Raw genomic sequence first — 55,764 nt, 5'->3', positions numbered from 1 at the left:
GTTTGGCCGATTCAAACAGGCTTTCGGCGGTGACGTGGCGATGGCGGCCATCACCGACCAGCAGCTCTGCCAATGCTACGCGCTGACGCGTCGGACGCAATCCGGCGTGAACCAACCAACCTGTGGCTATGCTCTGGCAATCTGCTGTCATCAGTCCAATACCAATTTGTTGCTGTGGTATATATAAGTGCTGTAGTCAGGTAATTTCAAATGAATTTCATTCGCAGAGAATAATGTAAACACAACATGATGTAGGCCACTGCTCTTGCAGGACCTTGCATACGGGTGCTAGACGAGACCAAATTAGATGGAAAGACCCCTGGCAGGAGAGGCGCAGAATGGCCCAATTCCCAAGCAGCTTTGACAAGGACGATCTGCTGAAATGCGCCCGCGGCGAACTATTCGGCCCCGGGAACGCACAGTTGCCCGCCCCGCCGATGTTGATGATGGATCGGATCACCGAGATTTCGGCCAATGGTGGCGCCCATGGCAAAGGTCATATTCTTGCTGAATTCGACATTACGCCCGACCTTTGGTTCTTTGATTGCCATTTCCCCGGCAACCCGATCATGCCCGGCTGCTTGGGCCTGGACGGTTTGTGGCAGCTGACCGGATTCAACCTGGGCTGGCGTGGCTGGCAAGGGCGCGGCATGGCCGTTGGAGTGGGCGAAGTCAAGCTGACAGGTATGGTACGCCCGGACCGCAAGATGCTGACCTATAAAATCGACTTCAAGAAAGCGATCCAGACCCGCCGCCTGACTATGGGTGTCGCAGATGGTATCGTCGAAGCCGACGGTGAGATGATTTACGATGTCAAGGACATGAAAGTAGTTCTGTCCGAAGCCTGAGCCTGACCGGCCCCAAACAAGGAGCACGCACATGCGTCGAGTAGTTGTCACCGGCTTGGGAGTTGTCTCTTCCATCGGGAACAATGCCGAAGAGGTTCTGACCTCACTCAAGGCCGGCAAGTCCGGCATCGTGGCCAATGACCAGATGGTCGAACATGGCTTTCGCAGCCAGATCGCCGGGTCGCTCAAAATCGACGTTAGCGAACATGTGGACAAGCGCACCCTGCGCTTTATGGGTCCCGGAGCGGCCTATGCGCATATCGCAATGAGCCAGGCGATTGCCGATTCCGGTCTGTCCGAAGACCAGGTTGCCAACCCACGTACCGGCCTTGTCGCCGGATCGGGCGGACCGTCGACCAGCGCCATGCTGACCGCACATCAGACCGTTCTGAAAAACGGGGCAACCAAGCGAATCGGTCCGTTTGCAGTTCCTAAATGCATGTGCTCAACCATTTCGGCCAACCTTGCGACCGCCTTCAAGATCAAGGGCATCAATTACTCGATCACTTCGGCCTGTTCGACCTCGTTGCATTGCATCGGCAATGCCGCAGAACAGATCATGATGGGCAAACAAGATGTAATGTTCGCGGGCGGCGGGGAAGAGCTGGACTGGACCTTGTCCTGTCTGTTCGATGCAATGGGTGCGATGTCGTCGAAATACAACGATGTGCCCGAAAAAGCTTCTCGTGCATTCGACCAAGACCGCGACGGGTTCGTGATATCCGGCGGAGGCGGTATTGTCGTGCTGGAAGATCTGGAACACGCATTGGCACGCGGCGCCAAAATCTATGCTGAAGTGACGGGTTTTGCAGCAACCTCCGACGGTCACGACATGGTAGCCCCCTCTGGCGAAGGTGGCGAACGCGCCATGCGTCTGGCGCTGGATACCCTGCCCGAAGGCCGCAAGGTCGACTACATCAATGCCCATGGCACCTCGACCCCGGTCGGAGATGTCGGCGAAGTCGAAGCTGTGCGCCGTATTTTTGGCGAGGGTAGCGTGCCGCCGATTTCCTCGACCAAGTCGATGACAGGCCACGCACAAGGTGCGGCTGGCGCGCTGGAGGCTATTTTCTGCCTTTTGATGCTGGAACATGATTTTATAACGCCGTCGATCAACGTCGACACGCTTGCCGAGGGCATCCAGCCCGGAGAAATTGCAACTCAGCTAGTTGAAAATGCAGGTTTGGACAGCGTCATGACCAACAGCTTCGGCTTTGGTGGGACGAACGGGTCCATGGTTCTTTCAAAGTATAACGGGTGAATGGAATGTCAGATCTAATGAAAGGCAAACGCGGCCTCGTTATGGGCGTGGCGAATGACCGTTCGATCGCATGGGGCATCGCAAAGGCCATGCACGAAGCGGGCGCCGAATTGGCATTCACCTATCAGGGCGAGGCATTCGGAAAGCGGCTGGAACCGTTGGCGCAGAGCCTTGGCAGCGATTTCATGGTCGATGCGGACGTCACCGATGACGAGTCGTTAGATCGCGCTTTTGACGAGCTTGCCCAGCGCTGGCCCACCATAGATTTTGTTGTCCACGCCGTCGCCTATTCTGACAAATCCGAGCTCACAGGCCGGTTCCTGGACACCAGCCGGGCGAATTTCAAGAATTCGATGGATATTTCGGCCTATTCGCTGATCGAAGTGGCCCGCCGCGCCTATCCGATGATGAAAGAAAACGGCGGTACGATCCTGACGCTGACCTATCAGGGGTCTAACCGGGTTGTGCCCAACTACAACGTAATGGGTGTGGCCAAAGCTGCGCTGGAATCAGCGACCCGTTATCTGGCCAACGATCTTGGACCTGACGGAATCCGGGTGAACGCAATCTCTCCGGGTCCGATGAAAACACTGGCCGGTGCGGCCATCGGTGGGGCCCGCAAGACCTTCAAGTTCTGCGACCAGAACGCTCCAATGCGCAGCAATGCCACGCTTGAGGCTGTCGGCGGCACCGCGGTTTATCTGGCTTCGGATGCGGGAGCATGCACCTCGGGCGAAGTTATTCGTGTTGATGGTGGCTTCCACGTTCTGGGAATGCCTCAACCGGACCATATGTGACCATTTCTTTCCCTGTCAGTGCCAAGATTTGACCATCTTTCGCAGGCAGGGATAGTTGCATGAACAAAGCAGAGCAAATCATCGCCAGCAGCAAGCGGGTTTCCCGCCAAAAACCGGGTTTTCTGGGGTTTAAGGGCCGCGTCGTCTTGATGACCCTAACAATGCTGCTGATGCTGTTTGTATTCTTCACTCAGCCGCATGTACGCGAGATCTTTGCATCATGGACCAGCCTGTTTTCAGGCTGATCCAGATCACGAAACTCAATTCACCGAAACCACTTCGATTTCGAAAATCAGGTCCCTTCCGGCCAGAGGATGGTTCGCGTCTAGCGTGACGGTCACCTCATCAGCCTCGACAACAGTTACCGGCAATGCGTGCCCTTCGGGCGTTTGCATCTGCAACTGGGTGCCGGGTTCAAGCGGGATGTCGTCCGGAATACCTTCGCGTGGAATGCTCTGACGCATTTCGGGATTGATCGGCCCATAAGCATCAACGCAGGCGATCTCGACACGTTTTTTGTCCCCGGCCACCAGACCAGGCATTGCACTGTCCAATCCGGGAATAATCTGCCCGGACCCCACCTCGAATTCCAGTGGATCGCGCCCTTGTGAACTGTCAAAGACATTCCCGTCCTGCAACGTACCGGTATAGTGGATGCGAACTGTGTCGCCCTGTTTTATCGCTGTCATTTTGGCCTCCGGCCGATAGAAAATTGAGCGGTCAAACCTAGGCAATGAAGCAACATTGTAAACCCTTAGCACTTTTGCAAACCTGCACCGAATGAACGGAGGGGAATTGATGCCGATCACAACCTGCATTTTTGATGCGTACGGCACGTTGTTCGATGTGGCCGCAGCCGCAAGGCAAGCTGCATCAGAACCCGGCTTTGAGGCGTTACAGCAGAAATGGCCGGATCTGGCCAATCACTGGCGCCTGAAACAGTTGCAATACACCTGGCTGCGTGCGGTGGCCGATGCACATGCAGATTTCTGGGACGTCACGCAAGACGGTCTGGATTGGGCACTAGAGGCAACGGGGCTGGACCAGCACCCGGCCCTACGCCAGCGCCTGCTTGATCTCTACTGGGAATTGCAGGCCTATCCCGAGGTTCCCGAAATGCTGGCCACCCTGAAGGCCGGCGGGATGCAGACTGCGATCTTGTCGAACGGATCACCGCCGATGCTGGATGGTGCGGTTCAATCCGCAGGGTTAAGCGGCGTTCTGGATGATATTCTGTCGGTCGAAAGCGTCGGCGTCTTCAAACCGCATGCCAAGGTTTATGATCTGGTCGCGCAGAGCTTCGGCTGCGAGCGCGACGAAGTCTTGTTCGTCAGCTCAAATGGCTGGGACGCAGCGGGGGCCAGTGGCTATGGTTTCGTCACCGCCTGGGTCAACCGAGCGAACGAACCAATGGATCGGTTGCCATGGCAGCCAACGCATGTACTGTCCGACCTGACATCCATTCCGGAACTTGCAGGACTCTGATGCCATTTTTTTCGACCAACGACGGCAAACGCCTCTATTTCGAAGACACCGGCAGCGGCAGGCCGGTCCTGTGTCTGGCAGGCCTTACCCGAAACAGCCGGGATTTCTCATTTCTTGCCCCGCACATGACCGAATGGCGGATGATCGCGATGGATTATCGCGGGCGCGGGCAATCCGAGCATGACTCGGATCACGGGAACTATAGCCTGTTACGCGAATCTCAGGACGTGATCGATCTGCTGGATCATCTTGGCCTGGATCAGGTGACCGTGATTGGGACCTCACGTGGAGGCCTGATCGCGATGACCTTGGCTACCACCAACCCAAAGCGGCTGGCGGCTGTTGTGCTCAATGATGTTGGTCCGGTCTTTAATCCATCGGGCATCGCCAAAATAATGGAATATGTCGGCAAGCAACCGGTCTCGAAAACCTATGACGAGGCCGCGCAGGCGCTTCAGCACATGATGGGCCCGCAGTTTCCAGGGATTTCACTGAAAAGATGGCGGCAGATGGCTGAATTTCAAAATCAGGAAACGACAGAGGGTTTGACCCTGCGCTATGATCCGGCCCTGCGCACAGCGCTGCTGGAACAGGCCGCAGCCGGGGCAATCCCGGATATGTGGATTTTCTTCGAGGCCCTGCAAGACATCCCAACGGGTGTCATTCGCGGTGAAAATTCCGATCTTCTGAGCGCGCAGACATTGGCCGAGATGCAGAACCGGCATCCGGGGTTGATCTCGGCTACCGTGCCCGATCGCGGACACGTGCCGTTTCTGGACGAACCTCAATCATTGGGCGTTATTCGCAAAGTACTGGACGCGGCATGAGCACACTTGAAATGATCGAAGCCGCAGCCCTGCGTCTGCAAGGGCACGTCAGAGAAACACCAATCCTGACCTCTCCGTTTTTGGATGAAATCGCGGGACGCCGCGTGTTGGTAAAACCGGAATGCCTGCAGCACACCGGCAGTTTCAAGTTTCGCGGGGCGTGGTCGGCCATTTCGGGCCTCAGTGAAGCAGACCGAAAGAAAGGTGTGATCGCCTATTCATCGGGCAATCATTCTCAGGGCGTGGCTTATGCCGCCGCACAGCATGGTATTTCGGCTGTTATCATCATGCCCTCGGATGCCCCAAAGCTCAAAATCGACAACACGCGCGCTCTGGGGGCCGAGGTGGTTCTGTATGACCGCTCCAATGAAAGCCGCGAAGAAATCGGGGAGGCCGTGGCGGCCAAGCGTGGCTTGACCCTGATCCGCCCCTATGATGAACCGCTGGTGATAGCCGGGCAAGGCACAACCGGGCTGGAAATCGCGCGCCAGGCGGCTGTGCTGGGCGTCGAACAGGCTGATGTGCTGGTCTGTTGCGGCGGCGGGGGGCTGACCTCGGGTATTGCGCTTGCGCTCGAGGGGCACGCACCCGGTCTGCGCGCTCGCCCGTGCGAGCCCGAAGGGTTTGACGACGTCAAACGCTCGTTGGCGCTGGGACGAATACAGAACAACGCGGCCACATCTGGCAATATCTGCGACGCCATTCTGACCCCGCAACCCGGCGACATCACCTTTCCGATCCTGCAACGGCTGTGCGGTCCCGGCCTGTCTGTGACCGAAGAAGAGGCGATGCGCGCCATGGCTTTGGCCTTTCTGCGCCTGAAGATCGTGCTGGAACCGGGCGGTGCGGTTTCCCTGGCCGCAGCGTTGTTTCGCAGGTCCGAAATTCAAGGAGACGCCGTTATCATTGTCGCATCGGGTGGCAATGCGGACCCGGACGTCTTTGCCAAAGCTATGGAGTTCCTGACCTGACAACCGCCGTCGGTTCCGGCAGCGTGTCAGTTCAGCATGCAAAGACAAAGGATTTTTATGCAGATAGCTGACCTTGGGGATGTACAGCTTCATTACCGGATCGACGGCGCCCCACAAGGCGCGCCGATCGTATTCGCGAACTCGCTGGGCACCGATCTGCGCCTGTGGGATGCGATGCTGCCATACCTGCCTGATGGGCTGCGAGTCATTCGATACGACAAACGCGGGCATGGCCTGTCCTCGGCGCCTCAGGCGCCCTATTCGATGGGGGCGCTGATCCGCGATGCCGAAGGCCTTCTGGATCACCTAAAGGTCCGAGATTGCGTTTTTGTCGGTCTGTCCATCGGCGGGATGATCGCGCAGGGTCTGGCCGTCAAACGCCTGGATTTGATTCGCGGGCTGGTTCTGTCAAATACAGCGGCCAAAATAGCTACCCCTGCGATTTGGGCGGACCGTATGGAAGCCGTCCGGATCGGCGGCATCGAAATGCTAGCCGACGCAACTATGGAGCGCTGGTTCTCGCGGGCTTTCCACGCGTCGCCCCAGCACCTGCTATGGCGCAACATGATGGTGCGGCAACCTGTTGAAGGTTATCTGGGATGTTGCGCCGCCATTTCCGGAACCGATTTTTACACGCCGACAAGTGGCCTGCGTTTGCCGACTTTGGGCATTGCGGGCAGCGAGGATGGCTCAACCCCGCCGGATCTAGTAAAAGAAACCATTGATCTTATTCCCGGTGCCCGTTTCGAATTGATACGCAAAGCGGGCCATCTGCCCTGCGTCGAACAACCCATTGAATACGCGGCGCTACTAAAAGACTTTTTGACTGGCATCGGTCATATCTGAAGGAGCATTGCTTTGGCGGATTTTCTGTTGGTCCATGGCTCATGCCATGGTGCCTGGTGTTGGAGAGATTTGATCCCAGCACTTGAAACACGTGGCCATTCGGTCCGCGCAATTGATATGCCCAGCCACGGATCTGACCCGACGTCGATTGACCAGGTGACCCTGGACAGTTGCCGGAACGCCGTTCTGGCTGCGAGCAGATCGGATACGATCATCGTCGGCCATTCTTGGGGGGGATACCCCATTAGTGCCGCCGCCGAATTGAGACCGGATGCGATGCGCGGACTTGTTTTCCTGTCCGCCTACGTCCCCGAGAACGGATTGTCGATGGTTGAGATGCGCCGGAAATCACCGCGGCAAACAATAGTTGATGCCGTCGAAAAATCGACTGACGGGCTGTCCTATACGGTCAAACCCGATAGCGTGAAGGCCTTGTTTTACCACGACTGCCCGGAAGAGGTCCTGCTCTATGCGCTGGCTCGGCTTTGCCCGCAGGCCATTGCACCTCAGGAGACACGGCTTACCCTGACAGCACATTTTCAGGATATGCCCAAAGCATATATCCGAACACTCGACGACCATACCATCCCGCCTGAATACCAGCACATCATGAGCCTCAGCATGCCCGAGGGAATGCGCCATTCCATCCAAAGCTCTCATTCGCCATTCTTTTCGCACCCTGAAAAACTGGCCGATCTATTGGACGACATCGCGCAGGGCTTTGATACTCTTGACTGATCTGCGAAATCTTGCGGCTTTCCTCTGAACCTGACCCCCGATAGGGTGCCCGAAACTTTCTTTGTCGGTTCCCATGCGCTTACCTTTCCTGTTTGTTCTTGCCACTGTCATGATTGATGCAATGGGGATTGGCCTTGTGCTGCCCATTATGCCCGAGCTCATTATTGATGTTCAGGGTGGTACGCTGGCCAGCGCGGCGATCTGGGGCGGCGTCCTAAGCACCGCTTTTGCAGCGATGCAATTTATCTTTGGACCGATCCTGGGCAACCTGTCTGACGCTTTCGGGCGCAGGGGTGTATTGTTGGTATCGCTGTTTGTTATGTCGCTGGACTATGTGGTCATGGCGCTTGCTGGCAGTATTTGGCTATTACTTGCCGGTCGGATCGTCGGCGGGATCACAGCCGCAACTCATTCCACCGCCGCGGCGTTCATGGCGGATGTGTCGAAACCCCACGAAAAAGCTGCGAACTTCGGTCTGTTAGGGGCGGCATTCGGGGTTGGCTTTGTCCTGGGTCCGGTCATCGGCGGATTGCTGAGCGAATATGGAACCCGTGCGCCCTTCTGGGCTGCCGCAGCGCTTTCGGCCATAACATTCGGCGTCGGTTTGATGGTGATGCCTGAAACGGTGACCGATAAGAACCGGCGCCCGTTCAGCCTGCGCCGCGCTAACCCCGTGAATTCATTGCGTGCCATCGCGGCGCTGCCGGGGATCCGTCCGATGTTGTGGGTCTATTTCCTCTATTCAGTCTCAATCTATGTCTATCCAGCCATTTGGGCCTATTTCACCGCCGAGCGTTTTGGATGGTCACCCCAGATGATTGGTGTGTCGCTGGGTCTTTACGGAATTGGAATGGCCGCGGTTCAAGGCGGATTGATACGCCCCGCCACACGTTATCTCGGCGAACGCGTAACAATCCTTCTCGGGATGGTGTTCGAGATTGTCAGCTTTCTGCTTCTGGCTTTTCTGACTAATGGAATAATCGCGCTGATGCTGATCCCGATCACGGCTATCGGCGCAGTCGCAACCCCGGCAATCCAGGCTCTGGCCTCGCGCGCAACACCAGATTCGCAACAAGGAGAGCTTCAGGGCGTGCTAACTTCACTGCACGCGCTTTCCATGGTGATTTCCCCTCTGGTCATGAGCAGCGTATTTGCCTGGTTCGCAAAGCCCGGCACCGCCATCTATTTTCCCGGCGCGCCGTTTCTTCTGGCCATGTGCCTTATGATTGTCGGCCTTATCCTCTTTTACAGATCTCGCCCCATTTCTGCATAACAACGACATGACGATGACGGTTTCGGCCTTGCAGGGCATTCCGAACCGCGCCACCGTGATTAAAACCGAATACGAGGACATCATGCAATCCATCAAGGCAGCCGTATGTCGGGCATTCGACAAACCCCTGGTCATAGAAGACGTACTGATCGCCCCGCCCGCCGCCGGCGAAGTCGAGGTCACCCTGGATGCGGTTGCGATCTGCCATTCCGACATTTCTTTCGCCAGCGGCGCCTGGGGTGGATTCCTGCCCGCTGTTTATGGCCATGAGGCCGCGGGTGTGATCACCGCAACGGGCGGCATGACCGAAGGGTTCGAGGTTGGCGATTCCGTCGTGGTGACGCTGATCCGTGCATGCGGTTCCTGCCCCTCCTGCGCGGGTGGCAAGCCAACCTTATGTGAAACACCCCACGACACTGTAAAAGGTCCGTTGCGCACCGCTGACGGGGGCCCGCTGGAGCAAGCAATGGCGTGCGGGGCTTTTGCCGAAAAAGTCGTGGTCAGCCACCGGCAGATCGTGAAAATTCCCGAGGCCCTGCCAAAGGATGTGGCCAGCCTGCTGTCTTGCGGGGTGATCACCGGTGTGGGCGCTGCCGTGAATGCCGCCGGTCTGCGCCCGGGTCAGGATGTCGTCGTGATCGGGGCCGGAGGCGTTGGCCTGAACGCCATACAAGGCGCACGGATTGCGGGTGCCCGGCGTATCGTTGCGGTCGACATGACCGAGGACAAACTGGCCATTGCAAAGGAATTTGGTGCAACCCACAGCGTTCTGGCCACTTTGGACGCACCATGGAAGGCAGCTTACCGCGCACTTGGCGGTCGAGGGGCCGATGCCGTCCTGATCACAGTCGGTGCGATCCCGGCCTATGACCAGGCCGTTCGCTATCTTGGCCGAGGCGGTAAGGCCATCATGATCGGGATGCCCCATTCCGGCGACATGGCAAGCTATGAACCTGTTGTCCTGGCCGCACTTGGTCAGGGGCTGATCGGGTCAAAGATGGGGGATGTGGTGATCCAACGTGATATTCCCTGGATGATCGACCTGTATGAACAGGGGCGGCTGAGGCTGGATGAACTGATCTCGGGCCGCTGGTCCTTGTCGCAAATCAACGAGGCGATTGCGGATACCAAAACCGGATCGGCCAAACGAAACGTCATCATGTTTGACAGGGCCTAAGCAGCCCCGGCTGGAGTATATCCTATGAAACTGCAGGATCTCGATATCATTGTCACGGCCCCCCCTGCTCCGGGTTGGGGTGGCCGGTACTGGATACTGGTAAAGGTTACCACCGACACAGGCGTCACCGGTTGGGGCGAATGCTATGCCTCATCCATTGGACCTGAAGCTATGTGTCACGTAATCCGGGATGTCTTTGAACGGCATATGCTCGGCGAGAACCCCGAGAATATCGAGCTTATGTTCCGCCGCGTCTATTCCAGCGGCTTTACCCAGCGCCCCGACCTGACCGTAATGGGTGCGTTTTCAGGGCTGGAAATCGCGTGTTGGGACATTCTGGGTAAAGATCGCGACCGTCCGGTTTATGCGCTTTTGGGTGGGCTGGTTAATCAACGCATCCGGGCCTACACCTACCTTTACCCCCTGCCCCGGCATGACCTGGCCGACTTTTGGACTTCGCCCGACCAGGCCGCGGAATGTGCAGCTGAAATGGTGAGCCGCGGCTTCACGGCAGTAAAATTTGATCCCGCTGGTCCCTACACGATCCGTGGCGGGCATATGCCTGCTATGTCCGACATCTCGATGTCAGTTGCCTTTTGCAAAGCGATCCGTGAAGCGGTCGGCGACAGGGCCGACCTGTTGTTTGGCACCCACGGTCAGTTCAACACCGCAGGCGCAATCCGGCTGGGTCAGGCGCTGGAACCCTATTCACCGCTTTGGTTCGAAGAACCTACCCCACCTGACATGATCGAAGACATGGCCCGCGTCGCTCGCAACGTGCGAATACCCGTGGCAACCGGGGAACGCATGACCACCAAAGCCGAATTCGGTGCAGTTTTGCGCGCAGGTGCTGCAGAAATCCTGCAACCCGCCCTTGGGCGTGCAGGTGGGATATGGGAGATGAAGAAAGTCGCCGCCATGGCCGAGATATTCAACGCCCAGATGGCTCCGCATCTCTATGCTGGTCCAGTTGAATGGGCCGCCAATATCCATCTGGCAGCCTCAATCCCAAATCTGCTGTTGCTGGAAACCATTGATACGCCGTATCACGACGCTTTGATCAAAGGTTCACTGCGCGTTGAAAATGGCTTTGTCGTGGCACCGAATGCGCCAGGGTTGGGGATCGAAGTGAACGAAGATCTGGCCCGCTCACACCCCTATACCGGCGATGGGTTGCACCTTCAGATGCAGGAAGAACCTTGCGACTATGCCAACGGCAACGCCTTTCAGGGCGGTGCCCCTGCTTCAAAGGGGTGACAAGTACTGAAATTCTGAGTCATATTGCGCCAAAGCCAAGTTTGGAACCAATACGCACGTGACAGTTCAAGACCACGAAACACTGAATACGGACGAAACTCCGCCCGGCATGCAGGAAAGTGCCGCACGTGCCGCCGCGTACCTGAAGACGCTGGCGCATGAAGGCCGCCTGATGATTTTGTGCCATCTGGGTGATGGCGAGAAATCGGTTGGTGAGCTGGAAAAACTGCTGCAAATCCGGCAGGCCGCAGTCAGTCAGATGTTGGCACGCCTACGAGAAGAACAGCTGGTGTCGACACGGCGCGATGGCAAAACCATCTACTATTCCCTGCAGGACGGAAATACAGCGAAAGTCATCCAGCTGCTATACGACCTGTTCTGCAAACCTGAAGCCAACCCCTAGTTCGAAACATAGCCGGCGATCACCTGCATCAGCTTGAAAGCGGTTGCGGCATCGTTTTCGACCACGGCCAGGAATTCTTCCTCACCGATACGCAGACAAGACAGGTCGGTTTCCGCAATCATGCTCAGGGCGCGGGGTTCCTTTCGGATCAACCCCAACTCTCCGACCAATGCGCCGGAGCCAACCGTTGCGATCAGTTGATCGGGACCTTCTGGTTGCGGCAAATACAGGCCTGCCTCGCCTTCCAAAACGACATAGGCCCCATCGGTGGGCTGGTCGTCTTTCAGGAACACCACCTCTCCCGGTTGGGCCTGGAACCAGCGCGCACCAAATGCCAGAAGGCGCAGCTGTCTGCGGTCAAGACCGGAAAACAGCGGCGTCTGTTCCAGCGCACGAAGCTTGCGCGCCAAATCGGCTGATGCTGCGCTATCTTCTTCCACGTCGGCGGGTCCTTCGTCTGAAACCACACGACCTTGCCTTATTTCTATGAACATGTCGAATACGTCAGGGTTTTCGTACTGATCGTTCAGATAAATCACCGTCGCATTTGGCAACAGGGCGCGCAGGTTTTTATAGACCGCAATCTGAGTTTCCATGTCATAGCTTGCCAAAGCATTATCCAGGATCAGAATGTCGGGTTTCTTGATCGTAGCCCGCGTAAAGGCCAAAGGTTCGGCGAAAACCGCAGGCAGGTTCTGCCCGCCCAGCGAGACCGGTACATCGTAAATCAGCTCGACCACCAAAGGTCGGGCTCCGTTTTCAGAAAGGACATCAACGATCAGCTTACGGACCTCATCTGATCGCGCGCCGCCGATCTGGCTGACCTTACCGAACAAAGCGTTCTCCATCACGGTCAGACCGGGGGCAAACTCGGTTTCCTTCAGCGGTACGAAGACATCATTCAGATGTTGCAGCAGTTTTTCGGAGTGGCTTTGCCGCAATTCAAGTATGCGGTTTTTCAATTCATCCGTAAACGCGGGACCAATCTGTTCAGCCGAGATGACAAACGGAACCGCCAAAAGGTTGGCCAGTTGCCCATCATCCAGACCGCTGACACCTTCGTTTCGGGTGCGCTCTACCAGTTCGACTGCAGCTTCGTAGACTTCGGCCTGCAGGCCAAGCTTGCGGAACAACGGGTGGTCCGTGCCGTCCAACCCAAAGATCTGGCGCAACATATCAATGACATCGCGCGTCAGGCTGACCAGGGTTTCGTCCAAGCCCAGCTCGCGCAGCTGGCCCAGAAACACGCCCTGACGGGTCAGTATTTCCTGAGTGACCGGAACGCAGGGTGTCGCGAAAAGTAGGTTTTCCGCGACCGGCAAGGCCGCATTATATGCATTGCGGTCAAAGATCAGAGCCTGCTGTTGCAGCCCAGCCTTGACCACCGCCTCCTGAACTTTGGGCCGTAGTTCAACCAGTTTTCTGACCAACTCGGGGTGCTCGTTGGCTTCGAATGTCTGTTCAGCACCGCGCTGAAACAGGGCAGCGCCCGAACCTAGACCGTCGATCAGTTGTAACCACCAGTCGCGCAGGTCTTCCACGGTGTTCAAACCAGCCAGCGACGGGTCCAGCCAATCAACTCTAAACGGGTCGGTACTGTTGCCCGCTCGTCTTGTTTCAGCAAAGCCGGGGTCGTCTGATTCTGTCGACAGAGGGCGAAGACGCATCGGCATCATCACATTGTCGCCCAAAGTTCCCTGAAACATAACCGGTCGCGATGAGGCAAAACCGATCCGCGCAGCAATGACTCCCTGATGTAGCTTTGACAAATCTTCCTGCCCGACCGTTACCCTGCCGGAACTGGGCAGGATCTCTCGGGTCAGCAATTCCGAAACCGCGCGCCGGTCTTCTTCGCTGGGCGCAGCGATTCCGATGGTTTTACCGCCTGGGAATGTCAGATCGAGGTCGTCCAGAACCAGATTCCCGTCCATGTCACGAACAGACGCATGTTTCAGAACAATATCCCCGTCCAGCCTGGGATGTTTGTCGGGCTCGCCCTCGAACAGGCTTTCGTCCTGCATTCCAGAGGGCGCAAAGCGTTCGATCACAACATCCCAGCGCAAGGACATATCTTGTGTCTGATTGTAATAGGTCAGCAACTCTTTCCAAGGCGAACTGAGATCCTTGTAAGCCGCCAAAGCCGCAACCAACGCACCCAACGAGACCGAGCCCTGCAAGACCAGAATGCCGCCAACCAGATAGAAAAGGAATGGGGTAAGCTGCGAAATGAAGTTGTTGATGAACTTCATAAAGAACTTTTTCTGGTAGATATCGAAGCGGATTTCAAACAACCGGCCCAGCTGATCCGAGATCATTGCCCGGCGATAACGCCAGCCACCATTTGCCCGCAGCGTTGACGCACCTGCTGCGTTTTCACCGATCTGTGCAGCCAGCACGCGCACTTCCTGGATGCGGCTTTTGTTCAACAGATTGATCTGGCGCTGCAGCTTTGGGATCAACCATGCCTGTAACGGGATCAGGGAAACGGCAGCAAGCCCGAACCAAAAGCTCTGTAGGAACAGGAAGGACAAGATCGTGATCATCTGTCCCGCCTGCAATACCGGCTGGCTGATCGCATCGCCCATCAGCCCACCCATCGGCTCGCTTTCAGCGGTGATCATCGACACCATTTCGCCTTGGCTGACCCGTTCGAAATAGGGTTGCGGAAATCTCAAGGCGCGGCTGATCATCTGATAACGGAATCGGCGCAGCATCCGTTCGCTCAGGACGCCTTTCATGGTGTTGATGCGCATTTTCATCAAACCATGCGCCAGAACGGCGAGCAGAAACCCAATGCATAATATGATCAGAAAATTCGTTTGCGACAGGCTGTAGCCCAGCACATCAACAACAGGGGTCGCAGCCCCGATCGCGTCATTGATGATGCGCTTGGGCAGTTCCAGCGTCAGGTAAAGCAGCGGAAACAAAGACGTGGTTACGGCCAGCAAAATCAGCTGGTCGCGCTTTGAATATTTCCAGATAAAACGGAAAATCGTGCGTTCTATGGAACCTGCCCCTGCTGCGGATCACTGACCCGGTCTTTACGAAATTCGCGTAAATTCAACAGTCTGAATTTACCGCAATCAAGCCTGCAGACGCAAATAGTTTCCGAATTGAACAGATATTTGCCGAATGTGAACAAGTTCATTTGCGCAACCTCACATTAGCCCCTACTGTTCGCTTTAGGACGATATCGGGAGGAGTCTTTTGCCTGCCACATTAGGCACTGTGTTATTGATGCTCTGCTTATTGCAGATCAAACATATGTTTGCAGATTTTTACCTCCAGACGCCCAAGATGCTGTCAGGCCGGGGTGAGTATTTTCACTGGGGACGCGCGCAACATGCTGCTGTGCATGTTGTTGGTTCGGTATTGGTCTTTTTGGTTTTCGGCGCTCCGCTGCCGTTTATCCTGATCATTGCCGCGCTCGAGTGGATAGTTCATTTCAACATCGATTTTGCCAAAGCCAGCTATTCCGACAAAAAACAGCTTATGCCGACTCAGGCAGCCTTTTGGCGGGCAGCCGGGCTGGATCAGTGCATGCATAATCTGACCTATGTGGCAATGGTCTGGGCCTGGGCGACATTCGCGGCCTGAACCAGAAATACCACAGCAATTCAGAGCTGAGAGGCCGATGGATAGAGCGATAGCCACCGCTGGTCCAAGGCATCAATCTTCTGCGGGTCGAACTCGGTCTCAACCTCCCAGTACCGGCCAGACTCCACGAAATATCCAAGATCCGACTCCGACCGTATGATCTCAGCCATCCCCGATGTAGAAGGCATCTCGACCGAAGACAAATCTTCGCTGTCGACCGAGGGGTAAACCAGTCGGCTTGGCCCTTCGGACAATCGCACTGTGCGACAGCCCTGCGCTGCAGCAAACAACCCTAGTCGCGCCGACTTCGCCTCGAGCAGTCGCAAGGTCACATCGGGTCGCAACGGATCTGCGGCTCCGTTGCCGTAGAAATGTGTCCGACCCTGTCCGGAATAGATCATATCGCAACCGCAATAAGCCAGAACCGAGGGCTGTAATGCAGACAAAGCCCAGTATCCGGCGGTAAAGGCCATCGTACCCCCGGCATAGACAAACCCACCGAAATCGTTCTGTATCGGAACGTATTCATTTGCAGTGACTATACGCTGAATGTCACTGACAGATGTGGGCATGTTCTTGGTCGGAAAATCCTCGGGGTGGATCAGAAAATCCCAGTCCGCGCGGACCCGCCAAGCATTGTTGATAGCGACTATATGCGTGAACGGTGTACGCGCCCAGTCCCGCGCACACAGCGCCGTGGGGGCGCTGCCGAGGATCAGAACCTTGTTCTTCGATTTGGTCATTATGCGTCCGGGCTCAACTCGATCCCGTGAATGCTAGTGCATCAGGACGTGTCGGCTAGCCCAAAACGGAAAAACTGCTTTCTTTGTTGATCGGGCGCTTGCGGGAATAGAAACCGACGTCGATTGTGCGTCCAATATAGGGCAGTTCAAATTGTAGCGGCGCACTGTCATGATCCGCCCCGTCTTCGCAATACCCGATCAGCGCCGTCATCATCTTGCCTGCAATCGGCGCGTTCTTGTACTGATTTCCACTGGATCCGCAGGCCATATAAAAACCGGGAAGGCTGGATTTGTCATAGATCGGAATCCAATCCGTAGACGCATCATATAGGTCCACCACACCGCGGGTCTTGGAAGGGATGCCAAGGCTGGGCACTCTCTGGGCATAGCGCATCGCTTGCGTCGTCCACTGGTCGGTAAAGTCACGATTATAGGTTACGTCATCTTCGCACCATTGATGTGGGTCGCATTCGGGGTCTTCCGAGCCCACCAGGATGTGGTTGCCATGCTCAGGCCGGCAATAGCAGGCGATATCGCTGTCCGACACGATTGTGCCGTCATTTTCAAAGTCAAACCCCTCGGGCGCAGGGACGTGAACGACCTCTTGGCGCAAGGGGCGGGTCTGAATGGTCATGTCATCCAGAACATCAGCCATCCCATTGATGATGGCCGAACCCGGCCCGGCTACGTTAACCACAACTTTCGCATGAATGTCTTCTCCCGATGCCAGCCTGACACCAGAAACTCGCCCGCCATCAGTCAAAATCTCGACCACTTCGGCCCCGGTTCGCACCTCGGCCCCGTGCTGTTTGGCGGCATCCATCAGGTTCTGTGCGGACAGGGCCGGATCGGTGACATACCCGGCCTGAGGCCAGTAAACGCCGCCTTGCATCTTGCGTCCGTTGGGCTGCCCAAACTCGGGGTCATCCATGCGACGAGCGGGGGCAAAACTGTCCTGCGAATAGACCGGCAGCCGGTCGGTGACCTGTTCGGGGGACCATTCCTCGAACGGGCAATTCAGCGCGGAACTGTTCTTCATGTGTTTTTCCAGCAGCCCGTTCGCCTCGGTTTTCATGACCAGACAGCCGGTTTCGCGGAATTGGGCCAGATCGGCGCCTTGCGGTAGGCCAAGATACTCGGCCCAGTCGCGCCAATAATGATAGCCTTCCCAGGCGAATGCCGTGCCGTCAAAGGTGGAATAATGCATCCGGATGATCGCGCAGGACCCGGCGGTTGAGCCATGGCCAACCTGAGCGTTCCGGTCCAGAGATACGGTTTTCCACCCGGCCTTGGCCATTTCGAACGCGATGGCCGCCCCGATCACGCCTGTTCCGATGATGATTGCATCTGGTTGACTCATGATGGCTCTCCTTTCCAGTGATGGCGCGAATAGGCGCTGAATTCTTCTACTTCCTCTGGCCTCGGCTCGACCCCGGTGAAGACATATAGATAATGAGGCACCATTGATATCCGCGTGGACATCGGTTCATTCAGCTGCGCCAGATCGTATCCTATCTGCATGTAATACAGCACGCGCGCACGGGTTTCCGCCTCGACCTCGGAATAGCCAAAGCGGGCAAACATGGCGTGCAGCGCTAGCAACCGTCGGGCGTCAGACTGGTCCAGCGCGCGCCGCACCTTGCCCGATTTGCGCGCCCAGTCGCGCACCGCGAAATCCAGCGCGGTGTCAAACAGGTCGGTATTGACGACACAGCGATGCACATTGCACACCGCACCGGTTATCGTCTTTGCCGGAGCTTCGGCCTGCGCGACCAATGCCGCGGTATTGGTGGCCTGCCACCGTGCCAGAAGAGCATCCAGCAGTTCCTGGCGCGATTTGAAGTACCAATAGAAGGACGACCGAGACACGGCCATCCGTTCCGCCAGATTCATCACCTTGATCTGATCGACCCCGTCCGAGATTAGCACATCCAACGCCACGTTCAGCCAGTCGTCGCGCGTGACCTTGATATTGCCGATCAGCGGTTCAGCTTCCGGATCGTCCCGGTGCAGGATGGGTTTCGTATTCATTTAACTCTCCGGCGGCGCGCCGCCCTCTTTGGTACGTTTGGCAATAAAGTCCTTCAGCGCGCCAATCTGGTCGCTGTTTTGCTCAGGTGGCTGAAAATTGGCCAAAATTTCCTTCCACACACCGGTCGCACGACTGTTTGCGTCCAACGATCCACGCTCGGCCCAGGTGCCGAAATTGGCATAATCATGGACATGCGGTTCATAGAATTCTGTATTGTAGCGTTCCATCGTCTGGCTGGATGCAAAGAAATGTCCGCTGGGCTCAACCTCGCTTAGCGCAGTGCCGAACCCAATTTCAGCCTCGCCAGCCTGCGCCCCGGCGCACAGCTCGGCCACCATGTTCAACACTTCGGCGTCGCAGACCAGTTTTTCAAAGGACACGGTCAATCCGCCCTCTAGCCATCCCGCCGAGTGAATGATCACCGTCGCCCCTGCCATCAGGCACCCCCACAGGCCAAACTGGTTTTCATTTGCCGCCTGCACATCATTGATGTTTGAAGCCGACCCCGCAGCCGAGCGCCACGGCAGGCCCAGATGCCGCGCCAACTGCCCGGCCGCCAGTGAGGCCTGAAAATGCGAGGGCGTTCCAAAGGCCGGAGCACCGGATTTCATATCCACATTGCTGGTGAAAGTGCCATAGCACACAGGCGCACCGGGACGCGCCAATTGCGTCAGGGTCAGTGCGGCCAACGCCTCGGCATGGGACAGGGTGATGGCCCCCGCCACCGTGATCGGTGCCATCGCCCCCATCAGCGTGAAGGGCGTGATGATTGACATCTGCCCGTGCCGAGCAAAGTCGATCAGCCCCTGCGCCATCGGTATGTCCAGCGTACGCGGGCTGTTGGTGTTGATGATCGTATAGCTGTGCGGAGAGGCCTGAAACTCGTCATCCGACAGGCCGCGCGCGGTCGACAGCATCTCAAAGCAATCCATCACCTGCGGTGTCCCGCGCGAGAAGAAGAATGGGAACTTGTCTGTCAGCTCCATCTGCGCCTGCGTGGTGAAATAGTGCCGCAGAGGGGTTGGGACATCCTGCGGTTCGACCTGCGGCGAGATCATTTGAAAGACGTCGAAATGATGGGTGAGTTTCAGGAACTCCAGATAATCCTGCCCCGTCGCCGGGCGACGCCCGCGCTCCAGATCGGTGGCATTGGGGGCCCCTGCCCCCGGTTGAAACACAAGGCTACCCAGTTCCAGCGTGAAATCCCGGTGCGACGCACCGGCTCGGCAGGTGATGGATTTCGGGGCCGAGGCAACGGCGGCCTCGACCATGTCGCGACCAATAAAAACCATTTCGCTATCGACATCAACGCGCGCGCCAGCTTTGGCAAAAATGCTCCGCGCCTCAGGCAGCAGCACCTTGATGCCCAACTCTTGCAACAAACGCAGCGCGGTTTCGTGCATGTCAGCGATCTGATCCGCCGGAAACACCTCCATCACCGGGAATGGATTCCTCAGCTGGCGGTAGTCGACCTTGCGGTTGGTCGCAGGCGCGGCATCAGCGCCACGCCCTCGCCTTCGTCGCCCACGTTCGGGGTTGGTCATTGTCAGCCCCGCATCGCTTTGCCCTGCGGATCATAGGGCGACGGCGCGATGACCCGCGCAGGTCGTTCAACCCCAACCACATGGACAGACAGTTCAGTGCCTGTTGCGGCCTTGTCACGATTGACCAGCGCCATCGCCAGGGACTTGCCGGTGTAGTGGCCATAGCCGCCCGAGGTGACAAAACCCACGTGCTCTGCCCCTGACCAGACAGGTTCGTATCCGCTGGCATCTGCGTCCAGAGCATCAACCTCAAGCGTCACCTGAACCTGCGCAGGACCATTGCCATCGCGTTCGGCCAAGGCGGCCTCTTTACCGACGAAATCCTTGTCCCAATCGATCCAGCGATCCATACCCGTCATGCCCGGCGTGTAAAGCTGAGTGAATTCCGCTGACCAGATGCCAAAGCTTTTCTCAAGCCGCGTGGACAGCATCGCGTTGAACCCACATTCACGAATGCCCTCATCAGCCCCGGCCTCAAGCAACATCCGGCGCAGCTTGATGTGATCACCATAGCGGCAGTTGATCTCATAGCCTTTTTCACCTGTGACTGACATGCGCGCAACGCGAGCCCTGACAAGACCGATATCAAAATCACCACAGCCCATGAATCTCAGGCCGGAGATGTCTTGCTCGGCCAGTTTTTCGATTACCTCCTGCGATTTCGGCCCGACCAGACCGAACCCGCAATACTCCTCGCCCAGATCGCGAACCTCGACTCCGTCGATCATATGATCGTCGAACCAGCGCATATGCCAGGCGCGCAGGTAATAGCTGCCCATGATCCACCAGGTGCCATCGCCCCAGTTCAGAACGGTCAGATCCCCTTTGAGCCGCCCGTTTTCACCTAGCATCGGCGCCAGCTTGGCTCGACCCGGCACGGGCAGTTTCGAGGCCATCACGTGATCCAGCCACAGCTTGGCATTTGGCCCGCTGACGTCGAACCGGGAAAAGCCTGAGATGTCCATAAGGCCGACGCCCTCGCGGATCACCTTGCATTCCTCGGCAACTATGTCATGCGCATTGGATCGTTTCAGCGTCGGGGTTTCTTCAAACCCTTTCGGCGCAAAGTACAGCGGAACTTCGAGGTCCCAGCTGACACCCCATTTGCATCCCGCTTCAGTCATCGCGTCATGAGCTGGCGCCATCTTCAGCGGACGACCGGCAGGCAGCTGTTCGTTCGGATATGTCATCACGAAACGGCGGGAATAGAATTGCCCGGTGGTTTCACGAATATAGCGTTTGTTCTGGGCAAAATCGCCATAGCGGGCAATGTCCAACGGCCATGCATCGGCCTCGGGCTCGCCATGGATCATCCACTCAGCCAGTGTTTTGCCAACGCCGCCGCCCTGCAGGAACCCGGCCATGACAGCGCAGGCGGTCCAATACCCGCGCTTGCCTGGAACCGGCCCGACCAGCGGGTTACCATCAGGCGAGAATGTAAACGCCCCGTTGACCCAGGTTTTGATGCCGACATTCTGGATCGACGGATAGCGTTCAAAGCCCAGCGTCAGTTCATTCTCGATCCGGTCAAGCTGCTCCTGAAACAGTTCCTCGCCATAATTCCACGGCGCGCCGTCCATGGCCCAATGTTCATGGTCGACCTCATAGATACCGACCAGAACGCCCTTTTGGTCTTGCCGCATATAGGTGAACCCCTCGAGGTCCACGGTCATTGGCATCTCAAAATCCGCCGCCGCCACTTCGGGCACTGTATCCGTGATCAGATAGTGATGTTTCAGCGGCGACACTGGCAGCTCAACCCCCGCCATGCGCCCGACCTGCTTGGCCCAAAGCCCCGCGGCATTGACCACGTGCTCGCAAGTTATAGTGCCCCTGTCCGTCACGACCTGCCAGCCATCATCGGTCTGGATCAATTCCTCGACCTTGGTCTCCTCGTAATACTCGGCACCGCGTTTCTTGGCAGCAGTTGCATAGGCCTGAACCGTACCGGTCGTGTCGATATAGCCTTCTCGATCGGCCCACATCGCGCCCAGAACGCCGTCAGTCGACATGATGGGGCAGCGCTTTTGCGCCTCTTGTGGAGTCAGCAATTCGCAGTCTTCGATACCGATAGACTGGAAGATACGATAGTTGGCCTGCAGCCACTCCCACCGCTCGGGCGTTCCAGCCAAAGTCAGACCACCGGTCATGTGCAGGCCGATATTCTGCCCGGATTCCTTTTCGATCTCGCTGAGAAGGTCGATTGTATAGGCCTGCAGCGATGCCATGTTCGGATCCGCGTTCAGCGCGTGAATACCGCCCGCCGCGTGCCAGGACGATCCCGACGCCAACCGCCGCCGTTCCAGCATGACCACATCTGACCAGCCGAATTTGGCCAAGTGATACAGAACCGAGGCGCCCACAACGCCGCCACCGATGACCACAACGCGATACTGAGATTTCATTATGCTCTCCCCTGCATGACTCGAGGGAGACGCTAGTGATACTGTTCACACCTGTCTAGACATTTCTGTACAGTGCAAGTGAGCAAGTTCAGACAGCTCAATTTCAACGCCTTAAAGCTGTGCGCTTGGACGCGATGCGATCTTGTCGAACCAAGACAGCGTCGCGGTATTTTCCTGTGGAATCCGCATCTTGATCACGCGGGCAAAGTCAACGAACACAAAGGTTGAGATATCGGCCAGCGTGAACTCAGCCCCCGCAACAAACGCACTATCCTTCAGCCGCGTTTCAAGCAAATCGAAAAACCGGCCCACCCGAGCCGTGCCGCGCTGAGCCAGCTCGGGTATCTGCGCATAGTTCGCCGGGCCCGGAATCGCCCGATCCTTGAACGCGGGATGGGTGTTGCGCAGAGCCTCGGCAATAGGCACTCCACCCTGCTGCTCGACAATGCTGTTCCACATCAGGACCAGCCCTTTTTCATCTGGAGTACGTCCCATCAAAGGTGGTTCGGGAAAGCGCGCCTCAAGATAGGCGGCAATGCCCAGGTTTTCGGTCAGCGTTGCGCCCTCATCCGTCACCAGAACAGGGATCGTCGCATTGGGGTTTACCGTAAGGAAAGCGCCATCCAACTGTTCCGCCTTTGCTATCGAGATATTGCGCGTTTCAATCTCCAGCCCTTTTTCCGCGATGTACATGCGCGCGCGGCGCGGGTTTGGAGCGGTCGTGCAATCATAGAAAAGCATTTGGTATCCTTCTCGCGCTTAGCGGCGGTAGATAAAGCAACGTCCGTCCACCGCATGTTCAGGCAGCGGGATTTCGGTCAGGTTTTCGAAATACATCCGGTCGCTGGACACCATCAGCCCACCTTCTGCCAACAACGGTTCTATCAGGGGGGAAACCAACCGCGCGAAAGCATCGTTCTTGTCCCTGTTATGGCCGCCAAGATCCGCATGGATCAAACTGGCCGTCGCCCCAAACCGTTCAAGTGCCGCAGGCAGAGTCTCACGCACATCCCCCAGAATCACCAGATCCTCGGGCGGGGTAGAGTCCGGATGAGAGGCCACGGCGCGTTCGAACACATAGACCGGACGGTTTTGAATGTACTGAACCATGTGATGATAAGTACGACCATTCCCTAATCCCAACTCGAACACCGGACCGGACATAGTACTTGTCTGTGCAATGGCATGGTCCAGGCAGGCACGCTGCGACACCATACGGTCGATGAACAGGTCAAGACGGCTTTGGGGATCGGGCACTGGGAAATCTCTCCTTGATATTTGACGACACATAACCTGTGACCGACATCGCATGTGATGACAAATCCTCAAGGCATTGTGTAGGCAAATCGGCCTCAGTTTCACGTTTTCGCGACATTTCACCCCAAGAACGGGTTTGACTATACAGGCACAACCGCGCGAAACTGAGACAAAAAACACAGGGAGTTGATCAAGCCTATGCCGAGCTACGGCCTAACGGGTGGAATACCCGCATGACTGCGTTGTTGTCTGTCCGGGACCTCAGCATCGGATTTGGTGCCGGAGAGTCTGTGGTTCAAGGCGTCAACTTCGACGTCGAAGCGGGACAGACACTTGCGCTTGTGGGTGAATCAGGGTCGGGGAAAACGATCTCATGTCGGGCTGCTTTACGCATTCTTCCCCGAGCAGCCCAAATTCGAAGCGGTACGATTACTCTGAATGATTCTAAAGGCATGGAGGAACTGACCCAGATCAGCGAACGTCAGATGCGCGGCATTCGTGGCAATCGGATCTCGATGATCTTTCAAGAGCCGATGCGCTCGCTCTCTCCCCTGCACAAAATTGGCAATCAGGTCAGCGAAGTTCTTTGGCTGCATCGCAATGCCTCCGAGGCACAGGCCCGCAAAACGGTTCTGGAACAGTTCGAACGCGTGGGTTTTCCAGACCCTCAGCGCGCCTATGATTCTTACCCGTTCGAGCTGTCCGGCGGGATGCGCCAACGCGCCATGATCGCTATGGCCATGGTTTCCAAACCGGAATTACTGATCGCGGACGAGCCGACGACAGCATTGGACGTTACGACACAGGCCCAGGTGCTGGGGCTGATCAAAGAGCTTCAGCGTGAAACGGGAATGGCGCTGATCCTTGTGACCCATGATTTGGGCGTCGTCGCCAATATGGCCGAACAGGTCGTGGTCATGCACAAAGGCCGCGTGATGGAGGCTGGAGCTGCGGCACCGATCCTGACCAGCCCTGCTCACCCCTATACCCAACAGTTGTTCAACGCCGCGCCCGAGATTCCGGATCAGGACGCGGTTGGCATCCCGATGCCCGACGAAGATCTGATCCTTCAGATGAAGGCCGTGTCGAAAACCTATACGATGCGATCCAGCAAGGGCTGGCAGGGCGAACGCCTGATCCATGCCTGCCGCGGAGTCGATCTGAACCTCGCGCGGGGCAAGACGCTGGCGATCGTCGGCGAAAGCGGCTCGGGCAAAACTACGGCCGCCCGCATCGCACTAGGGGCTGAGCCGCCTGATCCGGGCGGAGAGGTTCTGTTTCGAACCTCCCCCCATGAAGAAGCGATCACCGTTCACAAGATGACCCGGACCCAGCGCACCGCGTTTCAGCGCAAGGCGCAGATGGTGTTTCAGGATCCCTACAGCTCTCTCAGCCCTCGCATGCGCATTCAGGATGCGATGACCGAACCGTTGGAGATTCACCGTATCGGATCGACCGCCGAGCAGCGCGAAAAAGCGGCCGAGATGCTGACACGTGTTGGCCTGAACGCCGATATGCTGAAACGCTATCCCCATGCTTTTTCCGGCGGCCAAAGACAGCGCCTGTCGATTGCCCGCGCAATGATGCTCGACCCTCAGCTTATTGTCTGTGACGAACCCACTTCGGCTCTGGACGTATCGGTTCAGGAACAAATCCTGACGTTGCTGGAACATTTGCAGGACAGCCTGAATTTGTCGTATTTCTTCATCTCGCACGACCTTGCGGTTGTTGCACGCATTGCCGACGAAGTTGCTGTGATGCGTCGTGGGCTTGTCGTGGAACAGGCCCCGCCCGAGACACTGTTTTACAACCCTCGTCACCCTTACACCAAGGCACTGATTGCTGCGCAACCAGAGCCCGACATCAACCGCCCCATCGACCTGAATTTGGTTGCTTTGGGTGCTGGTTCACCTGACAGTTGGGATGACGCCTTCCGATTTACCGACTCCGTGGTACCTTCATTGGTAGAGATGGAGCCCGGCCATAAGGTACGATGCCATGTTTAAGACCACTCGCCCGCTGTTACTGGCCGTTGCGCTGGCCGCAACATGGGCCCTGCCCGCCACGGCAGACATGCCCGAGCTGCAAGAAAGTACTTTCTGGGAAACCGAAGTGAATGCGGGGAACCTTCCCCCCATACAGGACCGAATTCCCGCCGAACCCCTGATTGTGGATCTTGCTGCAAAAGGCAGGGAATTCGGCAAACAGGGCGGCACTTTGCGCACAATGATTACTCGGTCCAAAGACATCCGGCAGATGGTGGTTTACGGATATGCCCGCCTTGTTGGCTTCGACCAGACCTATCAGGTCGTTCCAGACCTACTTGAATCCTTCCAGAACGACGACAACCGCAAATACACCCTCAACCTCCGTGAAGGTCACAAATGGTCGAATGGCTCTCCGTTCACTTCCGAGGACTTCCGATACTGGTGGGAGGATGTGGCAAATAACGAACTGCTCAGCCCGTCGGGACCACCGGATTTTCTGATCGTCGAAGGCAAGACTCCGACCGTGACATTCCCCGATGAAACGACCGTTGTGTTTGAATGGGAAGATCCCAACCCCGGCTTCCTGCAGGCTCTGGCACAAGCGCGCCCGCCTTTCATCTACCGCCCTTCCGAGTTCCTGAAACAGTACCACGAGAAATACGCTGACGCAGAAAAGCTTGCCTTTCAGGTTGAAGATGCCCGCGTCAAAAGCTGGGCGGCTTTACACAACAAACTCGACAACCTTTACAAGTTTGACAACCACGAGTTGCCAACTTTGCAGCCCTGGTTGAATGCAAGTTCGGGCAAAAAGATCCGTCACAACTTTGTTCGCAATCCCTATTTTCATCGCATCGATAGCCATGGGGTGCAGCTTCCCTATATCGACGTGGTCGAGATGGAGATCGTGGCCGGGGGTCTGGTTGCCGCAAAAACCAATGCTGGCGAATCCGATCTACAGGGGCGCGGACTGGCGTTCCGCGACGCTTCGATCTTGAAAAAAGGCGAGGCTGGTGGAGACTACAAAACCTTGCTGTGGAAAACCGGGGTTGCCTCACAGATCGCGATTTACCCCAATCTGAACTACGAAGACGAAGCATGGCGTACCGTTTTGCGTGACGCGCGTGTTCGCCGCGCGCTGTCTCTGGCAATCGACCGCAAAACGATAAATCAGGCGCTGTATTTCAAACTGGCCCATCCCGCCGCGATGTCGGTCTTGCCCGCTTCGCCCTTCTTCAACGAAGAAAACGCAAAGGCATGGGCACAGTACGACATCGAATTGGCGAATGCGCTGCTGGACGAGGCCGGCCTGACCGAACGTGACAAGAACGGCACGCGGCTGTTGCCGGATGGCCGCCCGATGGAACTGGTCATCGAAACTGCAGGTGAGCGGCAAGAGGTCGAAAACGCCTTGCAAATCGTCACGGACACATGGCGCGACATTGGCGTCGATCTTATTATGCGCCCATTGGACAGGGACATTCTGCGCAACCGGGTGTTTGCCGGCAGCACAATGGCGTCGGTCTGGTTCGGCTGGGATGACGGCATCCCGCAACACCACACCTCACCAGCTTATCTTGCCCCTACCGATCAGGTGTTTTTGGCCTGGCCAAAATGGGGGCAGTACTATCAGACCGGAGGCGATGTTGGCGAGAAACCCGATATGCCTGAGGCCGAGCGCCTGATGGAACTGGCCCATAACTGGGAGGTCGCCTCGACTGATGAGGAACGCAAGGCCGCATGGGATGAGATGCTGAAAATCCACGCTGACCAACTTTATGCCATTGGCATTCTGAACGGTGCGCCTCAGCCTATCGTCGTATCGAACCGCCTGCGCAACGTCCCCGAGCAGGCCATGTGGGCCTGGGAACCCGGCGCACATTTCGGCATTCACCGGCCGGACGAATTCTTTTTCGCCGACTGATCAGGAGCAGCCACATGGTCATGCTGCGCTATGCAGTCTATCGCTTTTTCACGATGCTGCTGACCCTTCTTGTGGTGTCGGTTCTGGTATTCGTGATTATCAACCTGCCCCCGGGCGACTATCTCAGCAATCAGATCGCGGAACTGCAGGCGTCCGGACAATCGGCGGGTGTGGCCAAGGCAGAATTCCTGCGCGCGGAATATGCGCTGGATCGCCCCATGTGGGAGCAATATCTGATCTGGATCGGTTTCTGGCCCGGCCCGCATGGGTTCGATGGGCTGGTGCAAGGCAACTACGGCTGGTCCTTTGAATTTGACCGCCCGGTCGCAGAAATCGTGGGCGACACGCTGTGGCTGACCGTCGTGGTCAATCTGGCCGCCATCCTGTTCGTATATGCGGTGGCCTTGCCACTGGGTGTCCTTGCAGCCGCGAAGTCGCGGACCTGGATCGACTATACCTCGGCCTTTGTGGGCTATTTGGGTCTGGCAACGCCGAACTTTCTACTGGCACTGATCCTGTTCTACTATGGGCACCGCTATTTCAACCTACCAATCGGAGGCCTGATGGACCCGTCCTTTGAAGGGCTGCCGATGAGTTGGGAAAAGCTGAAGTCCATCCTCGTCCATTTGATCGTACCGACCTTTGTGATCGGCACATCTGGCGCTTCGGCGATGATGCAGCGGCTGCGGGCGAATATGCTGGATGAATTGGGTAAGCCCTATGTGGAAACCGCCATTGCCAAAGGCATGGCCCCGTCGCGGATGCTGACCAAATACCCGCTGCGCGTGGCCTTCAACCCCTTTGTCGCGGATATCGGAAACCTGCTGCCTTCGATGGTCTCCGGCTCAGTTCTGGTATCGGTTGTTCTGGGCCTTCAGACGATCGGCCCGACATTGCTGACGGCGCTGAAGACGCAGGATCAGTTCCTATCCGCCTTCATCCTTATGTTCGTGGCCTTGCTGACGCTGATCGGTACGATGATCTCTGACATTCTGCTGGTCATGCTGGATCCGCGCATCCGATATGAGGGGCGTGAAGCATGACCCAACACCCTGATGGTCGCTATGTCGACGACGCCCCATTCGATCCCGATGCCGCCCTGCAACAGCTTGAGCGCGCTGATCTGGATGCTCCGAACTGGATTCTGGTCTGGCGCAAATTCCGAACCCACAAGCTGGGCCTGATCTCCGGCGTCTTCCTGTTGCTGTGCTATCTCATGCTGCCCTTTGCGGGTTTCATCGCGCCTTATGGCCCGAATGAACGTAATGACGAGCACCTCTATGCCCCGCCGCAAAGCATCAACTGGTTCCATGAGGGCGAATTCATCGGCCCCTATGTCTATTCGATGGTGGCCGAGGCGGATCTAGAGACCTTCCAGTGGAAGTTTGTCGCCGACACCGACACCCCGCGGCCAATCAAGTTTTTCTGCGAAGGGGCCGAGTACAAGCTGGCGGGTCTGATCAAGTCGGACACGCATCTGTTCTGCGCGCCTGAAGACGCGACTTTGTTCCTATGGGGGTCGGATCGTCTGGGCCGTGATGTATTCAGCCGTATCCTCTTTGGCGCCCAGCTGTCATTGACAGTGGGTCTGATCGGGATTTCAGTGTCCTTCTTTCTTGGTATCCTGTTCGGCTCGATTGCGGGATATTTTGGCGGCAGAATCGACTGGGTGATTAACCGTATAATCGAAATTCTGCGCTCACTACCTGAATTGCCCCTTTGGCTCGCGCTATCAGCGGCGGTCCCCTCGAATTGGAGCCCGGTCGCGGTATTCTTCATCATCTCAATTATCCTGGGGATTCTCGACTGGCCTGGCCTTGCGCGATCTGTTCGTGCCAAATTCCTTTCGCTGCGCGAAGAAGAATACGTACGTGCAGCCGAAATGATGGGAGCAAGCTCGGGCCGGGTGATCCGCAAACACCTGCTACCCAACTTCATGTCGCACCTGATCGCATCGGCAACCCTGTCGATCCCGGCAATGATCCTGGGCGAAACGGCGCTCAGCTTCCTTGGGCTTGGGCTGCGCGCCCCGGCCGTCAGCTGGGGTGTGATGCTGAACGATGCGCAGAACCTTGCCTCGATCGAGATCTACCCCTGGACGGCCATCCCGATGCTGCCGATCATTGTCATCGTGCTGGCATTCAACTTTCTGGGTGACGGGCTTCGTGACAGCCTGGATCCGTATCAGCAATGACGCTGTTATCCGTACTGCCATCACCCGAAGGGTATCGGACAACCGGCACCGGAGCGCGACCCAGCGTGTATGCAGTCTCCGAACTGGCGACCGCCAGCTTTGCGGCTGTTGGTCAGGAACTGGCACGCCTGATGGGCGCGCTGAACCTGACCCAAAGCCCGCCCGAGATTTTGGTCGATCACCGGTTGGCGTCTCTCTGGTACGGATATTCTTTCAAACCCGATGGCTGGGAAATGCCCAACCTCTGGGACAGTATCGCCGGTGATTACCTTGCCAATGACGGTTGGATCAGATTGCACACGAACCTGCCTCAGCACCGTGCGGCCGCCCTGAAAGTCCTGAAGGTCAAAGGAGATCGGGACGCGGTTACAAAGGCTGTTGCAACTATGTCGGCGGCCAGTCTTGAAAACGCTGTCGTGGCTGAGGGCGGTGTCGCAGCCGCCATGCGCAGCCGCGGGGAATGGCAGGATCATCCACAGGGGCGCGCGGTTTCACGGGACCCGCTGATCGGGTGGCACAAACCCCGACAGATTAAGCTTCGCGACCGGCCAGAGGCAACGGCCAAGCGCCCGCTGGCAGGTCTGCGCGTGCTTGATCTGACCCGCGTTCTGGCCGGTCCGGTTTCAACCAGAACTCTGGCGGGGTTCGGGGCAGAGGTTCTGCGCATTGATCCTCCGGACTGGGACGAGCCGGGTGTGATCCCGGATATTTCTCTGGGTAAGCGCTGCGCCTATCTTGACCTGAAATCGCCGGAAGGTGCCAAGACACTTCACGCGTTGCTGGCTCAGGCGGATGTTTTCATTCATGGCTACCGCCCTGGCGCATTGGACGCGCTGGGCCTCACCCAAGCCAAACGGGACGAGCTTGCCCCGAACAGAGTAGAAGTCACACTGAATGCCTATGGCTGGCAAGGCCCTTGGTCTTCGCGGCGCGGATTTGACAGCCTCGTACAGATGAGCAGCGGGATTGCCGATGCAGGTCGGGTATGGGCCGGTGCAGACAAGCCGACACCCCTGCCGGTGCAGGCGCTGGACCACGCGACTGGATATCTGATGGCTGCCGCCGTCCTGTCAGCATTGTCCGAAGCCGCGAAGGGTGCGCCGATCATGCAGGCCCGATTGTCGCTGGCACGCACGGCTGACCTGCTGACCATTCTAGGCAAGTTCGACACCAAGACAGAAATTGGCGCTTCGGTTCCTGCTGATTTCACGACCAAGACCGAAACCTCTGGATGGGGACCTGGTCACAGGTTGAAGCCCGCGCTCTCGGTTGGTCCGGCCCAGATGTCGTGGGACCTGCCCGCAAGCAAGCTGGGCACGTCGAGCGCCACCTGGTCATAGCCCTACGCCCTCGCCGGCAGCCGCGCGGTCCGGCCCAACGCTTTGGAAGGGGTCTCGTCAGAGACGCAGCCCAAAGAGGCGGGAGCGGTCCCTAGCGGTCGTCGCCTCCAGGACCGATATCGTCCAGATAATCCTCGTCGATGGCCGCATGCACTGCACCAGTCACCGCTTCGCGTTCCTGCGGTGTCAGGTTTTCGGCCTCTTTTCCGTCGGCAAGCCTGACGGTCACCTCACGATGAGCAAACTTGATCCCTTCGCGAGCAAACAATTCGCGGATATCCTGATAGACCTTCTTACGCACCAGCCACTGATCGCCCGGCTTGGTCATGAACTTGACCCGAATTATCATCGCCGAATCCTGCATTTCGATCACGCCCTGCGATTTCAACGGCTGGATAAAATTATCCCCAATCACCGGATCGCTCAAAAGCTCTTGGCCCAAATTCTTGATGAGTTTCCGCACTTTTTCGACATCGGTGTCATAGGTCACCCGCAGGGGCAGCTTCATGATCACCCAATCACGCGAATAGTTGGTAAGAACTTTGATCTCGCCAAAGGGGATCGTATTCAGTGCGCCCAGATGGTGCCGCAACTGGAACGACCGGACCGAGATTTTCTCGACCGTCCCCTTCACATCGCCAATGTCAATATATTCGCCTTTGCGGAAGGCATCATCCATCAGGAAAAACGCGCCCGAGAAGATATCCCGGACAAGCGTTTGCGACCCGAACCCAACGGCCAGACCCACGACACCGGCACCGGCGAACAGCGGGCTGACATTGATACCCAATTCCATCAGGACAATCAGAACGATGGTCACAACAACAACCGCCAGAATTGCGCCGCGGAACAACGGCAGCAGTGTCGCAAGACGGCTTTGCCCGCCTTCCCCGCCCTCGTCGCCCAGTTCAACCTCTCCACCGGCTACGTCTTCTTCCTCAGCAATCTTGGTATCAATCCAGACACGGAAGAAATGGAACAAGATGTAGCCCATGAACAGGATAACCATCACGTCCAGAGCCCGTTCAATAGGCAGGTCTTCGCTCCAGCTTGCGTCCGGATTCCAGATTACGACCAGAGCATATAACCCGACGACAAATGCCAGGATACCGGCCACACGTCGCGCCAGATCCTCATAGGTGACGATCGAGTGCTTTCTCTTTTCCGCTTGCGGGGTTTGAGGAACCTCATCCTCTTCAACACCGGCACCAGTCTCTGCGTTCAGCTCTTCAATCTGGCGATTGCGGACGAAGTAGCGTTCAAGCAGATAGTTCATCGCGCCATAGGCAATGACCACAGACATGAAGATGGCATAGCTGCTGGCAACAATCGGAATGGAATTCTCGTTCTCAAGCACCAGATCAACAGCCAGTTTGAACCAGCTGAACACGATATAAATTGCCAGGACCGGAGCCCAGGCAATCGATATCAGGCGCAAAATCCAGGATACCTGTTCCTTTGACCGCCCGCCTCGGATCGCGTTCGAGATGGCGCGGGCGTTGAACAGAATCATCAGAACATTGCCCAAGGCGCCAAACATGGTCAGGCCGCCATAGACCATCGCATAGACATTGTAGTTCAGACCAAAATCCGCAACCCAGGTAGAAAACAATACTACCGAGATATCATATGTCGCGATTGCCGAGGCCCAGACGTAAAGGCGTTTTGCCTCCCGGTCGGAAAAGGGCGGCAGCCGGTACTGACTTAGGTAAGGAGACAACACCATACGCCAAAGATCGGAAACTGTGCGTGCAAGAAAGAAAGCCGTGAATATGGCGGTGATCGTGAACTGAATCGAAAGATCTTCAGCCTCGCCAAAGATCAAATGGCCCACGATCAGGGCCATAAGCATCGCAAAAATCGTGCCCCCGACCCCCATGAAAAAGCGAAAAACCAGAAACGGCATTTTCTCGCGATAGCCTTGCGGATCTTCTTTTGACCGCGCCACCACCAGTCTTTTTGCAAGACGCTTTCCGTAGATCTCGGTTGACAGCCAGCGCCCCAGAAGAAGGAAGAGTATATTCCAGCCCAACACTTCGACATAGGTCTGTATTCGGCCGTCCGGGCTGGTCTCTCGCAAAACATACTGCACTTCGAAGATCGAATACGGCAAAGCCTGCAGGCGCGACTCCATCGACTCGCGGAACTTCGAGAACCGCTCTTGCGCCTTCATCAACTGTGACCCTTCGGACATCGGGTCATGGGCGATATCGTCGTGCGTCGAGGCGGTATTGCCACCAGATGAGACAAGCTGACCGGCGCTGTCGATGACAATGACGCTTGCACCCGCTTCGGTGGCCGATCGGATCGCGTCAGCCAGATCGCTTTCCTTATCTGCTTCGGATGTCGTGCCAGACCCCGAGCCATACCCGGGTATAAGCGAAGTCTGCGCCGTCGCTTCCGACCCCAGAGATAGCATAGCCACCCAGACGAACAGGGCCATTGCAGCCAATAGGTTAAATCTCATGAATTCTCGCTTCCGGGTCGCATGTTGTCGCAGGTTACAGAAGCTTTCCGAACACTTCAATTTATGCGCCGCTGCGGTCCCGATAAAGTGCACAGGCGTGTTCCGGGTGCAATGAGTTGGAATCGGATGTTTTCATCCGCTTCAAAACTGAATATGACGGGCTGGGCATACACTTTCGGGCAAGCAGCTAAGGTCTTTGCGCAAAAACGAAAAGGCACCTTGCGGCTTACCAGAGGAATGGCTGACGTTTTACGCAGTCCCTTCCAGTCGGCGGGTCACAAGGCCCTTTGGCAAGACGGGTGAAAGACGATAGGCTAACAGGTGCCGATGCGCGGACCGACACCAAGACACTTAAGACAGGCGAAGGCATGAGCCTAGGAAGACAAAACGATACTACTGGCCGCGCGCCACGGATCCTGTTCTACAGCCATGACACGTTCGGGCTGGGCCATCTGCGCAGGTCTCGTGCACTGGCCGCCGCAATTACGCAGGCGGATCCAACGGCATCATCCCTGATCCTGACCGGATCGCCCGTCGCTGGCCGGTTCACATTTCCGCGCAGGGTCGACCACGTGCGTCTGCCTGGCGTGACCAAACGGGCGGACGGGTCATACGCGTCTCAGACAATCGGGATGGGGATCGACGAGGTGACCGAGTTGCGATCGGGGTTGATTCAGACCGCCGTTCAGCAGTTCGACCCGGACATTCTGATCGTAGACAAAGAACCCACCGGGTTCCGCGGCGAGCTATTGCCAACACTCGAAAACCTGTTGCTCTCGCAGCGCACCAAACTAGTGCTGGGTTTGCGTGATGTTCTGGATGAACCCGAAGTTCTGGCCGCAGAGTGGGAACGGAAAGAGGCAACTGCAGCGACCGAAAGATTCTATCATGAAATCTGGGTTTACGGGCTGCGTTCGATCTATGATCCGACCAAGGGGCTGCCTCTGAATCACGCGGCCCAGTCGCGCATTCACTGGACTGGCTATTTGCGTCGTGATCTGGGGCCAATCGGTACCCCACCGGAGCAGCCCTATATCCTGATTACCCCAGGTGGTGGGGGGGACGGCAAGGCGATGGTGAACCTGGTTCTTTCGGCTTACGAAAAGGACCCCGACCTGTCACCACGCGCGGTATTGGTCTATGGCCCGTTCCTGTCTGGTGATCTGCGGGACGAATTCGAAACACGTGTGGCTGCCTTGAACGGGCGTGTGACCGCCGTCGGCTTTGAATCCCAGATCGAAACGCTGTTCCACGGCGCGGCTGGCGTTGTCTGTATGGGCGGGTATAATACGTTCTGCGAGGTCCTGTCCTTTGACAAACGCGCCGTCATTGTTCCACGGACCAGCCCACGTATGGAACAGTGGATACGTGCCTCACGCGCCGAGGATCTGGGACTGATCCGGATGTTGGACGAGTTCCGTGACGGGCTAACAACCGATTCCATGGTCCGTGCCATTCGCGACCTACCACATCAGCCATTGCCGTCTCAGGCCATTGAACAGGGCCTGCTGGACGGGTTGGACTATGTCACCGGGCGCATTGAGGTATTGCTGAATCAGGAACAGGAACGGGCAACCGGATGACCGCAGGCGCGCCCAATCTGGCGGTGCTGGTCAAAGGATGGCCGCGCCTGTCCGAAACGTTCATCGCGCAGGAACTTGTTGCTCTGCAAGAGGCCGGCCATCAGTTCGACATCTGGTCCCTGCGTCATCCAACCGATGTGAAACGGCATCCGCTGCACGACAGGTTTCGTGGCCAGGTTCGATATCTGCCGGAATATCTGTATCAAGAACCTCAGCGCATATGGGCTGCCCGCGAACAAGCGCAGCGTCTGCCGGGATACGGCGCGGCCTATAAGATCTGGCGCGCTGATTTGCGCCGCGATCCCACGCATAACCGCATCCGTCGGTTCGGCCAGGCCTGTGTTCTGGCTGCGGAATTGCCCGCCAGCACACAGGTTCTCTATGCGCATTTCATGCATACGCCCTCGTCGGTCGCGCGCTATGCCGCGATCATGCGCGGCCTTCCGTGGAGCTTTTCAGCCCATGCAAAAGATATCTGGACGTCACCGGATTGGGAAAAATCGGAAAAGTTGCACTCCGACACTTACGGAGCAGCTTTTGGTGCAACCTGCACCGCGATCGGCGCCCAGCATCTGCGCAGCCTCGCCGACGATCCGGCACGGGTTGAACTGATCTATCACGGGCTGGACCTGGGCCGCTTTCCCGCCCCGCCGGAACGCGGCTTACGCCCCGCTGACAGCCCTTTTCATATGCTGTCCGTTGGGCGGTTGGTCGAAAAGAAAGGCTTCGATCGCCTGATTGATGCATTCGCCATGCTGCCGGATGATCTTGACTGGCACTGGACGCATATCGGCGGAGGAAGCCTGAGCGATACCTTGCAGAACCGGGCCGCATCGGCCGGGTTGTCCGGGCGCATCACCTGGAAAGGGGCCTGTGACCAACCCGAGGTCATCGCCGCGATGCGCACAGCAGACCTGTTTGTTCTGCCCAGCCGGATCGCCGCAGATGGGGACCGGGATGGCCTGCCCAATGTGTTGATGGAAGCCGCCTCGCAATATCTGCCAATCCTGTCGACCCCTGTTTCTGCGATTCCTGAGTTTATCGAGACAGGCACGCATGGCGTCCTGACGGACGACGATCCGGTCGCGCTGGCAAATGCGATCTCAAAGCTGGCGGCCAACCCCGCACAAGCTGTTGGTATGGCGGGCGCTGCCTATGATCGCCTGATCGCCGAATTCCGCATGGACCCGGGCATAGCGCTTTTGTCTGCCAGGTTAAGCGCGCTGGGCGCGCATAAGAGCTGATGCCGCGCATCGCCTTCTATGCCCCGATGAAATCCCCCAACAGCCCGGTGCCGTCGGGGGACCGGGAAATGGCACGAAATCTTCTTCTTGCAATCCAAGCCCGAGGGGATGCGGTGGATCTGGCCTCGGACCTGCGCGTATTCGACAAGCACGGCGACAAAGAGGTCCAGGCCAAGCTGCGCCATGAGGCTGATGCCGAGGTGCTGCGCCTGACCTGCGACCTGCCTGCTGACACTGCACTATGGGTGACCTATCACAATTATTACAAGGCCCCTGATCTGATTGGACCCCGTGTAAGTACGGCGCGAAACATACCCTATGTTCAGCTTGAAAGCACCCGTGCCTACAGCCGCCTTCAGGGGCCATGGTCAGGGTTTGCCCAAGCGGCCCATCAGGCCTGCGACGCGGCCCGGGTGATCTTTTATCACACCGCCAATGACCTCATCACGCTGGAACGCGAGCAGTTCGGAAATCAGGCGCTTGTCGAGCTTCCGCCGTTTCTTCCCGCCTCCTCGCTGCCGCAGGCCTCTAGCTGCGATGGCCCGATGCTGGCCGTGGGCATGATGCGACACGGCGACAAGCTGGCCTCTTACCGGGTGCTTGAACAGGCACTGCGCCACCTGCAGGGCGATTGGTCCCTGTCTATTGCGGGCGATGGTCCCGCCCGCGCCGAAATCGAAGCGCTGATGGCCAAGTTTGGCACGAAAGTCCGGTTTCTGGGGCAGCTTGATCGCGACGCGCTGCGCAAGGCTTATGCTACCGCATCCCTGATGGTCTGGCCCGGCGTGAATGAGGCCTATGGCATGATCTATCTAGAGGCTCAGGCACATGGTATCCCCGTTGTCGCGCAAGACAGGCCGGGCGTCCGGGATGTGCTTATGCCGTCCGACTATCCTTCGGTTGCTGAAGGGGCCAAGGGGCTGGCTGCAAGGCTGCGCACTCTTCTGGACAATCCGGCACTGCGGTCTTCTCAAGGCAGCCAATCGGCCGCATATATAGCCGCGCGCCACCTGATGCCAGATGCAACTGATCGGTTCTGGACGGCTGTTGATCCTTTGCTGGAGGCATCCACATGAGCAAGCTCGCCCTATTGCGCCACGGGCATACGGCGTGGAACCGCGCCGGGCGCATTCAGGGGCGCAGCGATATTCCATTAGATGAACAGGCACAGACAGAACTGGCATGCTATTCCCTGCCCTCCCCTTGGGATCAGGCTGCGGTCTGGTCCAGTCCCTTGGCGCGTGCGGCCCAGACGGCACAACTGGTTTCAGGGCGCGAACCGTTGAAGTCCGAGGCCCTCACGGAAATGAACTGGGGCGCTTGGGAGGGGCAGCACGGCACCGATCTCATTGCCGATCCCGCAAGCAGTTATCGCCATATCGAGGATTGGGGTTGGGATTTCCTACCCCCCGGAGGTGAAAGCCCCGCCGAAATCTGGCAGCGGCTGGAACCTTGGCTTGCCAGTCTTGGCGAAAATACCGTAGCCGTTTGCCATATCGGTATCATGCGGGTCATTCTGGCCCGCGCCTGGGGATGGGATTTTGACGGCCCTGCCCCCTTTAAGATCAAGCGCAACCGCCTCTATATCGTGGACATGGAGTCCATGCGCCCCGAAACTGACCCTATCCGTTTGATCCGGCAGGAGACCCGCATATGAGGGTGATGATTGTTGTGACCCATCTGCTGGGCACCGGACATCTGAGCCGCGCACTTACATTGGGCCGGGCCTTTGCCGCTGAGGGTCACAAGGTCTTGCTGGTCTCGGGCGGAATGCCCGCGCCGCAGCTGGACCATACCGGGATCGACTTGCTAGGGCTGCCGCCATTGCGCTCAGACGGCACCAATTTCACGCGATTGCTGACGCAAACGGATGAGGTCGCAGATGCTGCCTATTTCGACGCTCGCAAGGTTGCCCTGACAGAGGCGCTGCGGAGCTTTGCCCCGGATGCGCTGATCACCGAGCTGTACCCCTTTGGCCGCAGATCTCTGGCGGATGAGTTCGACGCCCTGTTGGAGGCGGCCCACGCACAGGGTCCCCGTCCGGTTATTTTGGGATCAGTCAGGGATATACTGGCGCCCCCGTCCAAACCTGCCAAAGCCCAGCGCACCGAGGAAATCATTCTTGACCTCTTTGACGGTGTCCTTGTCCATTCAGACCAGAACATGATCCCGCTGGATGTAAGCTGGCCGGTCTCGGAACCTCTGGCGCAGCGTCTGTTCTATACAGGGTTCGTGGCGCCCGCTGCGCCGATCCCGCATCCGGACGGGGTTGGTGAGGGCGAGATTCTGGTAAGCGCTGGCGGTGGATCGGTGGGCGAGCCGATCTTTCGGGCGGCCATCGAGGCCGCACGAAAGATGCCCAACAGGCGCTGGCGCCTGTTGGTGGGCGGGCAGGACTCCGCTGTGCGCATAGAACGCCTGACAGCAGGTGTTGGCGACGCCCCTGTCACGCTGGAACCGGTGCGCCCGGACTTTCGCCAAATGCTGCCCTTGGCCGCCGCATCGGTCAGCATGTGCGGCTACAACACGGCGTTGGACATTCTGCAGTCTGGCGTACCCTCGGTTTTCATCCCCTTCGACGACGGAAGCGAAGTCGAACAGACCTTGCGCGGCCAAAGCCTGTCGAAGCTAAGCGCAATAGACGTATTGCCAAGCGACAAGTTGACCGGAGATACCCTGGCGCAGGCTGTCGAGGCCGTTCTGGCCGCCCCCGCGCGGCCAAGTGCCGGTCAGGGTTTTGACGGGGCTGCAAAATCTGTCGAGATTGTAAGATCACTGTTGGATCACGCTCATGACCGCTGACTGGCAACCCCTGATGACCGAGCTTGATCTGTGGCAACAGGAAGGGCTGACTCTGCCGCTGTGGTGGAGGGATGATGACGCGGTCTGTGTCACGCCACAGTTGGAACGTCTAGAGGCGCTGTCCGCATCGCTGGGACTGCCGGTTCATCTGGCGATTATTCCGCGTGATGTGGACGACGACCTGGTTACCCATGTCGAAGGCTCGTCCGCATTGATACCGGTTGTCCATGGCTGGGCCCATCAAAACCACGCTCCGACAAACGAGAAGAAATCGGAGTTTCGACTGCATCGCCCCTTCCAGGACATACGCAACGATGCACGGGCCGGGCTGACCCGGCTACAGACCCTGTTCCCCGACAAGCTGTGCCCCATGTTCGTGCCGCCGTGGAACCGTATCGCCTCAAAAATGGTGCAGGAACTGCCGGGCCTGGGATATCAAATCCTGTCCACTGCGACGCCCCGAAAGGCAAAGATAGCGGCACCTGGCCTTATGCAGGTCAACACGCATCTGGACCCGATCGACTGGCGCGGGTCACGGGGGTTGGCCCCTCGGGACAAGCTGGTCGCTCAGGCCACAGATCTGCTGCGGGACAGGCGCGAAGGGCCTGCGGACAATACCGAGCCGTTTGGGATCCTGACGCATCACCTGGTGCATGACGAGGAAATCTGGTCCTTTACGCAGGACCTTCTGACGCGGTTTCTGGATGGTCCGGCGACCGTCTGGACCGCCCCAAAAAACGATAAATCACGGAGACCCGAATGAGCCGATTGGATTCAATGCTGCGCCGCCTGACGGCCCAACGCGACGGGCTGAACTGGGCGGTCGATCAGATTACAGATACGAGCGGCGATATACTGGACATGGGTTTGGGGAATGGCCGCACCTACGATCACCTACGTGAAATTCTACCAGACCGGCGCATCTGGGTCATGGACAGGGTTTTACAGTGCCACCCGTCCAGCACCCCTCCGGCAGAGGATTTTCTGCAGGGCGAAGCGGGTCCTATGTTAAAGAAATTAGCAGCCGGTGGCCCAAAAATAGCATTGGCACATTACGATTTCGGGCGCGGTATCAAGCAGGATGATGTGGCTGAGGCGGCGATGCTCAGCCCGCTGATCGCTCAGGTCATGCTGCCCGGTGGGCTGCTGATATCCGGCCAACCACTGGTTGGGTTTGAACAGATCACCGGACCGGAGACCATCGCACTCGACCGATACCTTTTCTACAGGGCCTGATCAGGCCACACGTCGCCCTCGCGACCACACTCCGTTCAGGGCAGGCGCGCCTTCACGCATCCGGAACCGTATGACGTCGGCGCGTGCGCCTGCGCGCAGCTCGCCACGGTCTTCCAGCCCGACCACCTGCGCCGGCGACATCGTAACGGTCCGCAGTCCACGGGCCATGTTGCCCCACATCTCGCCCAGCCGTGCCGCCGACAGCAACAACGCGGCCGGCACATAGTCCGATGACAGAATATCCAGGTGACCCAGATCGGCCAGTTCTTTGGCGGCGACATTCCCCGAATGTGACCCGCCCCGGATTACATTCGGCGCCCCCATCATCACCTTGATCCCGTGATCATGGCAAGCCCGCGCCGCTTCGACGGTAGTGGGGAATTCGGCCAACCGGATACCGTGGCCCGCTGACACATGTACCTGTTCCCGGGTGGTGTCGTCATGGCTGGCCAGCATGGCCCCAAAACGTTTGGCCGCCTTTACGGTTTCCACCTCGTGCTTTTCGCCGTTCCTGTCCCTCATCGCCTTGAGGTCCGCGACATGCTGCTGGAATTCCTTGCCCTCCAACCCCAGCTTTCCTTTCAGATAGCTTTCGAGCTTTGAGATATCGCGGAATTGACGCTGACCGGGGGTATGGTCCATCAGTGACACCAGCCCGACACGGTCCTCGAGGCCGAATTCATCCAGTTCTTCGACCAGCGTTTCTGAACACAACTCGGCCCGCAAATGCAAGAAATGGCTGATTTTTAAGGCGTCTTGCTCTCGTAACTGCCACAGCTCGCGGGACAGGCCACGTGCGTATTTGTTGTAGCGCGGACCAGTCGGGATCGACCCGACGCGCATCGCATCGAACACGGTTGTGATGCCCGTGCTGGCCAGTTCGGCGTCATGGGCAAGAATTGCCGCCGCATGGGGCCAGTCGACCTTGGGGCGGGGCTGGATATGACGTTCCAGATTGTCTGTGTGCAGCTCGACCAGACCGGGGCTGACATAGTCACCCTCACAATCGATTGCACCGCTTGGAACCGCTGCGCCTGTATCGATCTCGGTGATGCTGTCGCCCTCAACCCGGACGCTGCCGTTAATGGTTTCGTCGGGCAGGATCAGCGTGGCATTGGCAAGGATCAATTCTTCTGTCATCTGAACTTCACACAGTTTGAGGTATTGGAAGGCCACGCAATAGGAGGCCAATGTGACATTCACGCGATACGCGATCTATTTTGCGCCACCCGCCACGGCGGAGTGGACGCAATTCGCAACCCGTTGGCTGGGCTGGGACATGGAGGCTGGCACCGAGGTCGCCCATCCTGGGCTGGATGGTGTGGATGTTGCAGCGGTTACGGAGGTACCGCGAAAATACGGGCTGCACGCGACCATGAAACCCCCGTTCCGCCTGCGCGAGGGGCAATCCGTCACAGCGTTGCAAGAGGCCTGCGCCACCCTTGCTGCCAGCCAATGCGCAATCATGATGGAGGGTCTTGAGATTGCCCGCCTTGGCCGGTTTCTGGCCCTGCGACCACTGGGCGACATAGCCGCGCTGAACGCGTTGGCCGCCGCCTGTGTTCAAGAGCTTGATATGTTCCGGTCCCCACCGTCGGCGGCTGAACTTGACCATCGCCGCGCCTCCAGACTGACGCCGGATCAGGACGCCAACCTGGTCAAATGGGGTTACCCCTATGTGCTGAACGCGTTTCGGTTTCACATCACCCTGAGCGGCAGGTTGGACAAGCCCGTGCTGGATTCGGTCCAGCGCACCCTGGAAAACCATCTGGGGCCGCTTTTGCCGAAGCCCTTTCGAATTGCGGATCTGGCCCTGATGGGCGAGGCCGAGGATGGACGGTTTCACCTGATCCATCGCTATGCGCTTTCCAACTGAAGGCGGGACAATATTTTGGCCACCGTATCCTGCAGAGCACCAGAATTGTCGACCTCGATCACCCGGACCAGCCCCTTAGGCAACGGGGTCTTGGCCTGGCCCAACCGACGCGCCTGTTCGCTGTCACTTTCGCGCCCGCGCAATGACAAGCGTTGCTCTAGAACGCTCGCGTCTGCAGTCAACGAGATAACAATCAGATCGCCAAAGATCTCTTGCGCCTGCAACAACACAGCGCGCGACAGGTTGACCAGAACTGCCTCCGCCACCTGACGTTGCGGCGCGATCTCTTTCGGCACACCATAGAGCAACCCATGTGCATGCCAGCTGAGCGCGAATGCGCCCTCACCTTCCATCTGTCGAAACGCGTCATCTGTGACCCGTTTGAAATCTTCCCCCGCTTCGCCTTCGGGGCGGGTGACGACACGGCGCAGCCGCTGGATACCTTTTGCGCGGGCTTCCAACGCCTCAATCACACTGTCTTTGCCGACACCTGACGGACCGACAACCGCTATGACCGGGGCAAGCGTCATGCCGCAATTCCCGGCGTGAATTGCGAAACGTTGATCTCGCGATCGCAAACCTGCTTCCGCCCGTCAACATCATGGAAGATGCCGACAATCGCCGCTCCGCGCTCTTTCGCCTCAAGGATCAGGGACAGGACGGTTTCGCGATTCTGCGCATCCAGACTGGCCGTGGGTTCATCCAGCAGCATGGCCGGGTACTCATGGGCAAAACCGCGTGCGATGTTCACGCGCTGCTGTTCGCCGCCCGAAAAGGTCGTCGGACTAAGGGACCAGAGCCGTTCAGGAATATTCAGACGCTCGAGCAGACCCGCGGCCTTGTCCAGTGCCTTCTGTTTATCGCAACCAACGGCAAGAAGCGGCTCGGCCACGACCTCAAGCGTTGGCACTCTGGGCACAACACGCAGGAACTGGCTGACATAGCCCAGCGTTTCGCACCGCAGGGTCAAGATCTCGCGCGGTTCAGCCTTGGCGACGTCTAAACCACCGACTAGAACCTGGCCCGAGGCAGCCAGATAGTTGCCATAGATCACCCGCATCAAGGTGGATTTACCTGCGCCCGACGCGCCGGTCAGCGCCACACATTCGCCCGGCGCGACCTTAAGCGTAGCACCCTGCATGACCGGGATCACCACGCTGCCTTGATTGTGCAGGGTGAAGCTTTTGCTGACATTGTTCAGTTCAATCATTGTCCCTGCCCTCATGCCTGCAACACGCTGGACACCAGCAGTTGCGTATAGGCATGCTGCGGATCGTCCAGAACTTGATCAGTCAATCCGGCCTCGACCACATGACCGCTTTTCATCACCATCAGCCGATCCGCCAGCAGACGGACAACGGCAAGATCATGGGTGACAATGATGGCGCTCAGCCCCATTTCCCGAACCAACCCGCGCAACAGGTCCAACAGGCGAGCCTGTACCGAGACGTCCAGACCACCAGTCGGTTCATCCATGAAGACCAGCCTGGGGCCGGTCACCAGATTCCGCGCGATCTGCAGGCGCTGCTGCATGCCACCGGAAAACGCGGTCGGACGATCATCAATCCGCTCCGCTTCGATCTCAACCCGACCCAGCCAGTCGATCGCCTTGTCGCGGATATCGCCATAGTGGCGGCCACCAACGGCCATCAGTCGTTCGCCGATATTTCCGCCCGCACTGACAGACATACGCAAGCCATCGCGCGCATGTTGGTGCACGAATGCCCAATCGGTGCGGCTCAGCATCCGGCGTTCAGGTTCCGACATGGTCAAAGTATCCACCGGACCGTCTGCACGAGTGTCAAAGATCACCTGCCCCGCATCCGGCTCCAGATGACCCGCCAGACAGTTCAGCAGGGTTGACTTGCCCGAACCACTCTCACCCACGATCCCCATCACCTCGCCGGGATAGAGATCAAAACTCACATCGGTACAGCCGATACGGGCCCCGTAGGATTTTCTGATATCCTGTACACTCAGCAGCGGTGTCATTTCATTCACCTTGGGTCATATGAAAACTCGATCCGATTGCCGCCCGGCTCTCGGATCATGAAATGGAGTTTCGGACCTGAACCCGAGGGTTCAGGTGCAAACTCGACAACGACGGCAGGCCAGTCTTTGACCGCATCGAAAACCGCAGTCAGCGCTTCTTCATCGGGAACTTTCAAGGCAACATGATGCAACCCCACGTTCTTGTGCCGGTCAAACCCCTGTAGCCCCTTGCCTTTTTGCTGCCAAAGCGTCAGCTTCGCCGCGCCATTGGTTACATAAACCGCCGGATAATCCGGATTGCTGCCGAAGACCTCCCAACCCAGCGCATCGACAAAGAACGTCCGCGTGGCGTCGAGGTCCGAAACCGTAAGGCCAAGGTGGTCAATTCCAAGCACATCTTCTCGTTTCATGCGGCATCCTCTCTGGCCAAACGGCCCACATGGCCCGCCTCGCGGCGCGACCGGCAATAATCAGTGTCCGAGCAAACAAACATGCGGGTGCCTGCATCATCCATGATGACCTCATCCAGATAGCTGTCCTCGGCCCCGCACAGATCACAGGGATGGTCGGCCTTGGTGGCCTCGAACGGGTAATCCTGGAAATCGAGGCTGACGACCTTGGTATGCGGTGGCACCGCGTAGATGCGTTGCTCGCGGCCCGCGCCAAACAGCTGGATCGCGTCCATCTCAAGCTTTGGGTTGTCGAATTTCGGGATGGGGGACGGGTCCATCACATAACGGTCCGAGACCATCACAGGATAAGCATAAGCGGTTGAGATCGCACCATGCTGGCTGATGTCTTCGTACAGTTTCACGTGCATCAACCCGTATTCTTCGAGGCTGTGCATCTTGCGTGTCTCGGTCTCGCGCGGTTCCAGAAACCGCAGCGGTTCCGGGATCGGCACTTGATAGACAAGAATCTGATCCGCGCGCAGCTTCGCCTCGGGGATGCGGTGGCGGGTCTGGATGACCGTCGCCTTCTCGGTTTCCTCGGTGGTGGCGACGCCCGCCGTATTCTCGAAAAACTTACGGATAGACACAGCATTAGTCGTATCATCCGCACCCTGATCAATCACCTTGAACGTATCGTCCGGGGTCAAAGTTGCGGCAGATACCTGCACGCCCCCGGTACCCCAGCCATAAGGCATCGGCATCTCTCGGCTGGCAAATGGCACCTGATATCCGGGAATAGCCAACCCCTTGAGGATCGCCCGACGGATCATCCGCTTGGTTTGTTCGTCCAGATATGCGAAGTTATATTCAGTCATTTGATGTAACTATTTTGTTTCTGGTGTTTTTATGAACGTATTTGGTATTTGTTCGCTCTTTTTGGCGGTTATGCTCTATTTTATTTGGCGCAATTTTCGCGCAAAGTGGCGCCTCGGGGCCATGGCCCGCGACCTTTCGTGCGAATGGGATTCGCTTGAAATCGTGAATTCGCGCGAAGCTTTCGGCAGGAAATCGCCCAATCAGGGCAGCGGCTGGTTTTTGAACCGTAGGACGAGCCTGTAGGGCAAAGCGTTCAGAGCTCATTCCGCAGCCTCCCTCGATGCAATCCGTTCCTCGGCCTCGCGTCGCAGCTTGCGCACCAGTTCCAGTTCGGATTGAAAATCCACGTAATGCGGCAGCTTGATATGTTCGAGGAAACCGGTTGCCTGAATATTGTCTGAGTGGCTCAGGACAAATTCCTCGTCCTGTGCAGGTGCGCCCAGATTGTCCTCGCCCAGCTCCTCCCACCGCAGCGCCCGGTCGACCAGAGCCATGGCGATGGATTTGCGTTCAGACTGGCCAAAGACGAGCCCATAGCCGCGTGTAAACTGTGGCGGCTCAGTCTTTGAGCCTTGGAACTGGTTCACCGTCTCACATTCGGTCAACTCGACTTCGCCGATCTCGATGGCAAAGCCCAGTTCGGGAATGTCCATTTCGACCGCGACCTTGCCGATCCGCAGCTCGCCAACAAAGGCGTGGTTGCGGGCATAGCCGCGCTGAGTCGAATAGGCCATGCCCAGCACAAACCCCTCATCCCCGCGCGCCAGCGATTGCAACCGCAGCGGACGGTCCGCCGGAAACTCCAGCGGTTCGCGGGTCAGGTCGCCAGGCGTAGCATCGCTGACCGGCTCGTCCTGAATGATATCCTCACCCTTGAGGAATTCGGTGATATGCGGGGTCGGCTCGTGTCGCGCCGTACCTTCGGGCGCGGGTAGAGTTTCGCCATCCGCAGCCAGTTTGAAATCTAGCAGGCGGTGGGTGTAGTCGAATGTCGGGCCCAGCACCTGCCCGCCCGGCGCATCCTTGAACGTCGCCGATATCCGACGGTCACAGGCCATATTGCCCGTTTCTACCGGTTCGGAATAACCGAAACGCGGCAATGTCGTGCGATAGGCGCGGATCAGAAAGATCGCTTCGATCAGATCACCACGCGCCTGTTTGATCGCCAGTGCGGCAAGGTCCGGATCATACAGCGATCCTTCTGCCATCACCCGGTTCACCGCCAGGCTCAGCTGCTCCCGGATCTGGACCAGGCTAAGCTCGGCCACATCCGGGGCGCCTCGGCGCTCTTCGGCCAACCAGGCATGGGCATTCTCAATAGCCTTTTCGCCTCCTTTGACGGCAACATACATCGCTTAACCCTCCGCGCTGATCTGGGTACTGCGCGGCAGGGCCGCGACCTTGTCACCGCAGGTAAAGAAGAAGTCACATCCCAAAGGGAAAAGAGCCGCATTACGTTGCAACGCAGGGATATCGGGTAGGTTCAAGCCTGCGCTCTGCTTGATACCGGGACCGTGCAAAATGGCACCGGACTGATCCAGGCTGTCACGCTCAACAATCAGAGTGGTTGACCGATCCGGATACTCGGCAGTTCCGATGCGATAGCGATCCAGCCCACCAAGTTCGCCCCAAGTGCCGACGGCGAAATCCGCCTCGACAGCAGGAACCAGCGGCGCGCCGGTGTGGAAGGTCAGCCATTCGCGCAGAGCGTCGGTGTCGAGCTCACCCGCCAGATGTACCTTGGTTTCCGGGTCGCATAATGTCAGCAACAAGGTGCCCGCTGCTACCGACAAAGGCGCTGGGGGCACGGCCCCTGACAGGCTGCGGATTTCGCCAGGGCGTGCCATCACCGTCATCGCCGCGCGAAAAGCATGCGCGGAATCAACCGGTATGTTCTGGAACCCGCCCGAGAATTGAGTTTGCGCAGTCATCAATCTTCTCCCCGAACCAGCGTGAAGAATTCTACTTTGGTTGCCGCCGCCTTTGCTGCCCGCGCGATTTTGACCGCCTGCATTTTCTGTTCCAGCGGACCGAGCAGGTTTTCCCGCACATGGTCTGCTGCCGCAGTCTGCATCATCGCATCAATCACAGCTGCAGCTTCGGCCTTGGGCTTTGACCGGCCCTGAACATAGCCATGTCCAACCGTGCCATCTTGCAAGACCACCGAGCAGCGCGTGACCGTCATTTCACCCAGGTTGAAGGGCGCCCCGGTGGCGCCGGTACGTCCGCGCACCATCACGCCGCCCACTTCGGGGCTGCGCAGCCATTCAAAGCCGGGACGGTCCGTGAGGCCCTCCCACAGCGCCAACGTGGCGTCATCTGGCGCGCGGGCCAGCAGGCCCATCCAGGTCTTACGCGCCTCGGTCGCGGAATCTCTCTGTTGTGTCATCAAAGCCTCTTGGCGGGGTTGTCTACTTATCCTATACAACTATACAAATCATAGACCGCCGCCCGGCGACTCGCAATCGCAACTGTGTGAATTTTTGGTGACATGAACAAAACGCCGATCTGGAAAAGCATCGCCCTAAGCCTGACGTCGGACATTGCCGAAGGGCGATATCAAACCGGTGACCGGCTGCCGACCGAAGCGCAACTGGCCGCAACGCATGGCGTTAACCGCCACACGGTTCGTCGGGCGCTGTCTGACATGGCCGACCAGGGGCTGGTCCATTCTAGGCGCGGGGCCGGTGTATTCGTCGCCACCCGACCAACCGAGTATCCGATTGGTAAGCGGGTGCGATACCACAAGAGCATCTCGGCCAGCGGCAAGATGCCCGGCAAGAAGATCCTCGCCCTGACCACACGGGCCGCGGATGAAGCCGAGGCCGATGCATTGGGGCTTGAAACCGGCGACACGGTGCATGTCTATGACGGTCTGTCTCTGGCCGACGGGCAACCCATCGGCCTGTTTCAAAGCGTTTTTCCGGCCAAGCGATTTCCTGATATTCTGCAGATTCTGACCGAAACCCAATCCGTCACCAAAGCCCTGCAAAGATGCGATGTGCCGGATTACACGCGCATCTCAACCCGCCTGACCGCGCGCGCGGCCACGGCAACTCAAGCTCTGCACCTGCACCTGTCCGAGGGCGCACCAGTCTTGTTTTCGATCGGCATCAATGCAGACCCCGAGGGCAATCCTGTCGAGTACGGAAGAACAACCTTTGCCGGGGAACGAGTTACGCTGACCCTGAACGAGGATTGATCCCGTAGGTCTCCCGCCCGTCTTCAACCTCCTATCGGAGGTTTCATCCCATTGGGCGTAGCGCCGCGCAAAGCGCGGCGCCCGGCCCAAGGCCCCAAAGGGGGATCGGCGAAACCGATGCTTCTGCGGGCGCGGAGCACCCAGGGTCACAGGGCCAGCTATTCGTATTTCTCCAAAAACGCCTCAGCCTCTAGTTTGCGAAAATCCGGCAATGCGTCACGCAAGCGGCTGTTGTCCCAGTCCCACCAGGCCAACTGCTCCATCCGATCCGCAACCGCTTGTGGGAACCTGGGGCGGAGTGGTTGGGCCGCCACCCCAGCAACGATCATGTAGGGCGGTACGTCTTTGGTCACCAGCGCCCCGGATGCGATGACCGCACCATTACCGATTGTCACCTCGGGCTTGATGATCGCTCCGTGACCGATCCATGTGTCATGCCCGATATATGCGATCCGGCTTGCGCGATGGGCAAACCACTCCGCATCATCCTCGGCATCGTCCCAATAGTCAGCAGACCGATAGCTAAAATGATGCAGCGAGGCCTTTTGCAACGGGTGATCCGTGGCGCCGATCCGGGTAAAGCTGGCAATGTTCGAAAACTTGCCGATCTGGGCGTTGGCGATGTCGCAGGTCCGGTCGCAATAGGAATAGTCGCCCCAGACCGCGTTGGCGATCCGACTGCCGGTGCCAATCTCGACAAATGCACCAAAGCTGCTGTTGGTAATCTGGCAATCGGGATGGATGAACGGTTCATCCGTGCGCAATCGTGCCATAGTCCTGACCTTTCAAGCTGCGCTCACGGCAGAATAAAATCTTTGGTTTTCGCGTTGCTCGGCTTGCTCTTCTTGCCGCTGTCGCCCTGGATCAGACGACGCCGTAACCAGCCCGAGAACCAATCCATCAACATCACCATGAGAATGATCAGAACGATGTAATAGGCGACCTCTTCCCAATCTTTCTGAGTGATGATCGCCTGCGTCAGCAACAGACCAATGCCGCCGCCAGTAATCGCTCCAATTATGGTCGCGCTGCGGGTGTTGGATTCGAGAAAGTACAAAAGCTGGCTCAACAGCACGGGAGTGATCTGTGGGATCACGCCAAAGCGATAGCGCTGCGGCGCATTCGCACCGGTCGACTGCACGCCCTCGATCTGCTTCTCATCCACATTCTCCAGCGCTTCTGAGAAGATCTTTCCGAATGTCCCGGTATCGGTCACCAGAATTGCCAGTGCTCCTGTCAGCGGCCCCGGTCCGAAGGCCCGTGCCAGAACAACGGTCCAGATCAAGGCGTCAACACCGCGTACAAAGTCGAACACCCGCCGTGTGGCAAAGCGCACCGACCGCAAGGGGTTAAAGTTCCGCGTCGCCAGGAACGCCAGTGGCAAGGCGATAATCCCTGCCCCCATTGTGCCCAGAAACGCCATCAGGATCGTCTCAAAGATGGCCCAGGCCACATCCTGATGCCGCCAGATCTTGTTGGTCCAGAAATCGTTGAAAATGGCACCGGCCTCACCGGCGGTGGCGCGGCTGACCAACTCGGGGAAGGATTTGCCATAATACGGGCTGTCGAGGGTGAACCAAAACAGCTCCCACCCTGGGAAATAGCGAAACACTTCGGACCGGTTGCGGGTCACGGTCAGACGCCCGGCATCGGTGGTGATCGCCAGCCGATTTTTCGAGACATTGATCCAGTCTGGAACATCGCCCGCCGGTAACTCTGCTTGCACACCAGAGGCCCGGCTGGGCGAAGCGCGCACGACGCCATAGCCAGGGATATCGTATTCGATTGTCTCGGGGCCGAAACGCACCACGTGACCATCTTCCAGGTCAATGATCGTGGTTTCGCCCAACGCCACCCAGTCGGGTGCGGTCCCGTCAGGATAGGTGCCTTTGCGGTCCCCTTCGACCGCAACGGACACATCACCATTGCGGTTATCCCGCGTGACATGGGTTTTGTAGCTGTAGCTGTCGGCAACAAGCGTCTTGCCGTTTTCCCAATTTGCACGCCCGGCAATACCGGGCACGTCAAAGGCAAAGAACACATAGATCAGGTAAACAACGACAAGGCCGGGCAACCCGAAATTCACGATCCGTTTGCGGTTGAACAAACGACCGGCCTCGGCCTTGAGGTCATCTGTCGACAGATCAGTGGCAAAGGTCGTCATGCCGAAGCTCCTTTTTCCGACCCGTGGGTCAGGCGATCCCGCAGATAGCCGGACAGCTGATCCACGACCATGATTGTGACAAAAAGCAGAAGGAAGATGGCCGCGGCCTCGTCGTAGCGCCCCTGCCCCCATGACATCGCGTTGCGCAGCTCATATCCCAGACCGCCAGCACCGACGAAACCGAGGATGGCCGAGGCACGGATGTTGATCTCGAACCGCAGCAAGGCATAGCTGACATAGTTCGGTCCGACCTGTGGGATCACGCCCAAATACATCCGTTGCGACCAGTTCGCGCCCACCGAATGCAGCCCCTCAATCGGCTTCAGCGAAGCGTTCTCGTTCACTTCCGAGAACAGCTTGCCCAATGCACCAGCGGTATGGATGGCAATCGCAATCATTGCCGGAACCGGACCGCCGCCGAGAATAAAGATCAAAACCAGCGCGATAACGATTTCAGGGATGGCCCTGCAGATATCGGAAATCCGACGAAACAATGGGATCAGAGATGGCCACTGCGCCATGCCCCGTGTCGACATCAGGGCAAGAAATGTCCCCACAATTGTACCGATCAGGGTTGATGCTGCCGCGATATTGATCGTCTCGATCAAGGCCGGAAAGAACCGGATCAGATTCTCCGGCATCGCGCCGATCTTTTCCCACGCTTCCGAGAGAACCTCGGCCGGATAGTCGAAAACCCTGCGCCAACCGTCAACGAAACTGCCTGCGTTTCGATCATCCGCAGTGCGGAACCCTGCAGCCATCAAAGCCACAAACAGGATCAGGAGAATGCCACCATAAGCCCGTTTTCGCCGGGTCATTTCTGAGTATTCGTCGCGGATCTGATCGACACTGTGGGACCCTGCGGTCAGGTCTGTCATAGAATGCTCCTGAGAAAACGGGGTCCGGTATAACACCGGACCCCGATCATGTGAGTTGCAGGCTTAGTTGGACTTCAGCTTGCGGGCTTCAATGATGACCTCGTAGGCCTCATGCGTGATGGGATCAAAGCTCTTGGCTTCGCCTGCTGCCACGCCGTAGAAACATTCGCGGTCTTTTTCGTCCAGCGTGTTCCACAGCTCAGTGACCTGAACTTTGACATCTTCGGGCAAGGCCTTGCGCAGAACGACCGGGCCTTCCGGGATCGGCGCCGATTTCCAGATCTCGACCAGATCGTTCATGTCGACCAGACCGGCATCAACAGCGCGGCGCAGCGCGCCCGACTGATAGCCATCTTCCCAATCACCCAGGCCGTCGGCCCAGGTCACGCCGCCGTCAACGTCACCGTTGTTTACAGCAACGATAGTCTGTTCGTGACCGCCGGTGAACTTGACCTCACCGAAGTAATCGCCCGAGTCCATGGTGGCACCGGTGGCCTGTGGAATTTCGATCGAAGGGATCAGGTAGCCTGAGGTCGAGTTCGGATCACCAAAACCAAAGGCCTTACCCTTCATGTCGTCCAGCGAGGCGATGCCGCTGTCTTTGCGCGCAAAGCCTACCGAGTAGTAGCCATAGCCGCCATCACTGTTGACCTTGACCAGAACCGGCTCAACCGCTTCGGGATCGCTCAGATAGGTTTTGGCATAGCCCGACGCGCCCAGCCAGGCGACGTCAATCGTGCCGCCCAGCAGGCCCTGGATCACACCGTTATAGTCGGCGGGCGCAAACAGCTTGGTCGGAACGCCCAGCAGCTCTTCGGTGTATTCGCGCAGGCATTCGTTTTTGCTCATCCGGTCCTGGGCGTTTTCGCCGCCCAGAATACCAATGCGGAATTCGTTGATTTCCTGCGCCATAGCGGGCGCGGCCATGGCAGTGGTCGCAACAAGGGCAGCAATTAGGTTTTTCATCTGTCTCTCTCCAGGTTGATGTCCCCGACCTCTCATCGGGCCGGGCGATGAAAGGTGGTTGGGGTGGCTCAGATGGTAGCCTCGGCTTCCATCAGGGCCTTCTGGGTGGCGTCGAGCGTTTCGATCTCGGTCGAGGTCGCCTCTTCCGAGAAACTCGCATCGGCCCCATAGATCTCGCGAGCGACGCCGGTGGTCAGTTGTTCGGGCAACCCGTCAAAGACGATGCGGCCGTCGCGCATGCCGACAACGCGGTCGCAATAGCGGCGCGCGGTGTCCAGCGTGTGCAGGTTGGCGATGACCGTGCGGCCGTCCTCTTCGTGGATACGGCGCAGGGCCTGCATCACCACCTGGGCATTCATCGGGTCCAGCGAGGCAATCGGTTCGTCCGCCAGAATGATCTTGGGGTCCTGCATCAGCGCCCGCGCAATGGCGACACGCTGTTGTTGTCCGCCCGACAGGGCCTCGGCGCGTTTCGGCGCATGTTCCGCGATGCCCAGACGATCCAGAATGTCGATCGCGCGGTGGATGTCCTCCATCGGGAACAGGTTGAACATGGTGGCCAGCGTTGATTGGCGGTTCAGCGTGCCATGCAGCACGTTCGACACCACATCCATGCGCGGCACCAGATTGAACTGCTGAAAGATCATGGCGCATTCGGCCTGCCACGCCCGCTTGCCTCGCCCCTTCAACTGGGTGACATCGCGGCCTTCGAACAGGATCTTGCCTTCGCTGGAATCGGTCAGGCGATTGACCATCCGCAAAAGGGTGGATTTCCCGGCGCCGGATCGCCCGATGATGCCGATCATGCACGGTTTGTCCACATCCAAGGTCGCCGCATCCACGGCTAGATTATCGCCGAAGCGTTTGGTCAGTTTGTCGATACGCAGCACAGGCCACCCCCAATTCGTCTTGGCGGTCAGCTACAGCCACTGTTCAACGGCTGTGTGTCAGTAAGGTGAAAGTTTTGTTACGGCGCGATTGTCGCGGGGGCTATCCATCATCTGACCTCAACGCTATACGCATCCTCAACTGTTCAGATGACACGAGGCCACCATGAGCTTTGACCGCACTATCAAGATCGCCCCGTCGATCCTGTCCGCCGATTTCGCCAATTTCGGTGCCGAGATTCAGGCCATCGAGGCGCAGGGCGCCGACTGGGTGCATATCGACGTGATGGATGGCCATTTTGTTCCCAACCTGACCTTTGGTCCGCCCGCCGTCAAAGCCTTCCGCCCGCATGTCAAAACGGTGATGGACGTGCATCTGATGATCACCCCAGTCGATCCCTACATTCAGGCCTATGCGGATGCTGGGGCCGATGTCCTGACCGCCCATATCGAGGCAGGGCCGCATTCGCACCGCACCTTGCAGGCCATCCGCGCTGCAGGAATGAAGGCCGGTATCGCGCTGAACCCGGGCACTCCGGCCGAAGCGGTGGAGCACCTGTTGGATCTGACCGATCTCATCTGCGTTATGACCGTAAACCCCGGCTTTGGCGGCCAGAAGTTCATCGACATGACCAGCAAAATCCGCCGCCTGCGCCAGATGATTGGCGACCGTCCCGTCCATATTGAGATTGATGGCGGCGTTGATCCAAACACCGCCCCGCTGGTCGCGGCCGCAGGCGCCGACGTTCTGGTTGCCGGCTCAGCTGTGTTCAAAGGTGGATCGGTAGATCAGCCCGGGGTCTATGGCGACAACATCCGCGCCGTGCGGGCCGCTGCGAATTCCGCGCTGTAACTCATTATTCCTGGCGCATGCCCGAAATCACCCTGTGCATGAGGTCCAGAAACTGACGTTGTTCCTCGGCGCTCAGCCCCGCAAGCGCCTGCGCGTTTACGGTCTGGGCGGCCTCATATGCCTCCGCGCGTATCCCTGACGCCTTTTCGGTCAACCAGATCAGCTGAGCTCTGGCATCGGTTGGGTTTTTGGTTCTCTTGACCAAACTGTCCCGCTCCATCCGGTTGAGCGTGTTGGCCAACGTCGCCTGCTCGACGTCGATTTTGCCAAGCAGCTCTTTTTGCGACACGCCGTCCTTTTGCCAAAGCTCCAGCAAAATGGGGAATTGCCCAACGACGATCCCCAAAGGAGAGATACGCTGCTGCAGGTCCCGGGCAAACAAGCGCGCCATGTGATTGACCAGATATCCGGCAGAGTCTTCTTTCGTGAAATCCATGTCGGATAAATACACTTGCATAGCATGCTATGCAATATTATATAGCTTGCTATGTTATTTTCTGAAAGAGGATCAAAGAATGGCACGCATCGTAGAACTGGACGAAATCGCAACCCTGGCTGACCAGATGGAAACCGAGGAAGGCCCCGTCGTTCTGATCAACCTGTTCACGGTTGACGCCAAGGACGAAGACGCCCTGCTGACCGCCTGGTCCCACGACGCGGATTTCATGAAATCGCAACCGGGATACATCTCGACGCAACTGCACAAAGGCATCGCCAACAGCGCGACCTTCGTGAACTATGCTGTCTGGCAAGATGTGAAGAGTTTCCGTCAGGCCTTTACCAATCCTGAATTCCAAAGCCGTATCGCCGACTACCCGGACAGCGCAGTGACGCGACCACATCTTCTGCGCAAGCTGACGGTCGACAACCACTGTGTTGCCTAAGGCAAAAAGTGGAGGCGACCCATGATCAGAACAATCCACCCCATCGCTGGAGTTATCGGATTTCTAACAATCCTGACATTCTGGACATCTACTTTGTACAGCGAGATCTTCGCTTCCCACGCGACCGTGGCATCAGTAAAAACCATGATCGTCTATGGCCTGTTCTTGCTGGTCCCGGCCATGGTAATTGTCGGCGCCACAGGAATGTCGATGGGAAGCCGGCGCAAAGATGCTTCGGCATTGGCCAAAAAGAAAAGAATGCCGATCATCGCAGCCAACGGCCTGCTTATTCTGGTACCCGCAGCACTCTACCTGAAAGCAAAGGCCGGAGCCGGGGCCTTCGACACCAGCTTCTACCTTGTTCAGGTCATCGAATTGGTCGCTGGTGCCACCAATCTGACATTGATGGGTATGAGTATCCGTGACGGCCGGGCAATGACCGCGCGCAGGCGCAGTCAGTCCCAGAAATAAAGATGCATTCCAAACAGAAAAAGCCCGCCCCGGTTTGGGGCGGGCTTTTTTTGTTTCGACGGTTAGGTCTGAGACTATTCGGCGAAC

Annotated in this window: 58 protein-coding genes (1 of these 58 only partly in view); 31 read left to right on the top strand and 27 right to left on the bottom strand. The window is 57.9% G+C overall.

All coding sequences use genetic code 11. The features are described 5' to 3' along the window. Positions 1-151 carry the 5' end (the start) of an iron response transcriptional regulator IrrA gene (irrA, locus tag AC2FH9_RS19220; protein ID WP_142639421.1) on the bottom strand. The gene continues 266 nt to the left of window position 1, outside the view, so the window shows 151 of its 417 coding nt (coding positions 1-151); the start codon lies at positions 149-151; its stop codon lies beyond the left edge, outside the window. A gap of 187 nt (positions 152-338) precedes the next feature. Between irrA and fabA the strand changes: the two genes are divergently transcribed. The 4 genes from fabA to AC2FH9_RS19200 are packed head-to-tail and all read left to right on the top strand — an operon-like array spanning position 339 to position 3,151. Next, the gene (fabA, locus tag AC2FH9_RS19215; protein WP_496750987.1) at positions 339-848 is read left to right on the top strand and encodes a bifunctional 3-hydroxydecanoyl-ACP dehydratase/trans-2-decenoyl-ACP isomerase; all 510 of its coding nucleotides are present in this window, start codon (positions 339-341) and stop codon (positions 846-848) included. A 31-nt stretch (positions 849-879) separates the two neighbouring features. Continuing rightward, a complete protein-coding gene (gene fabB, locus AC2FH9_RS19210) occupies positions 880-2,109 on the top strand; it encodes a beta-ketoacyl-ACP synthase I (RefSeq protein WP_496872622.1) in 1,230 nt (409 codons plus the stop codon). 5 nt (positions 2,110-2,114) lie between these two features. Further along, positions 2,115-2,906, top strand: coding sequence for an enoyl-ACP reductase FabI (locus tag AC2FH9_RS19205; RefSeq protein ID WP_142639415.1), 792 nt, complete (start codon positions 2,115-2,117; stop codon positions 2,904-2,906). Between the two features lie 59 nt (positions 2,907-2,965). Next, on the top strand, positions 2,966-3,151 hold the full coding sequence (locus AC2FH9_RS19200) for a hypothetical protein (protein ID WP_496692941.1): 186 nt from the start codon (positions 2,966-2,968) through the stop codon (positions 3,149-3,151). A 15-nt stretch (positions 3,152-3,166) separates the two neighbouring features. Here AC2FH9_RS19200 and AC2FH9_RS19195 read toward each other — a convergent pair whose 3' ends face one another. Then, entirely contained in the window at positions 3,167-3,595 is a 429-nt protein-coding gene (locus AC2FH9_RS19195; RefSeq protein WP_142639411.1) for an FKBP-type peptidyl-prolyl cis-trans isomerase, read from the bottom strand. A gap of 109 nt (positions 3,596-3,704) precedes the next feature. Between AC2FH9_RS19195 and AC2FH9_RS19190 the strand changes: the two genes are divergently transcribed. The 9 genes from AC2FH9_RS19190 to AC2FH9_RS19150 all read left to right on the top strand — a co-directional run bounded on the left by AC2FH9_RS19190 (position 3,705) and on the right by AC2FH9_RS19150 (position 11,883). Beyond that, the gene (locus tag AC2FH9_RS19190; protein WP_496872621.1) at positions 3,705-4,391 is read left to right on the top strand and encodes a haloacid dehalogenase type II; all 687 of its coding nucleotides are present in this window, start codon (positions 3,705-3,707) and stop codon (positions 4,389-4,391) included. Continuing rightward, entirely contained in the window at positions 4,391-5,218 is an 828-nt protein-coding gene (locus AC2FH9_RS19185) for an alpha/beta fold hydrolase (RefSeq protein WP_496872619.1), read from the top strand. The genes AC2FH9_RS19190 and AC2FH9_RS19185 overlap by 1 nt, the downstream gene beginning before the upstream one ends. Next, on the top strand, positions 5,215-6,189 hold the full coding sequence (locus tag AC2FH9_RS19180) for a threonine ammonia-lyase (RefSeq protein WP_496872618.1): 975 nt from the start codon (positions 5,215-5,217) through the stop codon (positions 6,187-6,189). Before AC2FH9_RS19185 ends, AC2FH9_RS19180 begins: the two co-directional genes overlap by 4 nt. 57 nt (positions 6,190-6,246) lie before the next feature. After that, entirely contained in the window at positions 6,247-7,035 is a 789-nt protein-coding gene (gene pcaD / locus AC2FH9_RS19175) for a 3-oxoadipate enol-lactonase (RefSeq protein WP_281973454.1), read from the top strand. Between the two features lie 12 nt (positions 7,036-7,047). Next, positions 7,048-7,773: an alpha/beta fold hydrolase gene (locus AC2FH9_RS19170; protein ID WP_281973453.1), complete on the top strand. Its 726-nt coding sequence runs from the start codon at positions 7,048-7,050 to the stop codon at positions 7,771-7,773. 73 nt (positions 7,774-7,846) lie between these two features. Next, positions 7,847-9,046 (top strand): TCR/Tet family MFS transporter, encoded by a 1,200-nt coding sequence (locus AC2FH9_RS19165; RefSeq protein WP_496690370.1) that lies wholly within the window; start codon positions 7,847-7,849, stop codon positions 9,044-9,046. An 82-nt stretch (positions 9,047-9,128) separates the two neighbouring features. Beyond that, positions 9,129-10,223, top strand: coding sequence for a zinc-binding dehydrogenase (locus AC2FH9_RS19160; RefSeq protein ID WP_496698873.1), 1,095 nt, complete (start codon positions 9,129-9,131; stop codon positions 10,221-10,223). Positions 10,224-10,247: 24 nt separating this feature from the next. Beyond that, positions 10,248-11,480 carry a mandelate racemase/muconate lactonizing enzyme family protein gene (locus AC2FH9_RS19155; RefSeq protein ID WP_496698808.1) on the top strand — a complete coding sequence of 411 codons (1,233 nt, stop codon included), beginning with the start codon at positions 10,248-10,250 and terminating at the stop codon, positions 11,478-11,480. 109 nt (positions 11,481-11,589) lie between these two features. Continuing rightward, positions 11,590-11,883, top strand: coding sequence for an ArsR/SmtB family transcription factor (locus tag AC2FH9_RS19150; protein ID WP_142639497.1), 294 nt, complete (start codon positions 11,590-11,592; stop codon positions 11,881-11,883). Here AC2FH9_RS19150 and AC2FH9_RS19145 read toward each other — a convergent pair. Continuing rightward, complete coding sequence (locus tag AC2FH9_RS19145; protein ID WP_425595606.1) at positions 11,880-14,876, bottom strand: ABC transporter transmembrane domain-containing protein; 2,997 nt, start codon at positions 14,874-14,876, stop codon at positions 11,880-11,882. The genes AC2FH9_RS19150 and AC2FH9_RS19145 overlap by 4 nt on opposite strands. Before the next feature lie 244 nt (positions 14,877-15,120). Between AC2FH9_RS19145 and AC2FH9_RS19140 the strand changes: the two genes are divergently transcribed. Beyond that, entirely contained in the window at positions 15,121-15,480 is a 360-nt protein-coding gene (locus tag AC2FH9_RS19140) for a DUF3307 domain-containing protein (protein WP_496692932.1), read from the top strand. A gap of 20 nt (positions 15,481-15,500) precedes the next feature. Here the strand turns inward: AC2FH9_RS19140 and AC2FH9_RS19135 are convergent, their stop codons facing one another. The 7 genes from AC2FH9_RS19135 to AC2FH9_RS19105 form a co-directional block, all read right to left on the bottom strand. After that, positions 15,501-16,223: a hypothetical protein gene (locus AC2FH9_RS19135; protein WP_496709925.1), complete on the bottom strand. Its 723-nt coding sequence runs from the start codon at positions 16,221-16,223 to the stop codon at positions 15,501-15,503. A 55-nt stretch (positions 16,224-16,278) separates the two neighbouring features. Next, entirely contained in the window at positions 16,279-17,583 is a 1,305-nt protein-coding gene (locus AC2FH9_RS19130) for an NAD(P)/FAD-dependent oxidoreductase (protein WP_496690372.1), read from the bottom strand. Further along, the gene (locus AC2FH9_RS19125; RefSeq protein WP_271951552.1) at positions 17,580-18,254 is read right to left on the bottom strand and encodes a TetR/AcrR family transcriptional regulator; all 675 of its coding nucleotides are present in this window, start codon (positions 18,252-18,254) and stop codon (positions 17,580-17,582) included. Before AC2FH9_RS19125 ends, AC2FH9_RS19130 begins: the two co-directional genes overlap by 4 nt. Next, entirely contained in the window at positions 18,255-19,799 is a 1,545-nt protein-coding gene (locus AC2FH9_RS19120) for a trimethylamine methyltransferase family protein (RefSeq protein WP_496872614.1), read from the bottom strand. Between the two features lie 2 nt (positions 19,800-19,801). Next, positions 19,802-22,204 (bottom strand): GcvT family protein, encoded by a 2,403-nt coding sequence (locus AC2FH9_RS19115; protein WP_496872612.1) that lies wholly within the window; start codon positions 22,202-22,204, stop codon positions 19,802-19,804. Between the two features lie 111 nt (positions 22,205-22,315). After that, positions 22,316-22,945 carry a glutathione S-transferase gene (locus AC2FH9_RS19110; protein ID WP_496872611.1) on the bottom strand — a complete coding sequence of 210 codons (630 nt, stop codon included), beginning with the start codon at positions 22,943-22,945 and terminating at the stop codon, positions 22,316-22,318. 18 nt (positions 22,946-22,963) lie between these two features. Next, entirely contained in the window at positions 22,964-23,494 is a 531-nt protein-coding gene (locus AC2FH9_RS19105; RefSeq protein WP_142639381.1) for a class I SAM-dependent methyltransferase, read from the bottom strand. Between the two features lie 200 nt (positions 23,495-23,694). Here AC2FH9_RS19105 and AC2FH9_RS19100 point away from each other — a divergent pair, with 200 nt between their 5' ends. From AC2FH9_RS19100 to AC2FH9_RS19080, 5 genes are read left to right on the top strand one after another with little or no spacing between them, the layout of a single operon-like run. After that, a complete protein-coding gene (locus AC2FH9_RS19100; RefSeq protein ID WP_496751003.1) occupies positions 23,695-25,467 on the top strand; it encodes an ABC transporter ATP-binding protein in 1,773 nt (590 codons plus the stop codon). After that, a complete protein-coding gene (locus AC2FH9_RS19095; protein ID WP_496698823.1) occupies positions 25,460-27,370 on the top strand; it encodes an ABC transporter substrate-binding protein in 1,911 nt (636 codons plus the stop codon). Before AC2FH9_RS19100 ends, AC2FH9_RS19095 begins: the two co-directional genes overlap by 8 nt. Before the next feature lie 14 nt (positions 27,371-27,384). Then, entirely contained in the window at positions 27,385-28,413 is a 1,029-nt protein-coding gene (locus AC2FH9_RS19090) for an ABC transporter permease (RefSeq protein WP_271951540.1), read from the top strand. Next, a complete protein-coding gene (locus AC2FH9_RS19085; RefSeq protein WP_142639373.1) occupies positions 28,410-29,564 on the top strand; it encodes an ABC transporter permease in 1,155 nt (384 codons plus the stop codon). Before AC2FH9_RS19090 ends, AC2FH9_RS19085 begins: the two co-directional genes overlap by 4 nt. After that, positions 29,561-30,904 (top strand): CoA transferase, encoded by a 1,344-nt coding sequence (locus AC2FH9_RS19080; RefSeq protein ID WP_496872609.1) that lies wholly within the window; start codon positions 29,561-29,563, stop codon positions 30,902-30,904. The genes AC2FH9_RS19085 and AC2FH9_RS19080 overlap by 4 nt, the downstream gene beginning before the upstream one ends. Positions 30,905-30,995: 91 nt before the next feature. Here AC2FH9_RS19080 and AC2FH9_RS19075 read toward each other — a convergent pair whose 3' ends face one another. Then, positions 30,996-33,371, bottom strand: coding sequence for a mechanosensitive ion channel domain-containing protein (locus AC2FH9_RS19075; protein ID WP_496872608.1), 2,376 nt, complete (start codon positions 33,369-33,371; stop codon positions 30,996-30,998). 368 nt (positions 33,372-33,739) lie between these two features. Here AC2FH9_RS19075 and AC2FH9_RS19070 point away from each other — a divergent pair, with 368 nt between their 5' ends. Genes AC2FH9_RS19070 through AC2FH9_RS19040 form a run of 7 tightly spaced genes read left to right on the top strand, consistent with a single transcriptional unit; the run spans position 33,740 to position 40,236 of the window. Then, positions 33,740-34,954: a glycosyltransferase family protein gene (locus AC2FH9_RS19070; protein ID WP_185956733.1), complete on the top strand. Its 1,215-nt coding sequence runs from the start codon at positions 33,740-33,742 to the stop codon at positions 34,952-34,954. Further along, a complete protein-coding gene (locus AC2FH9_RS19065; protein WP_496872607.1) occupies positions 34,951-36,198 on the top strand; it encodes a glycosyltransferase family 4 protein in 1,248 nt (415 codons plus the stop codon). Before AC2FH9_RS19070 ends, AC2FH9_RS19065 begins: the two co-directional genes overlap by 4 nt. Beyond that, the gene (locus AC2FH9_RS19060) at positions 36,198-37,274 is read left to right on the top strand and encodes a glycosyltransferase family 4 protein (RefSeq protein WP_271951533.1); all 1,077 of its coding nucleotides are present in this window, start codon (positions 36,198-36,200) and stop codon (positions 37,272-37,274) included. The genes AC2FH9_RS19065 and AC2FH9_RS19060 overlap by 1 nt, the downstream gene beginning before the upstream one ends. Beyond that, positions 37,271-37,855, top strand: a complete 585-nt coding sequence (locus AC2FH9_RS19055) for a histidine phosphatase family protein (RefSeq protein ID WP_496698831.1) — start codon at positions 37,271-37,273, stop codon at positions 37,853-37,855. The genes AC2FH9_RS19060 and AC2FH9_RS19055 overlap by 4 nt, the downstream gene beginning before the upstream one ends. After that, positions 37,852-39,000: a glycosyltransferase family protein gene (locus tag AC2FH9_RS19050; protein WP_496872606.1), complete on the top strand. Its 1,149-nt coding sequence runs from the start codon at positions 37,852-37,854 to the stop codon at positions 38,998-39,000. The genes AC2FH9_RS19055 and AC2FH9_RS19050 overlap by 4 nt, the downstream gene beginning before the upstream one ends. Next, positions 38,990-39,763, top strand: coding sequence for a polysaccharide deacetylase family protein (locus AC2FH9_RS19045; protein ID WP_496872604.1), 774 nt, complete (start codon positions 38,990-38,992; stop codon positions 39,761-39,763). Before AC2FH9_RS19050 ends, AC2FH9_RS19045 begins: the two co-directional genes overlap by 11 nt. Continuing rightward, positions 39,760-40,236 (top strand): class I SAM-dependent methyltransferase, encoded by a 477-nt coding sequence (locus AC2FH9_RS19040; protein ID WP_496872603.1) that lies wholly within the window; start codon positions 39,760-39,762, stop codon positions 40,234-40,236. Before AC2FH9_RS19045 ends, AC2FH9_RS19040 begins: the two co-directional genes overlap by 4 nt. Here the strand turns inward: AC2FH9_RS19040 and AC2FH9_RS19035 are convergent, their stop codons facing one another. Next, complete coding sequence (locus AC2FH9_RS19035) at positions 40,237-41,376, bottom strand: alpha-D-ribose 1-methylphosphonate 5-triphosphate diphosphatase (RefSeq protein WP_271951526.1); 1,140 nt, start codon at positions 41,374-41,376, stop codon at positions 40,237-40,239. A gap of 52 nt (positions 41,377-41,428) precedes the next feature. Here AC2FH9_RS19035 and AC2FH9_RS19030 point away from each other — a divergent pair, with 52 nt between their 5' ends. Further along, positions 41,429-42,112, top strand: a complete 684-nt coding sequence (locus AC2FH9_RS19030; protein WP_496872601.1) for a DUF1045 domain-containing protein — start codon at positions 41,429-41,431, stop codon at positions 42,110-42,112. Here AC2FH9_RS19030 and AC2FH9_RS19025 read toward each other — a convergent pair. From AC2FH9_RS19025 to phnG, 9 genes are read right to left on the bottom strand one after another with little or no spacing between them, the layout of a single operon-like run. Continuing rightward, the gene (locus AC2FH9_RS19025; protein ID WP_496872600.1) at positions 42,094-42,642 is read right to left on the bottom strand and encodes a ribose 1,5-bisphosphate phosphokinase PhnN; all 549 of its coding nucleotides are present in this window, start codon (positions 42,640-42,642) and stop codon (positions 42,094-42,096) included. The genes AC2FH9_RS19030 and AC2FH9_RS19025 overlap by 19 nt on opposite strands. Next, entirely contained in the window at positions 42,639-43,322 is a 684-nt protein-coding gene (gene phnL, locus AC2FH9_RS19020; protein WP_496872599.1) for a phosphonate C-P lyase system protein PhnL, read from the bottom strand. Before phnL ends, AC2FH9_RS19025 begins: the two co-directional genes overlap by 4 nt. Positions 43,323-43,333: 11 nt before the next feature. Beyond that, the gene (gene phnK / locus AC2FH9_RS19015) at positions 43,334-44,104 is read right to left on the bottom strand and encodes a phosphonate C-P lyase system protein PhnK (RefSeq protein WP_496872597.1); all 771 of its coding nucleotides are present in this window, start codon (positions 44,102-44,104) and stop codon (positions 43,334-43,336) included. Positions 44,105-44,109: 5 nt separating this feature from the next. Next, positions 44,110-44,514 carry a VOC family protein gene (locus tag AC2FH9_RS19010; RefSeq protein WP_271951521.1) on the bottom strand — a complete coding sequence of 135 codons (405 nt, stop codon included), beginning with the start codon at positions 44,512-44,514 and terminating at the stop codon, positions 44,110-44,112. Further along, positions 44,511-45,371 carry an alpha-D-ribose 1-methylphosphonate 5-phosphate C-P-lyase PhnJ gene (locus AC2FH9_RS19005; protein WP_142639343.1) on the bottom strand — a complete coding sequence of 287 codons (861 nt, stop codon included), beginning with the start codon at positions 45,369-45,371 and terminating at the stop codon, positions 44,511-44,513. Before AC2FH9_RS19005 ends, AC2FH9_RS19010 begins: the two co-directional genes overlap by 4 nt. Further along, the gene (locus AC2FH9_RS19000) at positions 45,364-45,636 is read right to left on the bottom strand and encodes a hypothetical protein (protein WP_496872596.1); all 273 of its coding nucleotides are present in this window, start codon (positions 45,634-45,636) and stop codon (positions 45,364-45,366) included. The genes AC2FH9_RS19005 and AC2FH9_RS19000 overlap by 8 nt, the downstream gene beginning before the upstream one ends. Continuing rightward, positions 45,633-46,724, bottom strand: coding sequence for a carbon-phosphorus lyase complex subunit (locus tag AC2FH9_RS18995; RefSeq protein WP_496814367.1), 1,092 nt, complete (start codon positions 46,722-46,724; stop codon positions 45,633-45,635). The genes AC2FH9_RS19000 and AC2FH9_RS18995 overlap by 4 nt, the downstream gene beginning before the upstream one ends. Before the next feature lie 3 nt (positions 46,725-46,727). Continuing rightward, on the bottom strand, positions 46,728-47,303 hold the full coding sequence (phnH, locus tag AC2FH9_RS18990) for a phosphonate C-P lyase system protein PhnH (protein ID WP_496791350.1): 576 nt from the start codon (positions 47,301-47,303) through the stop codon (positions 46,728-46,730). After that, a complete protein-coding gene (phnG, locus tag AC2FH9_RS18985) occupies positions 47,303-47,761 on the bottom strand; it encodes a phosphonate C-P lyase system protein PhnG (RefSeq protein ID WP_496692910.1) in 459 nt (152 codons plus the stop codon). The genes phnH and phnG overlap by 1 nt, the downstream gene beginning before the upstream one ends. A 102-nt stretch (positions 47,762-47,863) precedes the next feature. Between phnG and phnF the strand changes: the two genes are divergently transcribed. After that, positions 47,864-48,574, top strand: coding sequence for a phosphonate metabolism transcriptional regulator PhnF (gene phnF, locus AC2FH9_RS18980; RefSeq protein WP_142639335.1), 711 nt, complete (start codon positions 47,864-47,866; stop codon positions 48,572-48,574). A 158-nt stretch (positions 48,575-48,732) separates the two neighbouring features. Here the strand turns inward: phnF and AC2FH9_RS18975 are convergent, their stop codons facing one another. The 5 genes from AC2FH9_RS18975 to phnC all read right to left on the bottom strand — a co-directional run bounded on the left by AC2FH9_RS18975 (position 48,733) and on the right by phnC (position 53,472). Then, positions 48,733-49,347, bottom strand: a complete 615-nt coding sequence (locus AC2FH9_RS18975) for an LbetaH domain-containing protein (protein WP_142639333.1) — start codon at positions 49,345-49,347, stop codon at positions 48,733-48,735. A 23-nt stretch (positions 49,348-49,370) separates the two neighbouring features. Further along, entirely contained in the window at positions 49,371-50,738 is a 1,368-nt protein-coding gene (gene phnE, locus AC2FH9_RS18970) for a phosphonate ABC transporter, permease protein PhnE (RefSeq protein ID WP_496698858.1), read from the bottom strand. Then, on the bottom strand, positions 50,735-51,616 hold the full coding sequence (gene phnE / locus AC2FH9_RS18965) for a phosphonate ABC transporter, permease protein PhnE (RefSeq protein ID WP_496698859.1): 882 nt from the start codon (positions 51,614-51,616) through the stop codon (positions 50,735-50,737). The genes phnE (AC2FH9_RS18970) and phnE (AC2FH9_RS18965) overlap by 4 nt, the downstream gene beginning before the upstream one ends. Before the next feature lie 63 nt (positions 51,617-51,679). Then, positions 51,680-52,582, bottom strand: a complete 903-nt coding sequence (gene phnD / locus AC2FH9_RS18960) for a phosphonate ABC transporter substrate-binding protein (RefSeq protein WP_496872594.1) — start codon at positions 52,580-52,582, stop codon at positions 51,680-51,682. A gap of 68 nt (positions 52,583-52,650) precedes the next feature. After that, positions 52,651-53,472 (bottom strand): phosphonate ABC transporter ATP-binding protein, encoded by an 822-nt coding sequence (phnC, locus tag AC2FH9_RS18955; RefSeq protein WP_496872593.1) that lies wholly within the window; start codon positions 53,470-53,472, stop codon positions 52,651-52,653. Positions 53,473-53,635: 163 nt separating this feature from the next. Here phnC and rpe point away from each other — a divergent pair, with 163 nt between their 5' ends. After that, positions 53,636-54,322, top strand: coding sequence for a ribulose-phosphate 3-epimerase (gene rpe, locus AC2FH9_RS18950; protein ID WP_496868936.1), 687 nt, complete (start codon positions 53,636-53,638; stop codon positions 54,320-54,322). 4 nt (positions 54,323-54,326) lie between these two features. Here the strand turns inward: rpe and AC2FH9_RS18945 are convergent, their stop codons facing one another. Then, positions 54,327-54,758: a MarR family winged helix-turn-helix transcriptional regulator gene (locus AC2FH9_RS18945; protein WP_142639321.1), complete on the bottom strand. Its 432-nt coding sequence runs from the start codon at positions 54,756-54,758 to the stop codon at positions 54,327-54,329. Between the two features lie 79 nt (positions 54,759-54,837). Between AC2FH9_RS18945 and AC2FH9_RS18940 the strand changes: the two genes are divergently transcribed. Both AC2FH9_RS18940 and AC2FH9_RS18935 read left to right on the top strand, forming a co-directional pair. After that, the gene (locus AC2FH9_RS18940; RefSeq protein ID WP_142639319.1) at positions 54,838-55,206 is read left to right on the top strand and encodes an antibiotic biosynthesis monooxygenase family protein; all 369 of its coding nucleotides are present in this window, start codon (positions 54,838-54,840) and stop codon (positions 55,204-55,206) included. Positions 55,207-55,227: 21 nt separating this feature from the next. Then, positions 55,228-55,677: a hypothetical protein gene (locus tag AC2FH9_RS18935; protein WP_142639317.1), complete on the top strand. Its 450-nt coding sequence runs from the start codon at positions 55,228-55,230 to the stop codon at positions 55,675-55,677. Positions 55,678-55,764: the final 87 nt, after the last annotated feature.

The organism is Ruegeria sp. CDSC081 (assembly GCF_059610485.1).
Note: the sequence above shows the minus strand (reverse complement) of the source record. Positions and strands in the feature narration are given on the sequence as shown.

Coding starts and splice junctions, on each gene's coding strand:
- fabA (WP_496750987.1), top strand. CDS start 339: ATGGCCCAATTCCCAAGCAGCTTTGACAAGGACGATCTGCTGAAATGC.
- fabB (WP_496872622.1), top strand. CDS start 880: ATGCGTCGAGTAGTTGTCACCGGCTTGGGAGTTGTCTCTTCCATCGGG.
- AC2FH9_RS19205 (WP_142639415.1), top strand. CDS start 2,115: ATGTCAGATCTAATGAAAGGCAAACGCGGCCTCGTTATGGGCGTGGCG.
- AC2FH9_RS19200 (WP_496692941.1), top strand. CDS start 2,966: ATGAACAAAGCAGAGCAAATCATCGCCAGCAGCAAGCGGGTTTCCCGC.
- AC2FH9_RS19195 (WP_142639411.1), bottom strand. CDS start 3,595: ATGACAGCGATAAAACAGGGCGACACAGTTCGCATCCACTATACCGGT.
- AC2FH9_RS19190 (WP_496872621.1), top strand. CDS start 3,705: ATGCCGATCACAACCTGCATTTTTGATGCGTACGGCACGTTGTTCGAT.
- AC2FH9_RS19185 (WP_496872619.1), top strand. CDS start 4,391: ATGCCATTTTTTTCGACCAACGACGGCAAACGCCTCTATTTCGAAGAC.
- AC2FH9_RS19180 (WP_496872618.1), top strand. CDS start 5,215: ATGAGCACACTTGAAATGATCGAAGCCGCAGCCCTGCGTCTGCAAGGG.
- pcaD (WP_281973454.1), top strand. CDS start 6,247: ATGCAGATAGCTGACCTTGGGGATGTACAGCTTCATTACCGGATCGAC.
- AC2FH9_RS19165 (WP_496690370.1), top strand. CDS start 7,847: ATGCGCTTACCTTTCCTGTTTGTTCTTGCCACTGTCATGATTGATGCA.
- AC2FH9_RS19160 (WP_496698873.1), top strand. CDS start 9,129: ATGCAATCCATCAAGGCAGCCGTATGTCGGGCATTCGACAAACCCCTG.
- AC2FH9_RS19155 (WP_496698808.1), top strand. CDS start 10,248: ATGAAACTGCAGGATCTCGATATCATTGTCACGGCCCCCCCTGCTCCG.
- AC2FH9_RS19150 (WP_142639497.1), top strand. CDS start 11,590: ATGCAGGAAAGTGCCGCACGTGCCGCCGCGTACCTGAAGACGCTGGCG.
- AC2FH9_RS19140 (WP_496692932.1), top strand. CDS start 15,121: ATGCTCTGCTTATTGCAGATCAAACATATGTTTGCAGATTTTTACCTC.
- AC2FH9_RS19135 (WP_496709925.1), bottom strand. CDS start 16,223: ATGACCAAATCGAAGAACAAGGTTCTGATCCTCGGCAGCGCCCCCACG.
- AC2FH9_RS19130 (WP_496690372.1), bottom strand. CDS start 17,583: ATGAGTCAACCAGATGCAATCATCATCGGAACAGGCGTGATCGGGGCG.
- AC2FH9_RS19125 (WP_271951552.1), bottom strand. CDS start 18,254: ATGAATACGAAACCCATCCTGCACCGGGACGATCCGGAAGCTGAACCG.
- AC2FH9_RS19120 (WP_496872614.1), bottom strand. CDS start 19,799: ATGACCAACCCCGAACGTGGGCGACGAAGGCGAGGGCGTGGCGCTGAT.
- AC2FH9_RS19115 (WP_496872612.1), bottom strand. CDS start 22,204: ATGAAATCTCAGTATCGCGTTGTGGTCATCGGTGGCGGCGTTGTGGGC.
- AC2FH9_RS19110 (WP_496872611.1), bottom strand. CDS start 22,945: ATGCTTTTCTATGATTGCACGACCGCTCCAAACCCGCGCCGCGCGCGC.
- AC2FH9_RS19105 (WP_142639381.1), bottom strand. CDS start 23,494: ATGTGTCGTCAAATATCAAGGAGAGATTTCCCAGTGCCCGATCCCCAA.
- AC2FH9_RS19100 (WP_496751003.1), top strand. CDS start 23,695: ATGACTGCGTTGTTGTCTGTCCGGGACCTCAGCATCGGATTTGGTGCC.
- AC2FH9_RS19095 (WP_496698823.1), top strand. CDS start 25,460: ATGTTTAAGACCACTCGCCCGCTGTTACTGGCCGTTGCGCTGGCCGCA.
- AC2FH9_RS19090 (WP_271951540.1), top strand. CDS start 27,385: ATGGTCATGCTGCGCTATGCAGTCTATCGCTTTTTCACGATGCTGCTG.
- AC2FH9_RS19085 (WP_142639373.1), top strand. CDS start 28,410: ATGACCCAACACCCTGATGGTCGCTATGTCGACGACGCCCCATTCGAT.
- AC2FH9_RS19080 (WP_496872609.1), top strand. CDS start 29,561: ATGACGCTGTTATCCGTACTGCCATCACCCGAAGGGTATCGGACAACC.
- AC2FH9_RS19075 (WP_496872608.1), bottom strand. CDS start 33,371: ATGAGATTTAACCTATTGGCTGCAATGGCCCTGTTCGTCTGGGTGGCT.
- AC2FH9_RS19070 (WP_185956733.1), top strand. CDS start 33,740: ATGAGCCTAGGAAGACAAAACGATACTACTGGCCGCGCGCCACGGATC.
- AC2FH9_RS19065 (WP_496872607.1), top strand. CDS start 34,951: ATGACCGCAGGCGCGCCCAATCTGGCGGTGCTGGTCAAAGGATGGCCG.
- AC2FH9_RS19060 (WP_271951533.1), top strand. CDS start 36,198: ATGCCGCGCATCGCCTTCTATGCCCCGATGAAATCCCCCAACAGCCCG.
- AC2FH9_RS19055 (WP_496698831.1), top strand. CDS start 37,271: ATGAGCAAGCTCGCCCTATTGCGCCACGGGCATACGGCGTGGAACCGC.
- AC2FH9_RS19050 (WP_496872606.1), top strand. CDS start 37,852: ATGAGGGTGATGATTGTTGTGACCCATCTGCTGGGCACCGGACATCTG.
- AC2FH9_RS19045 (WP_496872604.1), top strand. CDS start 38,990: ATGACCGCTGACTGGCAACCCCTGATGACCGAGCTTGATCTGTGGCAA.
- AC2FH9_RS19040 (WP_496872603.1), top strand. CDS start 39,760: ATGAGCCGATTGGATTCAATGCTGCGCCGCCTGACGGCCCAACGCGAC.
- AC2FH9_RS19035 (WP_271951526.1), bottom strand. CDS start 41,376: ATGACAGAAGAATTGATCCTTGCCAATGCCACGCTGATCCTGCCCGAC.
- AC2FH9_RS19025 (WP_496872600.1), bottom strand. CDS start 42,642: ATGACGCTTGCCCCGGTCATAGCGGTTGTCGGTCCGTCAGGTGTCGGC.
- phnL (WP_496872599.1), bottom strand. CDS start 43,322: ATGATTGAACTGAACAATGTCAGCAAAAGCTTCACCCTGCACAATCAA.
- phnK (WP_496872597.1), bottom strand. CDS start 44,104: ATGACACCGCTGCTGAGTGTACAGGATATCAGAAAATCCTACGGGGCC.
- AC2FH9_RS19010 (WP_271951521.1), bottom strand. CDS start 44,514: ATGAAACGAGAAGATGTGCTTGGAATTGACCACCTTGGCCTTACGGTT.
- AC2FH9_RS19005 (WP_142639343.1), bottom strand. CDS start 45,371: ATGACTGAATATAACTTCGCATATCTGGACGAACAAACCAAGCGGATG.
- AC2FH9_RS19000 (WP_496872596.1), bottom strand. CDS start 45,636: ATGAGCTCTGAACGCTTTGCCCTACAGGCTCGTCCTACGGTTCAAAAA.
- AC2FH9_RS18995 (WP_496814367.1), bottom strand. CDS start 46,724: ATGTATGTTGCCGTCAAAGGAGGCGAAAAGGCTATTGAGAATGCCCAT.
- phnH (WP_496791350.1), bottom strand. CDS start 47,303: ATGACTGCGCAAACTCAATTCTCGGGCGGGTTCCAGAACATACCGGTT.
- phnG (WP_496692910.1), bottom strand. CDS start 47,761: ATGACACAACAGAGAGATTCCGCGACCGAGGCGCGTAAGACCTGGATG.
- phnF (WP_142639335.1), top strand. CDS start 47,864: ATGAACAAAACGCCGATCTGGAAAAGCATCGCCCTAAGCCTGACGTCG.
- AC2FH9_RS18975 (WP_142639333.1), bottom strand. CDS start 49,347: ATGGCACGATTGCGCACGGATGAACCGTTCATCCATCCCGATTGCCAG.
- phnE (WP_496698858.1), bottom strand. CDS start 50,738: ATGACGACCTTTGCCACTGATCTGTCGACAGATGACCTCAAGGCCGAG.
- phnE (WP_496698859.1), bottom strand. CDS start 51,616: ATGACAGACCTGACCGCAGGGTCCCACAGTGTCGATCAGATCCGCGAC.
- phnD (WP_496872594.1), bottom strand. CDS start 52,582: ATGAAAAACCTAATTGCTGCCCTTGTTGCGACCACTGCCATGGCCGCG.
- rpe (WP_496868936.1), top strand. CDS start 53,636: ATGAGCTTTGACCGCACTATCAAGATCGCCCCGTCGATCCTGTCCGCC.
- AC2FH9_RS18945 (WP_142639321.1), bottom strand. CDS start 54,758: ATGGATTTCACGAAAGAAGACTCTGCCGGATATCTGGTCAATCACATG.
- AC2FH9_RS18940 (WP_142639319.1), top strand. CDS start 54,838: ATGGCACGCATCGTAGAACTGGACGAAATCGCAACCCTGGCTGACCAG.
- AC2FH9_RS18935 (WP_142639317.1), top strand. CDS start 55,228: ATGATCAGAACAATCCACCCCATCGCTGGAGTTATCGGATTTCTAACA.